At 66.0% G+C, this 54,339-nt stretch carries 56 protein-coding genes, 5 tRNA genes and 1 pseudogene (2 of these 62 cut by a window edge); 50 read left to right on the forward strand and 12 right to left on the reverse strand.

The window, feature by feature from the left end; translation table 11 throughout:
* The 3 genes from uvrC to EDF74_RS03885 form a co-directional block, all read left to right on the forward strand.
* On the forward strand, nucleotides 1–188 hold the 3' end of the coding sequence (gene uvrC / locus EDF74_RS03875; protein ID WP_123728869.1) for an excinuclease ABC subunit UvrC. The gene continues 1,660 nt to the left of window position 1, outside the view; the window shows 188 of its 1,848 coding nt (coding positions 1,661–1,848); the start codon falls outside the window, past its left edge; its stop codon occupies nucleotides 186–188.
* Between the two features lie 9 nt (nucleotides 189–197).
* On the forward strand, nucleotides 198–821 hold the full coding sequence (gene pgsA / locus EDF74_RS03880) for a CDP-diacylglycerol--glycerol-3-phosphate 3-phosphatidyltransferase (protein WP_123728870.1): 624 nt from the start codon (nucleotides 198–200) through the stop codon (nucleotides 819–821).
* 46 nt (nucleotides 822–867) lie between these two features.
* A tRNA-Gly gene (locus EDF74_RS03885) sits at nucleotides 868–943 on the forward strand.
* 90 nt (nucleotides 944–1,033) lie between these two features.
* Here the strand turns inward: EDF74_RS03885 and EDF74_RS03890 are convergent.
* A complete protein-coding gene (locus EDF74_RS03890; protein WP_123728871.1) occupies nucleotides 1,034–1,387 on the reverse strand; it encodes a hypothetical protein in 354 nt (117 codons plus the stop codon).
* 204 nt (nucleotides 1,388–1,591) lie between these two features.
* Between EDF74_RS03890 and EDF74_RS03895 the strand changes: the two genes are divergently transcribed.
* From EDF74_RS03895 to EDF74_RS03925, 7 genes and pseudogenes are all read left to right on the forward strand, one after another.
* A tRNA-Gly gene (locus EDF74_RS03895) sits at nucleotides 1,592–1,667 on the forward strand.
* A gap of 146 nt (nucleotides 1,668–1,813) precedes the next feature.
* A tRNA-Gly gene (locus EDF74_RS03900) sits at nucleotides 1,814–1,889 on the forward strand.
* A 77-nt stretch (nucleotides 1,890–1,966) separates the two neighbouring features.
* Nucleotides 1,967–2,040 (forward strand) — tRNA-Cys (locus EDF74_RS03905).
* Between the two features lie 126 nt (nucleotides 2,041–2,166).
* Nucleotides 2,167–3,672: pseudogene (locus tag EDF74_RS03910) on the forward strand (ATPase domain-containing protein); the annotation flags it as partial.
* Nucleotides 3,662–5,719: a hybrid sensor histidine kinase/response regulator gene (locus EDF74_RS03915; RefSeq protein WP_184997058.1), complete on the forward strand. Its 2,058-nt coding sequence runs from the start codon at nucleotides 3,662–3,664 to the stop codon at nucleotides 5,717–5,719. The pseudogene EDF74_RS03910 and the gene EDF74_RS03915, both read left to right, overlap by 11 nt.
* A gap of 151 nt (nucleotides 5,720–5,870) precedes the next feature.
* Nucleotides 5,871–6,329: a BLUF domain-containing protein gene (locus tag EDF74_RS03920; RefSeq protein ID WP_123728873.1), complete on the forward strand. Its 459-nt coding sequence runs from the start codon at nucleotides 5,871–5,873 to the stop codon at nucleotides 6,327–6,329.
* A 209-nt stretch (nucleotides 6,330–6,538) separates the two neighbouring features.
* Nucleotides 6,539–6,787, forward strand: coding sequence for a hypothetical protein (locus EDF74_RS03925; RefSeq protein ID WP_123728874.1), 249 nt, complete (start codon nucleotides 6,539–6,541; stop codon nucleotides 6,785–6,787).
* A gap of 50 nt (nucleotides 6,788–6,837) precedes the next feature.
* Here EDF74_RS03925 and EDF74_RS03930 read toward each other — a convergent pair whose 3' ends face one another.
* Together EDF74_RS03930 and EDF74_RS03935 are read right to left on the reverse strand one after the other, a co-directional pair.
* Nucleotides 6,838–7,926 carry a 4Fe-4S dicluster domain-containing protein gene (locus EDF74_RS03930; protein WP_123728875.1) on the reverse strand — a complete coding sequence of 363 codons (1,089 nt, stop codon included), beginning with the start codon at nucleotides 7,924–7,926 and terminating at the stop codon, nucleotides 6,838–6,840.
* Nucleotides 7,927–7,928: 2 nt separating this feature from the next.
* Nucleotides 7,929–8,222, reverse strand: coding sequence for a hypothetical protein (locus EDF74_RS03935; protein WP_123728876.1), 294 nt, complete (start codon nucleotides 8,220–8,222; stop codon nucleotides 7,929–7,931).
* A 182-nt stretch (nucleotides 8,223–8,404) separates the two neighbouring features.
* Here EDF74_RS03935 and EDF74_RS03940 point away from each other — a divergent pair, with 182 nt between their 5' ends.
* The 9 genes from EDF74_RS03940 (at nucleotide 8,405) to EDF74_RS03980 (ending at nucleotide 18,768) form a co-directional block, all read left to right on the forward strand.
* On the forward strand, nucleotides 8,405–8,848 hold the full coding sequence (locus EDF74_RS03940) for a group III truncated hemoglobin (protein WP_123728877.1): 444 nt from the start codon (nucleotides 8,405–8,407) through the stop codon (nucleotides 8,846–8,848).
* 44 nt (nucleotides 8,849–8,892) lie between these two features.
* A complete protein-coding gene (gene hemN / locus EDF74_RS03945) occupies nucleotides 8,893–10,302 on the forward strand; it encodes an oxygen-independent coproporphyrinogen III oxidase (protein WP_123728878.1) in 1,410 nt (469 codons plus the stop codon).
* Nucleotides 10,303–10,368: 66 nt separating this feature from the next.
* Nucleotides 10,369–10,455, forward strand: a tRNA-Leu gene (locus EDF74_RS03950).
* 556 nt (nucleotides 10,456–11,011) lie between these two features.
* Nucleotides 11,012–13,261 (forward strand): methyl-accepting chemotaxis protein, encoded by a 2,250-nt coding sequence (locus EDF74_RS03955; RefSeq protein WP_123728879.1) that lies wholly within the window; start codon nucleotides 11,012–11,014, stop codon nucleotides 13,259–13,261.
* Between the two features lie 208 nt (nucleotides 13,262–13,469).
* Nucleotides 13,470–14,483, forward strand: a complete 1,014-nt coding sequence (locus tag EDF74_RS03960) for a TraB/GumN family protein (RefSeq protein WP_123729704.1) — start codon at nucleotides 13,470–13,472, stop codon at nucleotides 14,481–14,483.
* A gap of 107 nt (nucleotides 14,484–14,590) precedes the next feature.
* Nucleotides 14,591–15,046 carry a BLUF domain-containing protein gene (locus EDF74_RS03965; protein WP_123728880.1) on the forward strand — a complete coding sequence of 152 codons (456 nt, stop codon included), beginning with the start codon at nucleotides 14,591–14,593 and terminating at the stop codon, nucleotides 15,044–15,046.
* A 305-nt stretch (nucleotides 15,047–15,351) separates the two neighbouring features.
* The gene (locus EDF74_RS03970; RefSeq protein ID WP_123728881.1) at nucleotides 15,352–16,638 is read left to right on the forward strand and encodes a nucleotide sugar dehydrogenase; all 1,287 of its coding nucleotides are present in this window, start codon (nucleotides 15,352–15,354) and stop codon (nucleotides 16,636–16,638) included.
* Between the two features lie 31 nt (nucleotides 16,639–16,669).
* Nucleotides 16,670–18,292, forward strand: coding sequence for an FMN-binding glutamate synthase family protein (locus tag EDF74_RS03975; RefSeq protein WP_123728882.1), 1,623 nt, complete (start codon nucleotides 16,670–16,672; stop codon nucleotides 18,290–18,292).
* The gene (locus EDF74_RS03980) at nucleotides 18,289–18,768 is read left to right on the forward strand and encodes a GNAT family N-acetyltransferase (protein WP_123728883.1); all 480 of its coding nucleotides are present in this window, start codon (nucleotides 18,289–18,291) and stop codon (nucleotides 18,766–18,768) included. The genes EDF74_RS03975 and EDF74_RS03980 overlap by 4 nt, the downstream gene beginning before the upstream one ends.
* A 107-nt stretch (nucleotides 18,769–18,875) precedes the next feature.
* On the opposite strand, the gene EDF74_RS03985 is transcribed toward EDF74_RS03980, so the two are convergent.
* Both EDF74_RS03985 and EDF74_RS03990 read right to left on the reverse strand, forming a co-directional pair.
* Nucleotides 18,876–20,123 carry a TIGR03862 family flavoprotein gene (locus EDF74_RS03985; protein WP_123728884.1) on the reverse strand — a complete coding sequence of 416 codons (1,248 nt, stop codon included), beginning with the start codon at nucleotides 20,121–20,123 and terminating at the stop codon, nucleotides 18,876–18,878.
* Between the two features lie 10 nt (nucleotides 20,124–20,133).
* Nucleotides 20,134–20,574 (reverse strand): FKBP-type peptidyl-prolyl cis-trans isomerase, encoded by a 441-nt coding sequence (locus EDF74_RS03990; RefSeq protein WP_123728885.1) that lies wholly within the window; start codon nucleotides 20,572–20,574, stop codon nucleotides 20,134–20,136.
* A gap of 67 nt (nucleotides 20,575–20,641) precedes the next feature.
* Here EDF74_RS03990 and EDF74_RS03995 point away from each other — a divergent pair, with 67 nt between their 5' ends.
* The 4 genes from EDF74_RS03995 to EDF74_RS04010 all read left to right on the forward strand — a co-directional run bounded on the left by EDF74_RS03995 (nucleotide 20,642) and on the right by EDF74_RS04010 (nucleotide 23,546).
* The gene (locus EDF74_RS03995) at nucleotides 20,642–21,007 is read left to right on the forward strand and encodes a DUF6164 family protein (protein WP_123728886.1); all 366 of its coding nucleotides are present in this window, start codon (nucleotides 20,642–20,644) and stop codon (nucleotides 21,005–21,007) included.
* 49 nt (nucleotides 21,008–21,056) lie between these two features.
* Entirely contained in the window at nucleotides 21,057–21,809 is a 753-nt protein-coding gene (locus EDF74_RS04000) for a sulfurtransferase (protein ID WP_123728887.1), read from the forward strand.
* A 138-nt stretch (nucleotides 21,810–21,947) separates the two neighbouring features.
* A complete protein-coding gene (locus EDF74_RS04005) occupies nucleotides 21,948–22,940 on the forward strand; it encodes an LLM class flavin-dependent oxidoreductase (protein ID WP_123728888.1) in 993 nt (330 codons plus the stop codon).
* 96 nt (nucleotides 22,941–23,036) lie between these two features.
* A complete protein-coding gene (locus EDF74_RS04010) occupies nucleotides 23,037–23,546 on the forward strand; it encodes a pyridoxamine 5'-phosphate oxidase family protein (RefSeq protein WP_123728889.1) in 510 nt (169 codons plus the stop codon).
* Nucleotides 23,547–23,686: 140 nt separating this feature from the next.
* Here EDF74_RS04010 and EDF74_RS04015 read toward each other — a convergent pair whose 3' ends face one another.
* Entirely contained in the window at nucleotides 23,687–24,343 is a 657-nt protein-coding gene (locus tag EDF74_RS04015; protein WP_123728890.1) for an exopolysaccharide biosynthesis protein, read from the reverse strand.
* The gene (locus EDF74_RS04020) at nucleotides 24,327–25,637 is read right to left on the reverse strand and encodes a hemolysin family protein (protein WP_123728891.1); all 1,311 of its coding nucleotides are present in this window, start codon (nucleotides 25,635–25,637) and stop codon (nucleotides 24,327–24,329) included. Before EDF74_RS04020 ends, EDF74_RS04015 begins: the two co-directional genes overlap by 17 nt.
* 282 nt (nucleotides 25,638–25,919) lie before the next feature.
* Here EDF74_RS04020 and EDF74_RS04025 point away from each other — a divergent pair, with 282 nt between their 5' ends.
* Both EDF74_RS04025 and EDF74_RS04030 read left to right on the forward strand, forming a co-directional pair.
* The gene (locus EDF74_RS04025; RefSeq protein WP_121041743.1) at nucleotides 25,920–26,546 is read left to right on the forward strand and encodes a DUF47 domain-containing protein; all 627 of its coding nucleotides are present in this window, start codon (nucleotides 25,920–25,922) and stop codon (nucleotides 26,544–26,546) included.
* A 13-nt stretch (nucleotides 26,547–26,559) separates the two neighbouring features.
* The gene (locus tag EDF74_RS04030) at nucleotides 26,560–27,681 is read left to right on the forward strand and encodes an inorganic phosphate transporter (RefSeq protein ID WP_123728892.1); all 1,122 of its coding nucleotides are present in this window, start codon (nucleotides 26,560–26,562) and stop codon (nucleotides 27,679–27,681) included.
* Between the two features lie 105 nt (nucleotides 27,682–27,786).
* Here EDF74_RS04030 and EDF74_RS04035 read toward each other — a convergent pair whose 3' ends face one another.
* Both EDF74_RS04035 and parE read right to left on the reverse strand, forming a co-directional pair.
* A complete protein-coding gene (locus EDF74_RS04035) occupies nucleotides 27,787–28,359 on the reverse strand; it encodes a GNAT family N-acetyltransferase (protein WP_123728893.1) in 573 nt (190 codons plus the stop codon).
* A 127-nt stretch (nucleotides 28,360–28,486) separates the two neighbouring features.
* Nucleotides 28,487–30,376 carry a DNA topoisomerase IV subunit B gene (parE, locus tag EDF74_RS04040; RefSeq protein ID WP_123728894.1) on the reverse strand — a complete coding sequence of 630 codons (1,890 nt, stop codon included), beginning with the start codon at nucleotides 30,374–30,376 and terminating at the stop codon, nucleotides 28,487–28,489.
* Between the two features lie 163 nt (nucleotides 30,377–30,539).
* Between parE and EDF74_RS04045 the strand changes: the two genes are divergently transcribed.
* The 9 genes from EDF74_RS04045 to truD all read left to right on the forward strand — a co-directional run bounded on the left by EDF74_RS04045 (nucleotide 30,540) and on the right by truD (nucleotide 38,254).
* Nucleotides 30,540–30,779: a hypothetical protein gene (locus EDF74_RS04045; RefSeq protein WP_088433184.1), complete on the forward strand. Its 240-nt coding sequence runs from the start codon at nucleotides 30,540–30,542 to the stop codon at nucleotides 30,777–30,779.
* A gap of 518 nt (nucleotides 30,780–31,297) precedes the next feature.
* On the forward strand, nucleotides 31,298–32,962 hold the full coding sequence (locus EDF74_RS04050; protein ID WP_123728895.1) for a CTP synthase: 1,665 nt from the start codon (nucleotides 31,298–31,300) through the stop codon (nucleotides 32,960–32,962).
* Between the two features lie 67 nt (nucleotides 32,963–33,029).
* On the forward strand, nucleotides 33,030–33,860 hold the full coding sequence (gene kdsA / locus EDF74_RS04055; protein ID WP_088433181.1) for a 3-deoxy-8-phosphooctulonate synthase: 831 nt from the start codon (nucleotides 33,030–33,032) through the stop codon (nucleotides 33,858–33,860).
* Entirely contained in the window at nucleotides 33,857–34,273 is a 417-nt protein-coding gene (locus tag EDF74_RS04060) for a hypothetical protein (protein ID WP_260232178.1), read from the forward strand. Before kdsA ends, EDF74_RS04060 begins: the two co-directional genes overlap by 4 nt.
* Before the next feature lie 69 nt (nucleotides 34,274–34,342).
* Nucleotides 34,343–35,629, forward strand: a complete 1,287-nt coding sequence (gene eno, locus EDF74_RS04065; RefSeq protein WP_123728897.1) for a phosphopyruvate hydratase — start codon at nucleotides 34,343–34,345, stop codon at nucleotides 35,627–35,629.
* Nucleotides 35,630–35,633: 4 nt separating this feature from the next.
* Nucleotides 35,634–35,984, forward strand: a complete 351-nt coding sequence (gene ftsB / locus EDF74_RS04070; protein ID WP_123728898.1) for a cell division protein FtsB — start codon at nucleotides 35,634–35,636, stop codon at nucleotides 35,982–35,984.
* A complete protein-coding gene (gene ispD / locus EDF74_RS04075; protein ID WP_123729705.1) occupies nucleotides 35,981–36,679 on the forward strand; it encodes a 2-C-methyl-D-erythritol 4-phosphate cytidylyltransferase in 699 nt (232 codons plus the stop codon). The genes ftsB and ispD overlap by 4 nt, the downstream gene beginning before the upstream one ends.
* 37 nt (nucleotides 36,680–36,716) lie before the next feature.
* Nucleotides 36,717–37,214 carry a 2-C-methyl-D-erythritol 2,4-cyclodiphosphate synthase gene (ispF, locus tag EDF74_RS04080; RefSeq protein ID WP_123728899.1) on the forward strand — a complete coding sequence of 166 codons (498 nt, stop codon included), beginning with the start codon at nucleotides 36,717–36,719 and terminating at the stop codon, nucleotides 37,212–37,214.
* Nucleotides 37,211–38,254, forward strand: coding sequence for a tRNA pseudouridine(13) synthase TruD (gene truD / locus EDF74_RS04085; RefSeq protein WP_123728900.1), 1,044 nt, complete (start codon nucleotides 37,211–37,213; stop codon nucleotides 38,252–38,254). Before ispF ends, truD begins: the two co-directional genes overlap by 4 nt.
* A gap of 29 nt (nucleotides 38,255–38,283) precedes the next feature.
* Here truD and EDF74_RS04090 read toward each other — a convergent pair whose 3' ends face one another.
* Complete coding sequence (locus tag EDF74_RS04090) at nucleotides 38,284–38,823, reverse strand: Smr/MutS family protein (protein ID WP_123728901.1); 540 nt, start codon at nucleotides 38,821–38,823, stop codon at nucleotides 38,284–38,286.
* Nucleotides 38,824–39,009: 186 nt separating this feature from the next.
* On the opposite strand from EDF74_RS04090, the gene surE reads away from it, so the two are divergent.
* From surE to EDF74_RS04110, 4 genes are read left to right on the forward strand one after another with little or no spacing between them, the layout of a single operon-like run.
* A complete protein-coding gene (gene surE / locus EDF74_RS04095) occupies nucleotides 39,010–39,789 on the forward strand; it encodes a 5'/3'-nucleotidase SurE (RefSeq protein WP_123728902.1) in 780 nt (259 codons plus the stop codon).
* Complete coding sequence (locus tag EDF74_RS04100) at nucleotides 39,786–40,463, forward strand: protein-L-isoaspartate(D-aspartate) O-methyltransferase (protein ID WP_123728903.1); 678 nt, start codon at nucleotides 39,786–39,788, stop codon at nucleotides 40,461–40,463. Before surE ends, EDF74_RS04100 begins: the two co-directional genes overlap by 4 nt.
* Nucleotides 40,464–40,482: 19 nt before the next feature.
* Nucleotides 40,483–41,097, forward strand: coding sequence for a YqaA family protein (locus EDF74_RS04105; RefSeq protein WP_123728904.1), 615 nt, complete (start codon nucleotides 40,483–40,485; stop codon nucleotides 41,095–41,097).
* A complete protein-coding gene (locus tag EDF74_RS04110; RefSeq protein WP_123728905.1) occupies nucleotides 41,094–41,876 on the forward strand; it encodes a peptidoglycan DD-metalloendopeptidase family protein in 783 nt (260 codons plus the stop codon). Before EDF74_RS04105 ends, EDF74_RS04110 begins: the two co-directional genes overlap by 4 nt.
* 52 nt (nucleotides 41,877–41,928) lie before the next feature.
* Here the strand turns inward: EDF74_RS04110 and EDF74_RS04115 are convergent, their stop codons facing one another.
* A complete protein-coding gene (locus tag EDF74_RS04115; RefSeq protein WP_123728906.1) occupies nucleotides 41,929–42,303 on the reverse strand; it encodes an Mth938-like domain-containing protein in 375 nt (124 codons plus the stop codon).
* A 13-nt stretch (nucleotides 42,304–42,316) separates the two neighbouring features.
* Complete coding sequence (yhbY, locus tag EDF74_RS04120) at nucleotides 42,317–42,622, reverse strand: ribosome assembly RNA-binding protein YhbY (RefSeq protein WP_123728907.1); 306 nt, start codon at nucleotides 42,620–42,622, stop codon at nucleotides 42,317–42,319.
* Nucleotides 42,623–42,687: 65 nt separating this feature from the next.
* Here yhbY and rlmE point away from each other — a divergent pair, with 65 nt between their 5' ends.
* From rlmE to recA, 12 genes are all read left to right on the forward strand, one after another.
* A complete protein-coding gene (gene rlmE, locus EDF74_RS04125) occupies nucleotides 42,688–43,320 on the forward strand; it encodes a 23S rRNA (uridine(2552)-2'-O)-methyltransferase RlmE (RefSeq protein WP_123728908.1) in 633 nt (210 codons plus the stop codon).
* 53 nt (nucleotides 43,321–43,373) lie between these two features.
* Nucleotides 43,374–45,317: an ATP-dependent zinc metalloprotease FtsH gene (gene ftsH / locus EDF74_RS04130; RefSeq protein ID WP_184997060.1), complete on the forward strand. Its 1,944-nt coding sequence runs from the start codon at nucleotides 43,374–43,376 to the stop codon at nucleotides 45,315–45,317.
* Nucleotides 45,318–45,417: 100 nt separating this feature from the next.
* Nucleotides 45,418–45,603 (forward strand): hypothetical protein, encoded by a 186-nt coding sequence (locus EDF74_RS04135; protein ID WP_123728910.1) that lies wholly within the window; start codon nucleotides 45,418–45,420, stop codon nucleotides 45,601–45,603.
* Nucleotides 45,604–45,710: 107 nt separating this feature from the next.
* Nucleotides 45,711–46,214 carry a hypothetical protein gene (locus EDF74_RS04140; protein WP_148045910.1) on the forward strand — a complete coding sequence of 168 codons (504 nt, stop codon included), beginning with the start codon at nucleotides 45,711–45,713 and terminating at the stop codon, nucleotides 46,212–46,214.
* Nucleotides 46,215–46,271: 57 nt separating this feature from the next.
* Nucleotides 46,272–47,171: a dihydropteroate synthase gene (folP, locus tag EDF74_RS04145; RefSeq protein WP_123728912.1), complete on the forward strand. Its 900-nt coding sequence runs from the start codon at nucleotides 46,272–46,274 to the stop codon at nucleotides 47,169–47,171.
* Nucleotides 47,171–48,124 (forward strand): tRNA (adenosine(37)-N6)-dimethylallyltransferase MiaA, encoded by a 954-nt coding sequence (gene miaA, locus EDF74_RS04150; protein ID WP_123729706.1) that lies wholly within the window; start codon nucleotides 47,171–47,173, stop codon nucleotides 48,122–48,124. The genes folP and miaA overlap by 1 nt, the downstream gene beginning before the upstream one ends.
* Before the next feature lie 107 nt (nucleotides 48,125–48,231).
* Complete coding sequence (gene hfq / locus EDF74_RS04155) at nucleotides 48,232–48,513, forward strand: RNA chaperone Hfq (RefSeq protein ID WP_123728913.1); 282 nt, start codon at nucleotides 48,232–48,234, stop codon at nucleotides 48,511–48,513.
* Between the two features lie 26 nt (nucleotides 48,514–48,539).
* Nucleotides 48,540–49,850, forward strand: a complete 1,311-nt coding sequence (gene hflX / locus EDF74_RS04160) for a ribosome rescue GTPase HflX (protein ID WP_123728914.1) — start codon at nucleotides 48,540–48,542, stop codon at nucleotides 49,848–49,850.
* 85 nt (nucleotides 49,851–49,935) lie between these two features.
* Nucleotides 49,936–50,430, forward strand: coding sequence for a CinA family protein (locus tag EDF74_RS04165; RefSeq protein ID WP_019183317.1), 495 nt, complete (start codon nucleotides 49,936–49,938; stop codon nucleotides 50,428–50,430).
* A gap of 36 nt (nucleotides 50,431–50,466) precedes the next feature.
* Nucleotides 50,467–52,146 carry a 2-polyprenylphenol 6-hydroxylase gene (ubiB, locus tag EDF74_RS04170; RefSeq protein ID WP_123728915.1) on the forward strand — a complete coding sequence of 560 codons (1,680 nt, stop codon included), beginning with the start codon at nucleotides 50,467–50,469 and terminating at the stop codon, nucleotides 52,144–52,146.
* A gap of 438 nt (nucleotides 52,147–52,584) precedes the next feature.
* Nucleotides 52,585–53,235 (forward strand): transcriptional repressor LexA, encoded by a 651-nt coding sequence (gene lexA, locus EDF74_RS04175; RefSeq protein ID WP_123728916.1) that lies wholly within the window; start codon nucleotides 52,585–52,587, stop codon nucleotides 53,233–53,235.
* Between the two features lie 204 nt (nucleotides 53,236–53,439).
* Nucleotides 53,440–54,339, forward strand: partial view of a recombinase RecA gene (gene recA / locus EDF74_RS04180; protein WP_123728917.1) — the 5' portion only. The gene runs 141 nt beyond the window's last position; the window shows 900 of its 1,041 coding nt (coding positions 1–900); the start codon lies at nucleotides 53,440–53,442; its stop codon lies beyond the right edge, outside the window.

Consider the following 54,339-nt stretch of genomic DNA (forward strand, 5'->3'; position numbering starts at 1 on the left):
TCGAGGATATTCCTGGGATCGGCCCGCGCCGGCGCGCCAGCCTGCTCAAACATTTCGGCGGCCTGGTCGGCCTGAAAGCCGCCGGCGAAGCGGAAATCGCGAAAGTGGACGGCATCAATGACGCCCTCGCTGCGCGTATCTACGCTAACCTTCATGGACTGCCCACGCCCGACGCGGCGGGCGAGTAGAGAGACGCAATGAAGTTGACCCTCCCCACCTGGCTGACCCTGCTGCGGATCGTGATGATCCCCGTCCTGGTGCTGGTGTTCTATCTCCCCTACAAGTGGACCAATTTCGCCTCGGCGGCGATCTTCGGCCTGGCTGCGCTCACCGACTGGCTCGACGGCTGGATTGCCCGCCGCTATGACCTGCAGTCCGCATTCGGCGCCTTCCTCGACCCGGTCGCGGACAAGCTGATGGTGGCCGTGGCGCTGTTCCTGATCGTGCAGGGCCATCCCACCGCGTGGATGGCGGTCTGGGCGGCCGTGATCGTCGGCCGTGAAATCGCCGTCTCGGCACTGCGCGAATGGATGGCGGAAATCGGCCAGCGTGCCAAGGTGCGTGTGGCCGTGATCGGCAAGGTGAAAACCACCGCGCAGATGGTCGCGCTGCTGTGCCTGCTGTATTCGGTCGCACCGCACACCCCGATGCAGGACATCTGGATGGGCACCGAGGTCTTCCACATCGGCGACTGGACCCTGGCGATCGCCTCGATCCTGACGCTGTGGTCGGGCCTGCAATACCTGCACGCCGCGTGGCCGAGCCTGCGCGAAGACGAGCGCCTCGCGCGTGAGAACGCCAAAGCGAAAAAGAATGCGTGAGGGCTGTTGACAGGGATGCATTTGGCTGTAGAATTTCGCCTCCCAAGCGGGAATAGCTCAGTTGGTAGAGCGCAACCTTGCCAAGGTTGAGGTCGCGAGTTCGAGTCTCGTTTCCCGCTCCAGATACCGCATTCCATCGTGATTCGTCCCGATGCGATGCAGCGAAAAAAGCGACCTTCCGGGTCGCTTTTTTCGTTTGTGTGCTTCGACAGTTAGTGGCGCTTCCCGATCCGGACGTTGCACCAGGTGTGGATGTTCCGCTGATCGAACCCGGGGCATGTATTGCTGACAGGCACGTACACGTAGAGCGCCTGCTCCGTATGTGCGAAGTGGTAGTAGTTCGTGCGGTCTTTGCCGTACACCCAGTAGTTCGATGAGCCCTGGTTGATGACGTAGGGTTCGAACGACACGATCGACGATTCAGCAGGAAGGATGTTGCTTCTGTCGGTCAGCATCAGCCAGGCGTTGGATAAGGCAGGGGTGGTCGTGCCGACGACAGCGAAGGCTGCGATCGCGAAGAGGGCACCGGCGATGGCAAAGCGGGCGATGCGGAAATGGTGTGGCATGGCGGCGAATTCACAGGGGGCGAGGGGCTGAGCTGGTGCTGCCGCGGGCCGTTGGGCGTGATGCGGCAGCGCACTGACAGGGTGCGAAAAGGATGTTGACGACGTGAAGGAATTCCGACAGAATAGCGCTCCTTCGACGCAGGTCGAGGGGCCGACAGCCTCCAGCGCCTCAGGGTGCGGTGCCGTCGGGGCAAGCGAAAGTCTGCGGGAATAGCTCAGTTGGTAGAGCGCAACCTTGCCAAGGTTGAGGTCGCGAGTTCGAGTCTCGTTTCCCGCTCCAGATTTCGACAGGGCCCCCTTGGGGCCTTGTTTTTCTCCGCGATGGCACGCGGGCATCCGGTCCGGACGCATCGGCCGGGATGTGAAAAAAAGTGTGAAAAAGCTGGTGTGTTTCGAGTGGTTTCGGTAACATACACGCTTGATTTTGCGGGAATAGCTCAGTTGGTAGAGCGCAACCTTGCCAAGGTTGAGGTCGCGAGTTCGAGTCTCGTTTCCCGCTCCAAATCCTGACCAGGCCCCGTTCTCGGGGTCTTGTTTTATCGGGGCACGCAACATGCCTTCGATGATCGTAGGGTCACCGGCCTGGTGGCAGAGTGGTCATGCAGCGGACTGCAAATCCGCGTACGCCGGTTCAATTCCGACCCAGGCCTCCAAATAGAAAGTAGCCCAGAGCCCGCGAAAGCGGGCTTTGTGCGTTGTGGGCCTCCATTCAGTTTCGGAGGCCATAGCCGACAGGGCCTACACAACGGGCTTCGTATGCTGCGGCCGTCCACTTTGGCAGCCTTATGCAGACACAAAAAGCGCGCGTAGCAACCGGGATCGAAGGGCTCGACAGCATTCTTGGCGGAGGCTTTCCCCAGGGGCGGCTTTACCTGCTCGAGGGGCCACCGGGATCGGGCAAGACCACGCTGTCCCTGCAGTTTCTGCTGCATGGCCTGAGCAAGGGGGAGCGCTGCCTGTACATCACGCTCTCCGAGACGGCTGACGAGCTGCGCGAAGTTGCCAATGCGCACGGCTGGTCCCTGGATGGGCTGGACCTGTTCGAGCTGGCCTCGGCGGAAGAAGCGCTGGGCGACGGTCGCATGCAGTCCGTGCTGCATTCCTGGGAGGTGGAGCTGGACGAGACGGTCAAGCTGATCCTGGGCGAGGTCGAGCGCATCAAGCCGCACCGGGTGGTGTTCGATTCGCTGTCCGAGTTGCGGCTGCTGTCGCAGGATCCGCTGCGGTACCGTCGCCAGATTCTGTCGCTCAAGCAGTTCTTCGCCCCGAAGAGTGCAACGGTCGTACTGGTTGACGACATGACCGCCACCGGTGAAGAGCGCGATGGCCAGTTGCACAGCCTCTGCCACGGCGTGGTGTCCCTGGAACGCCTGACGCTGGATTTTGGTCCCGCGCGGCGCCGCATGCATGTGCAGAAACTGCGCGGGGTGAATTTCACGGCCGGCTATCACGACATGACCATCCGCGAAGGCGGCCTGGAGGTCTTCCCGCGGTTGGTTGCTTCGGACCACCATGCCAAGTTCGTCGGTACGCCCATCAGCAGCGGGGTGGCCGAGATCGACAGCCTGCTCGGTGGCGGGCCGCTGCGGGGCACCAGCACCCTGCTCACCGGCCCCGCCGGCAGTGGCAAGACCAACGTGGCGCTTCAGTATGTCTGGGCCGCCTGCGAGCGCGGTGAGCACTGCTGCATCTTCGAGTTCGATGAGCGCATCGGTACCCTGCTGGCGCGCGCGGAATCGCTGGACATCGATCTCAGCAAACACTTGGCGTCGGGTCTGCTGGAGATCCAGCAGGTCGATCCGGCCGAAATTTCGCCAGGTGAGTTCGCCTGGAACATGCGGCGTGCGGTCGAGGAGCGTCAGTGCCGGCTGCTGGTGATCGACAGCCTCAACGGCTACGTCACGGCGATGCCGCAGGAGAAGCAGCTCATGCTCCAGCTGCACGAGATGCTCTCGTATCTCAACCAGAAGGGCGTGGCGACCATTCTGATCAATCCGCAACACGGGTTGGTCGGCACCATGTCGACCGGCAACCTCAACGTTTCCTACATCGCCGATTCGGTCGTGCTGTTCCGCTTCTTCGAATCGCAGGGGCGCATCCGCAAGGCGATCTCGGTCATCAAGAATCGCGGCGGTGCGCACGAGAACACGATCCGCGAGCTGAAGATCGACGGCAAGGGCATTTCGCTCAGTGCGCCACTGAATGAGTTCAAGGGAATCCTGACCGGCACGCCAGAGTTCGTCGGCAACACGGCGCACCTGCTGGGCCACACCAGTGCGCAGTGACTCCGTTTCCGGCGTGGTCCACATCTTTGCGCCGTTTGGTCGTGATGCGCAGAGCATCGCCACCGTGCTCAACGCCTCCGGCCTGAGGACCACGATCCAGGACAGCCTGTCGCGGTTGGCCGATGCGCTCGACGATGACGTGGGCGCGGTGGTGATGACCGAGGAGGCGGTCGCCAAGGGCGCAGGTGCGTTGCTGGCGCCACTGGCCCGGCAGCCGTCCTGGTCGGACATACCGTTCATCCTGCTGCGGTCGCCCCGCTCGAAAAAGCGGCCGCTGGCCGACCCCGACCTGCAACTGGCGATCAACACCATCGAGCTGGATCGCCCGCTGGGTCGCAGTTCGCTGCTCAGTTCCGTGCTCAGTGCACTGCGTGCGCGCGACAAGCAGTTCCTGGTCCGTGATCAGATGCGGGCGCTGGCCGACAGCCGTGCAGCCCTGGAGCGCAGCGAAGCCGAACTGCGCCTGGTCGCCGACGCGATGCCGGTCCTGATCGCTTTCATCGACCGCGATCTCCAGTATCGCTTTGCGAACAAGGCGTATGAATCCTGGTTCGAGCGTCCCGTCTCGGAGGTGATCGGCAAGCGCGTGCCGGAGGTGTTCGGCGAAGAAGTATGGGCGACGCGCCGGCCGATGATCGAGCGTGCGATGGCGGGCGAACACATCGTCTTCGAGGTCAATTGGCCCTTCAGTGACGGCCGCCGGCGCGACAGTGAAATCCGCTACTCGCCGCGCTTCAACACCGCAGGCGAGCCCGACGGCTTCCATGTGTTCGTGACCGATATCACCGCGTCCAAACTCGCCCTGGAGACCAGCCAGCAGCACGCGCAGGATCTGGAAGCGATGGTGGCCGAGCGCACCGCCGAGCTGGAGCGCCAGATGGCCGCACGCGAAGCCAGCGAAGCAGCCCTGCGTCAGTCGCAGAAAATGGACGCGATCGGACAACTCACCGGCGGAATCGCGCACGACTTCAACAACATGTTGACCGGCATCCTGTCCTCGCTGGATATCGTGCGCATGCGCCTGGAGATGGGACGGATGGATGGCCTGGAACGTTTCCTGGACGCGGCCACCGCTTCCAGCCAGCGTGCAGCCGCCTTGACCCAGCGGCTGCTGGCCTTCTCCCGCCGGCAGTCGCTGGATTCCAGAACGGTCGATCTCAACGAGCTGGTCGGCTCTACGCAGCATCTGCTGCGCAGCACGCTGGGCGAGACGATCCGCATCCGCACCGTACTCAGCGACACGCCGTTGCGCGCCCATCTGGACAGCAATCAGTTCGAGAGCGCGCTGCTCAACCTGGCCATCAATGCACGCGACGCGATGCCCGATGGCGGTGAGCTGATCCTGCGGACCTCGCACGTGCACGTTGCAGAACACCAGCTTCTTGCGGTGCCGGCGGGTGAGTATGCCGTCGTCGCCGTGTCCGACTCCGGCACCGGTATGCCGCCCGAAGTGGTCGAACGGATCTTCGAGCCGTTCTTCACCACCAAGCCGATCGGCAAGGGAACGGGGTTGGGCATGTCGATGATCTACGGCTTCATGCAGCAGTCCGGCGGTCACATCACCGTGGATTCCACGCCGGGGCAGGGCACCACGGTGTCGCTGTATATGCCTGTGGTGCACGACGCCGCCACCGATGAAGAGGTGGCCTCTGTGCAGCCGGTATCGCTGGGTGCGGGTCAGTCGATCCTGGTGGTGGAGGACGACGAGCAGGTGCGGATGCTGGTCACGGTGGTGCTTGAAGACCTGGGCTACACGGCCGAGGTGGTGGAGGACGCCGATGGCGCCATTCCCATCCTTGCTTCATCGAAGAAGATCGATCTGTTGATCACCGACGTCGGACTGCCGGGGCTCAATGGCCGCCAGTTGGCAGAGATCGCGCGCCAATCCCGCCCGACGTTGCCGGTATTGTTCATGACCGGCTATGCGGAGAAAGCCCAGGAGCGGTCCGCCTTTCTCGACAACGGCATGGCGATGATCGCCAAGCCGTTCCTGCTGGATGCCTTCAGCGAGGCGGTCCGCAGTGCGATGGCAGCATCGCGGCCGTAATCTGCGGACCGGAGCTGGCGCACGCAGACGAAACAAAGTGGCGGGGTTCCTTGCGATTGCCCGTTAGATTCTGAACGCTTCAGGCAACGCATTTTATTTATATACCTGAAAGTGCCAGCATATTCACTTTGCACCCGTTGGAGTTTGTCCCATGCCCCTCTGCGCAGTCGCGTATGTCAGCGACGTTGCGGGCCCGCTGTCCGCCGAACAACTCGATGCACTGGTCGATGATGCGGTGAGATTCAACAGCCTGGCGGGTGTCACCGGCGTGCTTCTCTTCGATGGTGGCCGTTTCCTGCAGTACTTCGAAGGGCCTGATGACGGCGTATCGGCGGTGCACGAGCGAGTGCTGCAGGCGCGCAGCCACCGAGCCATTGTGGCGTTGGGTCACGCGCGCGTGCCCAAACGGTATTTCCCGTATTGGAGCATGCGCTGGCTGGGCGTGGAGCCGGCAATGATCGAACAATTGGCGTCCGGCGATTGGCAGGCATTTGCCGATCCGGTGCAGGGCGGCCCACCTGCGCACAGCGGGATGGACCGACTGCTGCGATTTGTGGCGCCCCATCAGCCTTCGATCAGTGCAGGCGACGCCACGGAACGCCTGACATAACGCCTGACATAGTGCTGTCATCACCGCGATCGCATGATGCGATTGAACAAGCAGGGTTTTGCTGAACAATTCAGCATGAGTTGAATGCGGGTTGTTTCAGTAATTGACTTACTGCGAAGACCGTGCAAATTTTAAGTGAACCCGAAGTGAATCATTATCACCGAGGGTGTCTGTCGTCCCTGAAGCAGAGCAAGTCCCACGGAGGTCGTATGGAATACGGCGAACATGACTTGGCTGACGGAGTGCGAACCGAGCTGGAAGCCAGTTACGTGAAACATGGCTGCGGCCCGGAATTCTGGTCCACCTACCAGCGTGTGCTCGAGCGGTTGGTGCCGCCTGCTCAAGGCACCGCGCGAACGCGCGTCACCAATGAGCTGGCCCTGGTCATCGAACAGCTCGGCATCGTGCGGCGTGCGCAGTTGGTGCCGCCCAGGAGTGCCCGCACCCGCATGCGCTGAGACCGGTCGGGGGACCGGGTAGCGGAAGGGCGCCGTTGGGGACACCGGCATTACACGATGTGATGGACACCAATACCCAGCAGCACCAGCAGGGTGCCGGCGGCTGCGAGTGTGCGCGGCCGCAGCCAGCGGCGAGGGCGCTGCTGCAGGGCGTTGTCGCTGGCGTAGCGCAGCAGCCCCGTCGGGAACTGCCAGGCCTGCAGACGCGCATCGCAGGCCTCCACGCAGGCACCGCAGCCGATGCAGTCCGGGTACGGCCCTGCGCGCACGTCCAGGCCCATCGGGCACGCGCTGGCGCATGCGCCACAGTCCAGACAATCGCCGAGGCGATCAGCGCTGAAGTGCGGCATCGGCCCCGCGATATCTTCGTGCGCGGCACGGAAGGCGTAGTCGTTCGCACTGGTCGGGTCGAGCAGGCCACGCCCCCGCGCATCGATCCCGCCGAGGCCGGCCACGCGCGGACCGCGCGGCTCGCCGCGCCGGGCGTGGTACTGCATGCGCGGCGTATCGCTGTCGCAGAACGCGCCGTGGATGCGCGCATACGGACAGAGATCGCGGCACACCTGCTCGCGCAGGAAGCCGGCATTGCCCCAGGTGGCCGCCGCGTAGAACACGATCCAGAACGTTTCCCAGCCGCTCCAGGCCAGGGGCCAGAGGTTGCCGACCAGGCTGTGCATCGGGCTGAAGAAGCCGACGAACGTGATGCCGGTCCATCCCGCCACGAGTGCCCACAGCGCGTGCCTGGCCAGACGGGCGGCACCGGGCGAGGGCAGCCAGCGCGTGGTGCCTTGCTCAATCCAGCGGAACAGCCGGCTCCACAGCGTCTGCGGGCATCCATACCCGCACCACACCCGGCCGGCGAGGTTGGTCAGCAGCACCAGCGCGGTGGCCAGCACGGCGATCAAGCCCAGCAGCACGCCCACATCCTGCGGCCACAGCGTCCAGCCGAACAGATCGAAGCGGCGTGCCGACAGATCAAACAGCAATGCCTGGCGGCCGTCCCAGCGCAGCCACGGCAGCGCATAGAAGCTGGCCAGCAGCACGGCGGACAGCCACGCTCGCCAACGCAGCACGCGTCGCTGCCGGGCAGGCTGCGGAGGCAGTGGTGGAACCAGATGCAGTGACAGACGATCCGCCATGCTCAGCCCAATGGCACATCGTCATCATCACCGGGCATCGGGCGCAGCAGATACCAGGTGATGGTGCTGGCGGCGGCGGTGACGCCCCAGAACATGAAGAAGCCGAGCGTATAACCGATCTCGCGACTGATCGCATGCTGCGGGAAGCTGATGTCGCGCAGGCGCAATGGATCGACGAACGCAAAGAACACCACGCTGGCCAGGCCGGCCGCGACGAAGCTGGGCCACAGAATGGCGCCCCATTGCTGGATCAGCCGTCGGCGGCTGCCGTCGGGCGGGTCGTGCAGGTCGTTCATTGCGGCCACGGTCAGGAGGAAGGGGCAGGGCGCAGCTATACTTCGCGCCGACCGGGGGCCGGAATCGCGGGTGCGCACGTCCTGTCGAGCGCCCAGACTAGAAGGCTTCGCCACCGGCTTCATTGATCCTGATCAAGGCAGCGGCAGGCGCTGCCGCCGATGCTGGGCATTGCCGCCCGAGGATGTTCATGCCCGATCCCATCGACAACGCGCTGCCGCTCCCCGCACCTGACCTGTGCAGCGAAGACGAGGTCACCCGGCTGGTGCACGACTTCTACGCGCGGGTGCGCGAGGAGCCGCGGCTGGGCCCGGTGTTCACGGCGCGGATTCACGACTGGGAGGCGCATCTGGCCCAGCTGGTCGACTTCTGGTCGGCGATGCTGCGCGGCACGCGGCGCTTCAAAGGCGCGCCCATGCCCAAGCACATGGCCATGGACGAACTGGACCGGGACCTGTTCGACCGCTGGCTCGCGTTGTTCCGGCAGACCACGGCCGAAGGCGACAACGTGCCGATGCAGCGGCTGGCCGACGACGTCGCCGAGCGGATCGCCGATACCTTCTGGCGCCGCTTCCAGATGTTGCGCTGGCCGAGCCTGCCAATGGCGGGACGCCCGGGCCTGAATTGATCTGACGCAATGCGCGCGCGCGCATGCACGCGCAAGCTGGCGTCATGGATACCTTCTCGCCTGCCGCCGCCGGGCTCGCCTGGCACTTCGATCCCGAGCTGCTGCGTCGGCACGACCGACCCGGCCCGCGCTACACCTCCTATCCCACCGCGCCGCACTTCCATGACGGCTATGGTGAGCCTGCGCTGCGTCAGGCGATTGCGGACAGCAATGAGGTGGGCCGGCCGCTGTCGCTGTACGTGCATGTGCCTTACTGCAGCAGCCCGTGTTTCTACTGCGGCTGCAACCGGGTCATCACCCGCGACCACAGCAAGGGCATCGGTTACGTGGCACGCGTGCTGAGCGAGGCCGACCTGATGGCCCCGCAGTTTGATCCGGCGCGCGAGGTGATCCAGCTGCACCTCGGCGGCGGTACACCGAATTTCCTCGCCCCGGCGCAGATGCGCGAGCTGATCGATGGGCTGCGCCGGCGCTTTCATTTCAGCACGGCTGCCTCGCGCGATTTCTCGATCGAGCTGGATCCGCGCTTTGTCACGCGCGCGGACATCGCCGTGCTCGCCGAGCTTGGCTTCAACCGCGCCAGCCTCGGCGTTCAGGACTTTGATCCGGACGTACAGAAAGCGATCAACCGCGAGCAGGGCGTGGAAGCAACGCTGGACATCCTGCGTGCGTGCCGCGAGTACGGGCTGCGGTCGGTCAATGTCGATCTGATCTATGGCTTGCCCAGGCAGACGCTCGCCGGGTTCGCGCAGACGTTGGAGACGGTGTTGCGCGAGCGGCCGGATCGCCTGGCGGTGTATGGCTATGCGCATTTGCCGCATCTGTTCCGCGCGCAGCGCCAGATCGCCGATGCGGACCTGCCCAGCCCCGAGCAGAAACTGGCGCTGCTGGGCCTTGCGGTACAGCGTCTGTCCGATGCCGGGTATCAGTACATCGGCATGGACCATTTCGCACTACCCGAAGAGGACCTGTCGCGCGCGCAGCGTGCCGGGCAGCTGCATCGCAATTTCATGGGGTACACCACCCACGCCGACACCGATCTGGTCGGCCTCGGTGCCAGTGCGATCAGCCATATCGGGAGCACCTACAGCCAGAATCCACGGGAACTGCCGGCGTGGGAAGCGGCGGTGGATGCCGGCCGGTTGCCGGTCTGGCGGGGGCTGCAACTGGACGAGGATGATGTGCTGCGCGCCGAGTTGATCGGCCAGTTGATGTGCCAGGGCGAAGTGGACGCTGTCGCATTGGCAGCGCGCCACGGTGTGGAGTTCGAGCACTACTTTGCCGACGCGTTGCCGGCGTTGGCGGCCCTGCAGGCCGACGGCCTGGCCGAATACGAACACGGTGTGGTGCGCGCGAGTGCGCACGGACGGCCGCTGCTGCGCCTGTTGGCGATGTGCTTTGATCGGTATCTGGCCCGTCCTGACCAGCCGGTGCGCTACTCCCGCGCGATCTGAGCGGCGCGCGCGGGCCGCGTGCGCATTCCATATTCGGGCGCGATCAGGCACCCTATGCCCGCCGTTGCCCGGGTGGCGAAACTGGTAGACGCATCGGACTTAAAATCCGCCGGGGGCAACCCCATGCCGGTTCGATTCCGGCCCCGGGCACCAACGGCCGCTGTGACATCTCCCCGCATTGGCGGGTCGAGCGAGTGCAGCGCAGACGCGTAGCGCCACATCTTTCCGTCCTCCAGGCTGCCGATCACCAGGGCGGCACGCCACCGCGCGCGTTTCTTCAGCGCACTGCGTTGATGTCCGCGCGGCAACGTGTCATCGCAAGGCATGGCGGCTACGCACATCGCGGTCATCGGCATCCAGAGCCACTGTTTTTCAGTCTCCCCATTTCCGGTACTCCGTCACAGAAATGAGATGTCGTCGATGTCTTTGTCTCAGATCGGGGTGGGGACGGGCGTCACACCGCCAGGGGATTGGCGCTTAGGTCGTTGCGGCGACATGTTGCTGCTATGCAGCACGGAATCGACGCTGTCGAAGACTGTCGGAACTTTGGCGTCTCGCTCGCGAAGATCGCTGAAAAATAAGCAAATTTCGCAGTATGCGATCACGGAATGAGGCAGTCGCCACGCTACGTCATTGACTCAAGCTATCAATCATGCCGCCGTCATTGGGTTCCGGTGTCACAACGTGACGATATAGCGGATGCAACGAAATGGAATACTTCAAACATATGCGCGTCGGCAGCAAGCTCGCCGTGGGCTTCGGGATTCTTCTGATTCTGCTGATTTCCTCGTCCTCGCTGGCGCTTTACCAGGCCGCCCGGATCGGCCAACAAGTGAGCGAGATTGAGACGAACGGCAAAAAGATGTCGCTGCTCACCACCATGCGCGGCAGCAATTACCAGAACGAGCGCAACCTGCGCGACCTGATCCTGGACGGCGAAGAGAACGGCCCGGCGATTCTGGAGCGCATCCAGCAGACCCGCGCGGCCTACGCCAAAGCGCGGGAGGACCTGGACGCCATTCCCCACAACGCCGAAGGCATGCAGGCCAAGCAGGCCATCGGGGACGCGCAGAATGCGGCAGTGGCAGCGCACAACCAGATCATCGAGCGGGCCACGGCCAATGATGATGTGGCGGCGATCGGCCTGCTCTATGGCGAGGCCGAGCCGCTGATGGCGGCCCGCTCGGCGGCCATCCAGGCGGCGGTGGAGCTGCAGGAGCGTCGCAGCGCCGAAAGCGCGGCGATCGTCAACACATCCATCCAGACCTCACGCAGCCTGTTGATCACCTTCGCCTTGGTGGCCCTGGTAGCGGGTGGGTTGCTGGCGTGGTTGATCACGCGCAGCCTGGTGGGGCCGTTGCGGCGCGCGATGGATGTCTCCCGGTCGATCGCCGACGGTCGGTTTGATACCACGGTCGGCAACACCAGCCGTGATGAAACCGGGCAGCTGCTCGCCAGCATGGACGCGATGACCCAGCGCCTGCGCGCCTTCTCCAAAGCACAGCAGGACATGGCGCACCGTCATGATCTGGGTGAACTGGCCTACCGTATCGATGCCTCGGCCTTCCCCGGTGATTTCGGGCGCATCGCTGCGGGCACCAATGCACTGGTCGGCAGCAGTATCGAGCTGACCCAGAAGATCATTGATGTGGTGCGCAACTATGCGGTCGGCGATCTGGCCGAGGACCTGGAAGCGCTGCCCGGTGAGAAGGCGCGCTTCACCGAAGCGATGGCCATCACCAAACAGAATCTGGCGGCGATCAACGGCCAGATCCACCGGTTGGCCTCTGCGGCTGCGGCAGGTGATTTCAGCCAGCGAGGCGATGCGGGTGCCTTCGATCACGAGTTCAAGGTGATGATCGAGCGCCTGAACACGATGATGCAGATCAGCGACGAGAATCTTCGCCAGCTTTCGGAACTGCTCAAGGCGATTGCCTCGGGCGACCTCACCGTGCGCATGGAAGGCGAGTTCCAGGGCGTGTTTGCCCGGATGCGCGACGATGCCAATGCCACGGTCGGCCAGTTGACCGGCATCATCGGCAGCATCCAGGTCGCGGCGGGCAGCATCAACACCGCGGCGGTGGAGATCGCCAGCGGCAACAACGATCTATCGCGGCGTACCGAGCAGCAGGCTGCCAACCTCGAGGAGACGGCGGCTTCCATGGAGGAGCTGACCTCCACCGTTCGGCAGAACGCCGAGCATGCGCGCCAAGCCAACCAGCTTGCGATCGGCGCCGGTGCGGTGGCCTCCGAAGGCGGCCAGGTGGTGCAGGACGTGGTCGTCACGATGCGCGGCATCGAAGCCTCGTCGAAGAAGATCGCCGACATCATCACGGTGATCGACGGCATCGCGTTCCAGACCAATATCCTGGCCTTGAATGCTGCCGTGGAAGCGGCACGCGCCGGGGAGCAGGGCAGGGGCTTTGCGGTGGTCGCCAGTGAAGTGCGCACGCTGGCGCAGCGCTCGGCCGGCGCGGCCAAGGAGATCAAGGAGCTGATCGAGGACTCGGTGGACAAAGTGGCCATCGGTGCGGGCCTGGTCGACAAGGCCGGCGTGACCATGACCGAGATCGTCACCTCGGTGCAGAAAGTCACCGACATCATGGCCGAGATTTCGGCAGCGTCGCAGGAGCAGTCGGCCGGCATCGAGCAGGTCAGCCAGACCGTGGTGCAGCTGGACGAAACCACCCAGCAGAACGCGGCGCTGGTGGAAGAGGCAACGGCCGCGGCGCGCTCGATGGAGGAGCAGGCCATGGCCCTGACCGGTGCGGTGGCGCGCTTCCGCCTGGCAACCCAGAGCGGCGTGCAGACGCAGCCGATGGCCGCACCGCGTGGTGCCGCCTCGCCACTGAAAGCATCGATGCCCGCGGCCGCCAAGCCGCGTTCCGGCAGCGGTACGGTGACCCCGCTGCGGCAGGTGCCGGCAGCCACGGTAGACGGCGACTGGCGCGAGTTCTGAGCAAGCGGCTCGCCTGATCAAGGTGAGCGGCGATGAGACGGGGGCAGCCATGGGGCTGCCCTCGTTCGTTGTCGCTGCCGGAGCGGTGATCCGGGCAACGCAAACTTTACGCATTTCTTTGCGCGCCGCCCTACGCTGCGCCCCATCCCGGACAAAGACAAGTGACATGGCGAACTCGGTACGTGCACGGACAGCACTGATGGTGAGCATGGCGCTGCTGCTGAGCGGCGCGGCACAGGCGCAGGCGCAGGCGCCGACGCCGACGCCGACGCCGACGCCGACGCCGGCGTCCGCGGCGGGGGACGTGATCGATCTGGCCCCGGTGGTGGTCTCCGGCGAGCAGCCCGGCCCGGGCATGTGGCAGGTCCGCAACAGCGCCGGCCACACGCTGTGGATTCTGGGCACGGTGTCGCCGCTGCCGGCCAAGCTGGAGTGGCGGGCCGACGAAGTGCAGGCCGTGATCGGCAGTGCGCAGCAGGTGCTGGGATCACCCGGGTGGGGCTTGGATGCTGATGTCGGCTTCTTCGGTCGGCTGACGCTGGTGCCTTCGGCGTTGAAGGCCGCCCGCGATCCGGACGGGCGAACACTGCGCGAGGTGCTGCCGCCGGATCTGTACGCGCGTTGGGCGCAGCTCAAGCAGCGTCATATCGGTCGCGATGGCGGCATCGAGAAGGACCGTCCGCTGGTGGCGGCCACACAGCTGTATGCCGCCGCGCTCAAGGATGTCGGCCTGGGCCGTTCCTCGCCGGTGTCCAAGGTGGTGGAGAAGGCCGCCAAGGCACATGGCCTCAAGCCGGTGCCGACCCGGGTGGAGATCAAGATCGCCGACCCCCGGCAAGCGCTCAAGGAAGTGCGCGGTACCGCGCTGCAGGACCTGGAGTGCTTCCGCCGCACGTTGGACGTGGTCGAGCACGGGCTGCCGCTGCTGGCCGAGCGCGCCAACGCCTGGTCGGTGGGGGATGTGGACGCACTGCAGCGTCTGGCCGTGGAAGGGCAGTACGTGGCCTGCGTGGATGCGATCGCCAACAGCGCGTTCGGTCGCCGGCGCGGGCTGACCGACGTGGACGCTCAGGCACAGCGCAAGTGGCTGGCCATGGCCAGCGATGCGCTGGGGCGCAATGCAGTGACCTTCGCCACCGTCCCTGTGTCATCCCTCGTCTCTCCAGGCGGCTACCTGGAGCAGCTGCGCGCGCGGGGCTATGAGGTGCAGGCGCCTGATTGAGCAGTGAGTCACACTAGACGGCGGAAGGCACTGCAGCCTGACGCTGCGGCTACCCACTGCAATGCCTTCATGGCATAGTCAGTTCCGGTTCACTATGGAAAGCCTTCATGCCGCTGCATGCGGTCGCTTACGTCAGCGACGCTATCGAAGGAATCGAGACGTCTGACATTGATCAGATTCTGCGTGCGGCAATGGGCTTCAACAAAGTGGCCGGCGTGACCGGCGTGTTGATGTTCGACGGGCGTCGTTTCCTGCAGTACTTCGAAGGCCCGGAAGACGGGGTGGATTCGGTGTTCCAGCGCGTGCTCAATGCGCGCATCCATCAGGGTCTGCGTGAGCTGGCCCGCGATAAGGTGGAAGTGCGGCATTTCGCACGCTGGACGATGGCGTCAGCCGCCGTGGAACCGGACGCGCTGGCGCGACTGATCGATCTGCCGTGGGACGGCTTCGCCTTGCGGTCGTCGCTGGACGGTACGTCGCCCACCGGATTTGCGGCGCTGCTGGATGCGTGGACCGGTGTGTCAGGCGAGTTGGAACCGGCCGCAGTCACGTTGGGTTCGTAACGCAAAACACCGTTGGCCGTAACACAATGATCACGGTTGCCCGCCTATTCTTTGTCTACCAGCTGTGACCAGTCTTGCGGGGTTTGCCCTTGGAGGCTGTCTGAAAGGGTAGTAACCGCAGCTGGACCATCATTCCTTTGGCCGTCGTCCGTACTCTCCGCGGGCGGCGGCTTTGTTCTTTGTGGGGCAGCGCCCGGCGCGTTAGGCTTGCAACACCTGTATCCCCGGCGCCTGTATCGCATGAAGCCCTCCCTGATGACGCCCCGCCTGATCGCCGGCCCGGTTCCGCTGCATGGAGCGCGGCGATGACGCGCGCCATTTCCGCATCGGCAACGCCGCGCATCGGTGTGATCGGGCTGGGGTACGTCGGGCTGCCATTGACGGTGACCTTTGGCCAGCAGCAGCCGATCCTGGGCTATGACATCGACCAGGCGCGCGTCGCCGAGCTGCAGCGTGGGCATGACCATACGCTCGAGCTGGATGCCGCCGAACTGGCTGCCGCCGTGCATGCGCGCTACAGCGCCGACCCCTCGGATCTGGCCGAGTGCAATGTCTACATCGTGACCGTGCCGACGCCGATCGATGCGCATGAGCAGCCCGATCTGGGGCCCCTGCGCAGTGCCAGCACGCTGATCGCCGGGCTGCTGGCGCCGGGCGATCTGGTGATCTACGAATCCACCGTGTACCCCGGCACCACCGAGGAAGTCTGCGTGCCCTTGCTGGAGGCTGGATCGGGGCTGCGCTTCAACGAAGATTTCTACTGCGGTTACAGCCCGGAGCGGATCAACCCGGGCGACCGCGAGCGCCGGCTGCCGGACATCCGCAAGATCACCTCCGGCTCGACGCCCGAGGCGGCGGCCGTGGTGGATGCGCTGTACCAACGCATCATCACCGCCGGGACCTGGCCGGCGCCGTCGATCCGCGTGGCCGAAGCGGCCAAGGTGATCGAGAACATCCAGCGCGACGTCAACATTGCCTTGGTCAACGAACTCGCGCTGATCTTCGATCGGCTTGGTATCGATACCCAGGACGTGTTGGCTGCGGCGGGCAGCAAGTGGAACTTCCTGCCGTTCCGCCCCGGCCTCGTCGGCGGCCACTGCATCGGGGTGGATCCGTACTATCTGCTGCACAAGTCCGAGAGCATGGGGTATCACCCCGATCTCATCCACACCGCGCGCCAGGTCAACAACCGTGTCGGCGAGCACGTCGCACAACGCGTGCTGGCGCTGCTGGCATCGCGCAACATCGCCATCGCCCAGGCACGCGTCCTGGTGCTGGGCGTGACCTTCAAGGAGAACTGCCCGGACCTGCGCAACAGCCGCGCGCTGGAGCTGGCGCAGCGCCTGCAGGCCACCGGGGCGCAGGTGGACGTGCAGGATCCGTGGGTCGGGCCGGCGGCGCTTGCCGATGCCGATGTACGGTGGGTCGCCTCGCCCGATCCGGACGGCTATGACGCCGTGGTGCTTGCGGTGGCGCATGATCGTTTCCGCGCCTTCGATGCGGCGCAGGTGCGCGCGCTGCTCAAGCCTCAGGGCGTGGTGTACGACGTCAAATCCGTGTGGCCCCGGGAAGTGGTGGACGACCGCCTGTAGACTCGGGGGCAGCTATTGATTGAGGAAAGCCATGCATCGCTATCTCGCGTATCTGCTCGCCATCCTGTTGTTCCCGGTCTGCGTGTGGTTGGCCACGATCTGGCCCGCCTGGTACTGGGGCGTCGGCGTGACGGCGTTGCTGGTCGTGCTGGGCACCTGGGATCTGCTGCAGAAGCGCAGCACGCTGCGACGCAATTATCCGGTGATGGCGCACTTCCGCTACGGACTGGAATCGATCGGGCCTGAGATCCGCCAATACTTCGTGCAGAGCGATCTGGAAGACGTGCCGTTCTCGCGCCAGCAGCGCGCGCTGATCTACCAGCGCTCCAAGAATGAAATGGACGTGGTGCCGTTCGGCACGCTGCGCAGCACCTATGCGGTGGACTACGAGTGGATCAACCATTCGCTGGCGCCGACCGAGATCGGCCACCACGATTTCCGCATCCAGATCGGGCCGAACTGCGCCAAGCCGTATTCGGCCAGTGTGTTCAACATCTCCGCGATGAGCTTCGGCTCGTTGTCGGCGAACGCGATCCGCGCCCTCAACGAAGGCGCGCGCCGTGGCAGCTTCTATCACGACACCGGCGAAGGCTCGATCTCGCCGTATCACCGCGAAATGGGCGGCGACCTGGTCTGGGAAATCGGCTCGGGCTACTTCGGGTGCCGTGACGATGCCGGTGGTTTCAGCGAAGAGAAGTTCGTCGCCAACGCCACCCATGATCAGGTCAAGATGATCGAGATCAAGCTCTCGCAGGGCGCCAAGCCAGGCCACGGCGGCGTGCTGCCGGCGGCCAAGGTGAGCGAGGAGATCTCGATCACCCGTGGCGTGCCGATGGGCGTGGATTGCGTATCGCCCTCCAGGCACAGCGCGTTCAATACGCCGGTGGAGCTGCTGCAGTTCGTCGCGCGGCTGCGGGAGCTGTCCGGCGGCAAGCCGGTCGGGTTCAAGCTGGCCATCGGCCATCCCTGGGAGTGGTTCGGTATCGCCAAGGCGATGCAGGAAACCGGCCTGCTGCCGGATTTCATCGTGGTCGATGGCGCCGAGGGCGGTACCGGTGCGGCGCCGGCCGAGTTCATCGACCACGTGGGTGTACCGATGCACGAAGCGCTGTTGCTGGTGCACAACACCCTGGTCGGACTGGACCTGCGCGATCGCATCCGTGTGGGTGCGGCGGGCAAGGTCACCAGTGCCTTCGAGATCGCACGCACCATCGCGCTGGGCGCGGACTGGTGCAATGCCGGACGTGGCTTCATGTTCGCGCTGGGCTGCATCCAGTCGCTGAGCTGTCACAGCGATAAATGCCCGACCGGCATCGCCACGCAGAACCCGCATCGCTGGCGTCACCTGGACGCGGCCGACAAGGCCACGCGCGTGCACAGCTACCACGAGAACACCCTGCGCGCGCTGCGCGACCTGCTGTGTGCGGCCGGCTTGAACGATCCCTCCGAGCTGGGCCCGGAGCACATCCTGCGCCGCGTCTCGCCGGTGGAGATCCGCTCACTGGCCTCGCTGTACCGCTATCTGTCCCCGGGCGAGCTGCTGCGCAAAGTGCCGGACCACGCGGTCTTCCACGACTACTGGGCGGATGCGCGCAGTGATTCGTTCCAGCCGCCAGCGCGCATCCAGGCGCTGCGGTCGAGCAAATCGCGATGACCGGTGCGCGCGACGTGCGCTTGCGCGTTGGCCGTGTCGAGGAGGCGGACAGACTGTGGCAGCTGCGCACGCGTTGCGTTCGTGAGCTGTGCAGCGCGGCCTATCCGCCGGAGGTGATCGCGCCGTGGTCGGCCTCACCGCCGCCGCAACACTACCGCGCGCTGCTCGCCGCCGGTGGCTGCGTGATTGCCGAAGACATCGACGGCGTGCTGCTGGGCTATGGCGTGATCGATCTGGCCGGCAACGAGATCGATGCGTTGTTCGTCGATCCGGACTGTGGCGGCCGTGGCATTGGCCTGACCGTGATGCAGGCCATGCAGGCGCTGGCGGATCCGGCGCGGCCGCTGGTGCTCTCGGCCTCGCTCAATGCGGTCCCGTTCTATCGTCGCTGTGGCTTTGAAGCGCTGCGCGAGGAAAGCTACCCACACCCCAGCGGGGTAGCGCTCGCCTCGGTGCGCATGCAGCGCAGGCGCTGATGCCGGCCAGCGGCCGGCACTACCGATTGCATGTCCTGACAGGCGGTCCGGCACGCCACGGTGCGCACTACCTCGGTAGTGCCGGCCGCTGGCCGGCACCGCGTGATTCACGCCTGCGCCAACCACGCCACCACGCCACGCCCCGCGCGCAGCCCGCTGGCATAGCAGGCCGTCAGCAGATAGCCGCCGGTCGGTGCTTCCCAGTCCAGCATCTCCCCGGCGCAGAACGTGCCGGGGCGCTCGCGCAGCATCAACTGCGCGTCCATCGCCTCCAGCCGCACGCCACCGGCGGTGCTGATCACTTCATCGATAGGACGGGCTCGCTGCAGAGCCAATGGCAGTCGCTTGAGCGCATGCGCGATCTGGTCCAGCGGTAATTGCCCGGCCTCGCGACCCAATACCTCGAACAGCAGGGCCGACTTCACGCCACCCAGGCCCAGCTGGCGGCGCAGGACCTCGCCGAAGCTGCGGCCTTGGCGCGGCTTCTGCAGCTTCTCCAGTACCTGCGCTTCGGTCTGGCCCGGCAGCAGGTCCAGCTGCAGGGTCACCCGGCCGTCGCGTGCCAGGCTGTCGCGCAGATCGGCCGACAGCGCATAGATCAGGCTGCCTTCGATGCCGGTCGCGGTGATCACGCACTCGCCCTGCAGCGAGCGCGGCTGACCCTGCAGGTCGGTCCAGTGCGCCACCACCGGCTTGAGCGGGGCGCCGGCCTGGCGCTCGCTGAAGTAAGGGGTCCAGCCGATGTCGAAGCCGCAGTTGGCCGGCTTCAGCGGGGCGATGTCGATGCCGCTGGCGGTCATCGGTGCCACCCACGCACCATCCGAGCCGAGCTCCGGCCAGCTGCCACCGCCGAGCGCGAACACCACCGCATCGGCCGTGATCGCGGTCGTGCCCTCGAGGGTATCGAAGCGCAGCGCGCCCGCGTCATCCCAGCCGGTCCAGCGGTGCTGTACGTGGAACCGCACCCCCTGTTCCTTGAGCCGGCGCACCCAGCCGCGCAGCAGCGGGGCGGCCTTGCGGTCGACCGGGAAGACCCGTCCCGAACTGCCCACATAGGTGTCCACGCCGAACGCCAGCGCCCAGGCACGCAGCGCCTCGCCATCGAAATCGGCCAACCAGCCACCTACTGCCTCCGCGCGCTCGCGGTAGCGCGAGACGAACACCTCACGCGCATCGGAGTGGGTGAGGTTGAGGCCGCCTTTGCCGGCGATCAGGAACTTGCGGCCGGGCGACCCCTTGGCTTCGTACAGATCGACGGTGTGGCCGGCAGCGCGCACGGTCTCCGCCGCCATCAGGCCAGCGGGGCCGCCGCCGATGATCGCGACCCGGCGTGGGGTGTTCAGGGCAATACTCATGCAGGCAGGATCAACGCGGCTTGACGTCGAGCAGTTCGACATCGAACACCAGCGAGGAATTCGGTGCGATCGGCCCTGCGCCACGCGCGCCATAGCCATACTCGGCCGGAATCATCAGCGTGCGCTTGCCGCCCACCTTCATGCCGGCAAAGCCTTCGTCCCAGCCCTTGATGACCTGGCCCTGGCCGAGGTTGAAGGTGAAGGGCTCGCCGCGGTCGACCGAGCTGTCGAACTTGTCGCCACGCTTGTCGGCGGTGCGCTCGTCATAGATCCACCCGGTGTAGTGCACGGTGACCTTGCTGCCGGGCGTGGCCTCCGCGCCGGTGCCCGGCTGGGTATCGATCTTCTCGAACTGCGCGATGCTGCCACCGGGCGGCGGGCCGGGTGGGGTGCAGGCGGCCAGCAGCGACAACATCAGGGGGGCGAGCAGGTAACGCGGCAGACGGCGCATGGGCGGGCTCCGGATCCAAAAAACGGGGACGCAAGGGTAGCGCATCGCCGGGCGCTATCATGGGTGCATGTCGAAACTGCTGCTCAACCTGCGCAATGTCGCGGACGATGAAATCCAGGATGTCACCGCCCTGCTGGACAAGGCGGGCATCGCCCACTACCGCACCGAGCCCAGCCCCTGGGGAATCTCCTTTGGCGGGATCTGGATCCGCGACGACGCCGATCACCCTCGGGCCAAGGACCTGATGGGCGAGTACCAGCAGGCACGCGGCGAGCGCGTCCGCGGTGAGCGTGAGGCCGCGCTGCGCGACGGCACCGCCGAGACCTTCGGCAGCCTGATCCGGCGGCGCCCGGTGTTCGTGGTCGCGGTGCTGCTCGGCATGGCCGTCGCGACCGCGCTGGTGCTGCTGCCGTTCGTGCTGCTGCGCGGCTGATTCCTGGGCCGGTCAGGCGCAGCACCGGCCCTGCGGCTAAAATGGCGGGATGATCGCCAATACCGCTGCCTACCATTTCACCCCCGTCGCCGACCCGGACGCGCTGTGCGCGACCCTGCTCGAGCGGGCGACCGCCGCGCAGCTGCGCGGCACGATCCTGGTGGCGGGCGAGGGCATCAACCTGTTCCTCGCCGGCCCCGAGCCGCAGATCGACGGCTTCTATGCCGCCCTGCGCGCCGATGCGCGGTTTGCCGGGCTGCGCGTGAAGACCAGCTACAGCCAGATGCAGCCGTTCGCCCGGCTCAAGGCCAAGGTCAAGCCGGAGATCATCAGTTTCCGCATCGACGATGGCCAGCCGCTGGCCTACCCGCGCGCACCCTCGATCGATCCGGCCACGGTGCAGCGCTGGCTGCGCCAAGGGCACGACGACGCCGGCAAGCCGGTGGTGATGCTGGATACGCGCAACACCCAGGAAATCGAGTACGGCACCTTCCAGGACGCACTGGTGCTGCCGATCACCAAGTTCACCGATCTGCCCGAAGCCCTGGCCCCGCACCGCGAGGCGCTCAAGGACAGCACCGTGGTCAGCTTCTGCACCGGCGGCATCCGCTGCGAGAAGGCCGCGCTGTGGATGCGCAACGATGGCATGGACAACGTCCTGCAGCTGGACGGCGGCATCCTGGGCTATTTCGAGGCCGTGGGCGGTGAGGGCTATGACGGCCGCTGCTTCGTCTTCGATGAGCGCGTGGCGCTGGATGCGGCCCTGCAGCCGCTGGTCGACCAGGACGCCGACGCCGCCTGAGCCGTCTTCACGGCCTGGATTGTCCTGAATCGTCGCGAGACGGAAATCAGCGTCTTGCCACCTGCGCCTTGTGGGCGGTGGCAAACCGGCCGGCCAGCCCCATCTCAGTGGGATATCTCCTGGTTGGAATGAGCATTCATGATGCAGCTGTCGATTCTTGATCTGGCGCCGGTCTGCGAAGGCAGCGACACCACGCAGGCCTTCGCCAACATGCTGGACCTGGCCCAGCACGCCGAAGGTTGGGGCTTCCACCGCTATTGGCTGGCCGAGCACCACAACATGCCCGGCATCGCCAGCGCCGCGACCGCCGTACTGATCGGCCATGTGGCCGGGGGCACGAAGCGTATCCGCGTCGGTGCCGGCGGCATCATGCTGCCCAATCACTCGCCGCTGCAGGTGGCCGAGCAGTTCGGCACGCTGGCCTCGCTGTACCCGGACCGCATCGACCTCGGTCTGGGCCGCGCGCCCGGCACCGACCAGCCGACCGCCCGCGCATTGCGTCGCTACTTCGACAGCGCCGACCAGTTCCCGCAGGACGTGCGTGAGCTGCTGCATTACTTCGAGCCGGCCCAGAAGGGCCAGGCCGTGCGCGCCGTGCCCGGTGCGGGCATCCCGGTGCCGGTGTGGCTGCTCGGCTCCAGCCTGTTCAGTGCACGGCTGTCAGCGGCGATGGGCCTGCCGTTCGCCTTCGCCTCGCACTTCGCCCCGGACGCGATGGATGAAGCGCTGGCGGTCTACCGCCGCGAGTTCCGTGCCTCGCAGTATCTGCAGTCGCCGTACGCGGTGCTGGGCTTGAACGTGGTCGCCAGCGATACCGAAGCCGAGGCCAAGCGCTTGTTCACCACCCAGCAGCAGAGCTTCGTCAATCTGCGTCGTGGCCTGCCGGGTCTGATCCCGCCGCCGATCGACGACATCGAAGCGTTCTGGCAGCCGCACGAAAAGGCCGGCGTCCAGAGCGCGCTGGCCTGTGCGGTGGTCGGTGACGTGCAGCAGGTGCAGGAAGGCCTCGCCGCGTTCGTGGCACGACACAAGCCGGATGAAGTGCTGGTCACCGCCAACATCTACGATCACGCCGCGCGCAAACGTTCGTTCGGGCTGGCAATGCAGGCTTGGCGCGCACTGCAGGTGTGACAGCGGCGCGGCGTGCGAAGAAAGTGTGACCGCGCGGTTCACGTCGCCGTAGCTGCCGATCGGCTGTGATGGGGCTCCCCTTACAGGAGCCACCTCATGGCCGAACTCGATCGCCAGCAGCACATCAAACAACTGGCTGAACTGATCCGCGATGTGGACATCGCGATGTTCACCACGGTCGGCGCGGACGGGCGCTTGTTCAGCCGTCCGCTGGGTACGCAGGAAGTCGAATTCGATGGCGACCTGTGGTTCGCCACCGGGGCCGACAGCCCGAAGATCGCGGAGATCACCGCCAACCCGCGCGTCAACGTGGCCTATGCCTCGCCGTCGGGCAACACCTATGTGTCCGTCTCGGGCACCGCGCGTGTGGTCCATGACCGCGCCAAGATCGATGAACTCTGGTCGCCGGCGATGAAGGTCTTTTTCCCCGGCGGCAAGGACGATCCGAACCTGCGCCTGATCCATGTCAGCGCCGAATCGGCCGAGTACTGGGATGGCCCCGGTGGCCTGCTCGGCAAGGCACTGTACTTCGTGCTGTCGGCGGTGACCGATGATCCGGGCGCCATGTCCGACACCGGCACGGTGGATCTCAAACCCGGCGCGTAGGACCGACTCGGTAGCTCGGTAGGTACCGACCGTTGGTCGGTACTTCAGCGGCAGGTACCGACCGTTGGTCGGTACTTCAGCGGCAGGTACCGACCGTTGGTCGGTACTTCAGCGGCAGGTACCGACCGTTGGTCGGTACTTCAGAACCAGCGCTGGAACAGATCCACCGTATAGCCCACCAGCTGCCCCGAACTGACGCCGAAGAACAATATGGCAGCGACCGCGCCGATCCAGTTGAGCAGCATCAGCACGCCATCGCGTTCCAGCAATGCCAGCGCGAACAGCAGCAGCTGGAAGCCGAACAGATAGTTGGTGAGCGGGATCGGCAGCGACAACAGGACGCCGATCAGGATCAGCAGCAGCCCGCTGAACGCATGCGCGGGCAGCGGTACCAGCAGGCCGGGCATCCGCGGCTTGAGCAGGCGGTCCAGCCGCCGTAGTGGACGGTCGATGCGCTCCAGGAACCGATGCATGGTGCCGCGCTTGGGTCCGCGGTTGCGGATGAAGCCGGGCAGCCAGGGCCGGCGCATGCCGCACAGCATCTGCGCGCCGATCAGCACCACCAGCGGTCCACTGACCGCGCCGCCCAGCCCGGGGATCGGGATGAAGGCCGGCAGGATCGCCACGAACAGGAACACACCGAACGCGCTCTGTTGCAGATCCTGCAGGATCTGGCCCAGCAGCAGCCGTTCCTCCGGGTCACCGTGGTCGAACATCGCCAGCAGGGTACGGATACCCTCATTGCGGTACTGGGGCCGCGTCGGGTCCGGCGGCGTCGGCTCAGCCGGTGATGTCATCGGTCTCGTCTTCGCTCAGGGTGCGCAGCAACAGCTTGTCGACACGGGCACCGTCGAGATCGACGATCTCGATGCGCCAGCCGGCCCAATCGAAGTACTCGCCCGCATGCGGGATGCGGCCGAAATAGTGGATGCACATGCCGGCCAGCGTGTAGTAGTCGCCATCATCGGCATCGGGCAGCTCGGCGTTGCCCATCAGTTCGCGCAGGTCTTCAATCGAGAGCGAGCCATCGACCAGGAACGAGCCGTCCTCACGGGTCACGACCAGCGCGTCCTCGTCCACGTTCTCCACCGACTGCAGGCGGCCGACCACCGCGCCCATCAGGTCGCTGATGGTGACCAGGCCCTGGATCTCGCCGTACTCGTCCACCACCAGCGCCATCGACTGCTGTTCCTCGCGGAAAATCTCCAGCAGCTTCATCGCATGGGTGGACTCGGAGACGTACAGCGGCTCGCGCAGGTTCTGGAACAGCGAATGGTCGTCGCGCACCAGGCGCGTCACCAGGCTCTTGACCTCCAGCACGCCGACGATGTCCTGGTCGTTGTCGCGGAACACCGGGTAACGCGAGAATTCGTTCTCGCGCATGGTCGCGATGTTCTTCTCCGGATCGGCCTGCGTATCCAGCCACGCAATCCGGTTGCGGGGGGTCATCAGGCTGTCGGCGGTGCGGTCGCCCAGGCGCATGACGCGGTTCATCATGTCGCGCTCATGGGCATCGATCACGCCGGCCTCGTGGCTTTCGGCCACCAGCATGCGGATTTCCTCTTCGGTGACCGAGGCGGCCTCGTCCTTGCCCAGGCCCAGCACGCGCAGCACCAGTCGGGTGCTGTGCGAGAGCAGCCACACCGCCGGGAAGGCGATACGTGACAGCCAGCCCATCGGCCACGCCACCAGCCCGGCGATATCCTCCGAACGGGTGATCGCCAGGCGTTTGGGGACCAGTTCGCCGAAGATCAGCGTCAGGAAGGTGATCAGAGCGACCGCAAGCGCCTTGCCGACTTCCGCGGAATAGGCGAAGGCCGGCACGATGCCGTGCAGCCACTCGGCGATGGCCAGGCCGATCGCCTCACCGCCGAACACACCGGTCAGGATGCCGATCAGGGTGATGCCGATCTGGACCGTGGACAGGAAGCTCTCCGGCTTCTCGGACAGGGCCAGGGCGCGCTCGGCGCGCTTGCTGGACCCTGCCATCTGCTTCAGGCGGCTCTTGCGCGAGGTCATGACCGACATCTCGGACATGGCGAAGAAGCCGTTGAGCAGGATCAGGGCGAGGACAATAATCAGTTCAAACACGGGCGGCTTCCCCGGTTGGTGGCAGGGAGGGCGTGTTCAAGCGATGTCGGCTACCGGAGGGCGCGTAAGCGCGGCGGTGCGGCGGGGGGTAAGGGTCGTCGTCCATAGAGTGCACCCGAAGGTGCCCGCGCATCTTAACAAAAGGCCGGGGCAGGGGTGCAAACAGAGTCGTTCAGACGGGGCCGTCCCAGCGTGAAGAAGGGGGGGAGTACCCGGAACAGACATCAAACCGTCATAATTCCGCCCGGTGCCGTCCTTCCTCGACGGCGAATAGGTTTCTCAATGTTCTCTCTGCAGACCATTTTTGGCTCCGGCAAACAGTTCTATACCCTGCTGGACGAGGCTGCCCAGGCCGCCCAGGACAGTTCCAAGGCGCTGCACTCCATGCTGCGCGAAGCGGACCGCCAGCCGGCGCTGGACGCCTTCAAGCTGGCCCGCCTGCGCGAGCGCGCGGCCTCGGACAAGATCAGCCAGGCGCTGGTCGACAGCTTCATGACCCCGATCGAGCGCGAAGACATCGAAGCGCTGGGCTCGGCGCTGTACAAGATTCCCAAGCAGATCGAGAAGTTCGCCGATCGCTATTCGCTGGCCACCCAGCATCTGGAACACATCGATTTCGCGCCGCGCGCGGCGATGCTGGAACAGGCGGCCAGCGTGGTGGTGGAGATGGTCAACGACCTGCGCCACATGAACCTGGACCGGATGACCGCGCTCAACGAGAAGCTGCGTTCGCTGGAAAACGAAGCCGACCGCCTGATGCTCGAGCTGTACCGCGACATCTACTCCGGCCGCCTGGACAGCCTGCAGATGTTCCTGCTCAAGGAATTCTTCGAGATCCTGGAAAAGGCCATCGATCGTTGCCGCGAGGCCGGCGTGGTGGCGTACCAGATCGTGTTGAAGAACAGCTGACGGACGCCACAGCATGCTGACCCTTGTCCTGGTGGTGATCCTGGCCGCGCTCGTTTTCGAGTTCATCAACGGCTTCCACGACACCGCCAACTCCATCGCCACCGTGGTGGCGACCAAAGTGCTCTCACCCGGCTGGGCGGTGATGCTCGCCGCGTTCATGAACTTGATCGGCGCGCTGACCGGCACCGCCGTCGCGCTGACCATCGCCTCGGGCCTGCTCAACACCAACGTGGTCGATGTGACCCCGCAGGTGATCCTGTGCGCGCTGCTGGGCGGCATCATCTGGAACCTGATCACGTGGTGGAAGGGGCTGCCTTCCTCGTCCTCGCACGCCCTGATCGGCGGCCTGTGCGGCGCCGGCCTGGCCGCCGCCCACAACAACTGGGATGCCCTGATCTGGTCCGAGCGCATCGGCACCTGGGCCCAGAACAAGGGCCTGCTGTGGAAGGTGTTCCTGCCGATGATCACCTCGCCGATCGCCGGCTTCCTGCTCGGCGTCGCGGTGATGCTGCTGCTGTGGGGCATGATCGCGGGCATGGCGAAGATCGGTGGCTTCCTGGGCCGTCTGGCCCGCCCGCGCATCGTCAATGCGTTCTTCGGCAAGGCGCAGATCGTGTCGGCGGCCTACATGGGCTTCGCCCACGGCCACAACGATGCGCAGAAGACCATGGGCATCATCGCCATGACCCTGATCGGTGCCGAGGCAACCGGTGCACTGAACGACCTGCCGTCCTGGCTGGCCTTCATGCACCCGGACGCGAGCGCCGGTGACGGCATCGCGATGTGGATCGTGCTGACCTGCGCCGTGGTGATGGCCGCCGGTACCGCCTCGGGCGGCTGGAAGATCATCAAGACCCTGGGCCACAAGATGGTCAAGCTGCATCCGATCCACGGCTTCGCCGCGGAAACGAGCTCGGCCACGATCCTGACCGTGGCGGCGCACTTCGGCATGCCGGTCTCGACCACCCACAGCATCTCCACCGCGATCATGGGCGTGGGCTTCGCCAAGAACCCGCGCTCGCTGCGCTTCGGCGTGATCGAGCGCATCGTGTGGGCGTGGATCCTGACCATCCCGGCTGCCGGCGGGTGTGCGTACCTGATCCTGCGTCTGTTCGAAATGTTCGGCTGGGCCTGATCGGTCCGCACGGTTGAACATCGAAAAGCCCGCCGAAAGGCGGGCTTTTTCGTGGAGCAAGGCGGAAGCATGGGCCGGGATGGCCAGCGGTGTTTCGTGCGGCGCTCATCCCGAGGCTGCGCTTCCTGGCCCCTGCCACTCCCGTGCCAGCAGCCCATACACGGCAGAATCGGATAGCTCGCCGGCGACCCGCCAGCGCTCGCGCAGCAGCCCCTCGCGCAGGAAGCCGAGCCGCTCCAGCACCTTCGCCGAGGGCACGTTGCGCGGATCGATCTCCGCCTCCAGGCGCCGCAGGCGCAGCACATCGAACAGATACGCCACGAACCGTGACAGCGCCTCGTGCATGTAGCCCTTGCCCTGTGCCGACGGGGCTAGGTGATACCCGATCTCCGCGCGCCTGGACGTTTCGTCGATCGCGAACACCACTACGATCCCCAGCAGCGGCCCGTCCGCACGTTCACGGATCGCCAGTTTGAGCTGCGTGCCGGCATCGATCGCGGCCAGATCGTCGAGGATCTGCACGTAGGCCTGTTTCAGGTCGGTCCACGCAGGATGGTTCCAGTAGCGCATTACCGCACGGTCGGACTGGATCGCAAACAACGCCTGGGCGTCTGTCGCGCAGATCGGGGTCAGCACCAGGCGTTCGCTGTCCAGCTGCAGGGGCGGGTCGAACGGCATGCGGGTTCCCGTGATCGTGGTGCGGCCAAGGTAGCCGCTCCTACCGCGTGCATCCATGCCTGGCGTGTTCCCGCGCCAAGAAAAAACCCGCCGGAAGGCGGGTTTTTTCAGTGTCACAACCGGCCGATCAGACCTCCAGTGAAGCCAGATCGCCCTTCTTTTCCAGCCAGCCCTTGCGGTCGCTCGCACGCTTCTTGGCCAGCAGCATGTCCATCAGCGAATGGGTCTGCTCGCCGTCATCGATGGTCAGCTGCACCAGGCGGCGCGTATCGGGATGGATGGTGGACTCACGCAGCTGCTGCGGATTCATTTCACCCAGGCCCTTGAAGCGGGTCACGCTGATCTGGCCCTTGATCTTCTCGCGCTCGATCTTGTCCAGCATCGTGCGCTTCTCTTCCTCGTCCAGCGCGTAGAACACCTGCTTGCCCACGTCGACACGGAACAGTGGCGGCATCGCCACGAACACGTGGCCGGCATCGACCAGCGCCGGGAAGTGCTTGAGGAACAGCGCGGTCAGCAGGGTCGCAATGTGCAGGCCGTCCGAGTCGGCGTCGGCCAGGATGACGACCTTGCCGTAACGCAGGCCGGCGATGTCGTCCTTGCCCGGGTCGCAGCCGATCGCGATGGCCAGGTTGTGCACTTCTTCGGAGGCCAGCACGCTGCCCGAGGACACTTCCCAGGTGTTGAGGATCTTGCCGCGCAGCGGCAGGATCGCCTGGAAGTCCTTGTCACGGGCCTGCTTGGCGCTGCCGCCTGCGGAGTCGCCTTCGACCAGGAACAGCTCGGTGCGCGACAGGTCCTGGCTGATGCAGTCGGCCAGCTTGCCGGGCAGGGCGGGGCCCTGGGTGACCTTCTTGCGGGTCACCAGCTTTTCGGTCTTCAAACGCGCGCTGGCGCGCTCGATGGCCAGCTGCGCGATCTGCTCGCCCAATGCGACGTTCTGGTTGAGCAGCAGGCTGAAGGCATCGTGCGCGGCGCCTTCGACGAACCCGGCGGCCTGGCGCGAGGACAGGCGTTCCTTGGTCTGGCCGCTGAACTGCGGGTCGGTCATCTTCAGCGACAGCACGAACGACACGCGGTCCCAGACATCTTCCGGGGCCAGCTTGACGCCACGCGGCAGCAGGTTGCGGAAGTCGCAGAACTCGCGCAGCGCCTCGGTCAGGCCGGTGCGCAGGCCGTTGGCGTGGGTGCCGTGCTGGGCGGTCGGGATCAGGTTGACGTAGCTTTCCTGGACCAGTTCGCCCTCGGGGATCCAGGCCAGGGCCCAGTCCACGATCTCGTTTTCTTTCTTGAGGTGACCCACGAACAGGTCGGCCGGCAGCATCTCGCGCTCGCCGAGTTCGGCCTTGAGGTAATCGCTCAGGCCATCCTCGTAGTACCAGGTGTCCTGCTCGCCGGTGGCTTCATCGAGAAGCTTCACGGTCAGGCCCGGGCACAGCACGGCTTTGGCGCGCAGCAGGTGGCGCAGCCCACGCAGGTTGTACTTGGGCGTGTCGAAGTACTTCGGGTCGGCCCAGAAGCGCACGCGGGTACCGGTGTTTTTCTTGCCGACGCTGCCGACCACTTCCAGCGGGGTGGCGCGGTCGCCGTTGCGGAAGGTGATGCGGTGTTCGCTCCCCTCGCGCTTGATGTGCACTTCGACCAGGGTGGACAACGCGTTGACCACGCTGACGCCAACGCCATGCAGGCCGCCGGAGAAAGTGTAGTTCTTGTTGTTGAACTTGCCGCCCGCGTGAAGGCGGGTCAGGATCAGTTCGACGCCGGGGATCTTCTCCTCGGGGTGGATGTCCACGGGCATGCCACGGCCGTCATCGCTGACTTCGCAGCTGCCGTCCTTGAACAGCGTGACGTCGACCGTGTGGGCGTGTCCGGCCAAGGCTTCGTCGACGGCATTGTCGATGACTTCCTGCGCCAGATGGTTGGGGCGCGCGGTGTCGGTGTACATGCCGGGGCGGCGCTTGACCGGGTCCAGGCCGGACAGGACTTCAATATCGGCGGCGTTATAGCGGGCGTTCATCTGTCTTCATAAAGCGCAATGCGACGGCGAAGTTTGCGGTCTGGACGGGTTTTTTGCACGCCACACGTTCAGGGGGCGGCCGACCGGGGCGCGATAGACTGTGCTGGATGGGAAACCGGAGCCTCCGGCGCCCCATTCCATGCCATACCGCGAGGAGCACCCCATGAAGAAGTTGCTGACCATCGTTGCCATCGCCGCCGCCGTCGTGGCCGTGCCCATGGCACTGGCCCAGAACGCCGGACAGGGCCAGCCCACGCCGCAGCAGGGCGAACAGGCCGACAAGGCACAGGCTGAGGCGGATGCCAAGGCCAAACGCCGCGCCGCCGCCACGGCCGAAATGAAGGCCAAGGGCGAGCAGGCCCCGCAGAAGGAAGAGGAAGAAGAAGCGCGGAAGAAGCGATAAGCGCTTCGCGCTGACGCTTCCCCACGGTTTGCGCGGCAAACCGTGGGCCCCGCTCACCCTCTCCTCCACATCCCCGCGCCTGTCGGCGCGCCCCCTTGAACTCCAAGGGGGCTCTCCACCAGAGAGACCTGGGGATCTGAAAAAGTATCCAACATGAGCCCCGGTATCGCGCCGGGGCTCTTCTTTTTATGTGAAGACCGTCATCCGCCCCTTGGGCTGGAGGCCGTCAATCTGTAAACTATGGCTTTCCGGGAGTAGTGCGTGTCATCCATCAGCGAATGGACTGGCCTGATCGTGCGCGATCGCCAGCAGGGTAGGCAGGAGGTGACGGTCCAGACAGCGGCCGGCACGGCTGACCCGACGTCGCTGACCCACTCCCGCACCGTATCCCCCCTGATCCCGGTCCTGGCGCGTGAAGACGCCGCCGCCAGTCGGATCCTTTCGATTTCCCCCTTTACGTCGTCCGTCGCCCCGCGCGCCGGCGCCGTTTCCCCCTTCCTGACAGGACACCCCCAGCCATGACTCCCTTGATCTTCGTAACCGGCGGCGTAGTGTCCTCGCTCGGCAAAGGCATTGCCGCGGCGTCGCTTGCCGCCATCCTCGAGGCCCGCGGCCTGCGGGTGACGATGATGAAGCTCGATCCGTACATCAACGTCGACCCGGGCACCATGAGCCCGTTCCAGCACGGTGAGGTCTATGTCACCGACGATGGCGCCGAGACCGACCTGGACCTGGGCCATTACGAGCGCTTCGTGCGCACCCGCCTGAGCCGCAAGAACTCGGTCACCACCGGCCGCATCTACGAGAACGTGATCCGCAAGGAGCGCCGCGGCGACTACCTCGGCGCCACCGTGCAGGTCATCCCGCACATCACCGATGAAATCCGCCGCTGCATGGACGAGGCCACCGAAGGCTTCGACGTGGCGCTGGTGGAGATCGGCGGCACCGTGGGCGACATCGAGTCGCTGCCGTTCCTGGAAGCGATCCGCCAGGTACGCACCGAGCGCGGCCCGGAGAAGGCGCTGTTCATGCACCTGACCCTGGTGCCGTACATCGCCGCCGCTGGCGAACTGAAGACCAAGCCGACCCAGCACTCGGTCAAGGAACTGCGCTCGATCGGCATCCAGCCGGACGTGCTGCTGTGCCGTTCCGAGCAGGTCGTGCCAGATTCGGAGCGCCGCAAGATCGCCCAGTTCACCAACGTCTCCGAGCGCGCCGTGATCAGCGTGCCAGACGTGGACGTGCTGTACCGCATCCCGATGGGCCTGCACGCGCAGGGTCTGGACGACATCGTCGTCAACCAGCTCAAGCTCGGCGACAAGGCCGGTCCGGTCGATCTGGCCGAGTGGGAAGCGGCGGTGGATGCCACGCTGCACCCGCTGGACGAGGTCACCATCGCGGTGGTCGGCAAGTATGTCGATCACCAGGACGCCTACAAGTCGGTCGGCGAGGCGCTCAAGCACGGCGGCCTGCGCCAGCGCACCAAGGTCAACCTGAAGTGGCTCGAAGCGCAGGAGCTGGAAGACAGCGACCTGGCCGCACTCAAGGACGTTGACGGCATCCTGGTGCCGGGCGGCTTCGGCGATCGTGGCTTCGAAGGCAAGGTGCTGAGCTCGCAGTTCGCCCGTGAGCAGAATGTGCCGTACTTCGGCATCTGCTACGGCATGCAGGCCGCGGTGGTCGATTTCGCCCGCCACGTGGCCGGCCTGGAAGGCGCCAACAGCACCGAGAACGATCGCCAGTCGCCGAACCCGGTGATCGGCCTGATCACCGAATGGCGCACCGCCACCGGCGATGTCGAGAAGCGCGACGACAAGAGCGATCTGGGCGGCACCATGCGCCTGGGCCTGCAGGAGCAGCGCCTGAAGCCGGGCACGCTGGCCCGCGAGCTGTACGGCAAGGATGTGGTCTCCGAGCGTCACCGCCACCGCTACGAGTTCAACAACCGCTACCGCACCCAGCTGGAAGATGCGGGCCTGGTGATCGCCGGCAAATCGATGGATGACACTCTGGTGGAAGTCATCGAACTGCCGCGTGATCAGCACCCGTGGTTCCTGGCCTGCCAGGCGCACCCGGAGTTCCTGTCCACGCCGCGCGAGGGCCACCCGCTGTTCATCGGCTTCATCCGTGCCGCGCGCGAGCGCAAGGCCGGTGGCAAGCTGGCGCAGGACGCAGCGGCCTGATCGCCGCCTCATTAATCACCCACGGCGGCTGGCCTGGCCAGCGTTCGCCGGACAACAAGGAAATGCCATGAAACTGTGTGGATTCGACGTCGGGCTGGACCAGCCCCTGTTCCTGATCGCCGGCCCGTGTGTGATCGAGTCGATGCAGCTGCAGCTGGACGTGGCGGGCAAGTTGAAGGAAATCACCGATCGCCTCGGCATCAACTTCATCTTCAAGTCGAGCTTCGACAAGGCCAACCGCACCTCGGGCACCGCCTTCCGCGGTCCGGGCATGGAAGAAGGCCTGAAGGTCCTGGCCGAAGTGAAGAAGCAGATCGGCGTGCCGGTGCTGACCGACGTACACGAATACACCCCGATGGACGAAGTGGCCTCGGTGGTGGACGTGCTGCAGACCCCGGCGTTCCTGGTGCGACAGACCGACTTCATCACCAAGGTGTGCGCGACCGGCAAGCCGGTGAACATCAAGAAGGGTCAGTTCCTGTCCCCGTGGGACATGAAGCCTGTCGTGGAGAAGGCCAAGGCCACCGGCAACCAGGACATCATGGTCTGCGAGCGCGGTGCCAGCTTCGGCTACAACAACCTGGTCAGCGACATGCGCTCGCTGTCGGTGATGCGCGATACCGGCTGCCCGGTCGTGTTCGATGCCACCCATTCGGTACAGCTGCCGGGCGGGCAGGGCAACAGCTCCGGTGGCCAGCGCGAGTTCGTGCCGGTGCTGGCGCGTGCGGCGGTCGCTGTCGGTGTGTCGGGCCTGTTCGCCGAGACCCACCCGGATCCGTCCAAGGCGCTGTCCGATGGCCCCAACGCATGGCCGCTGGACCGCATGGAAGAGCTGCTGGAAACCCTGATGGAGCTCGACGCGGTCACCAAGAAGCACGGGTTCTCGCGCTTCGCATGATGGGTGACGTTCCGGCGTCACCCGCGGTGCGCCGCGGCTGGCGTGGCTGGGCCTGGGGCTGGATCGCGCTGGGCGCGGCGATCGCGGTCTGGTGCGGGGTGTTCCTGCAGGTCGTGCTGATGTTCGCCAGCGTCGGTTCGCCCGGCGATGGCGACAACGCATTGCGCTCGGTGATGCCGATGCTGCTGGTGACGCTGTCGCTGACCGGCACCGCCGCGCTGTCCTGTGTGATCGCCAGCGTGCTGGCGTTCCGGCTGCGCCGGCAACCGGCCGGTGGCGGCGTCGCGCTGGCATTGCTGGCGTTGCTGCTGGTGGTGTTGGTGATCCCGTCGCTGGTTCCGAGCAACTCCAGTGTGGTTGGCAGGCTGTCCGCGCCCACGCCGATTTGGCAAGTGACGGGTGTGCAGGGATAATCACGCGGCATGTTTGTTTCGGCGCTGCATTGGCGGCGCCTCCCCTCTCTGACTGGTAACCGGCCCGCTATGACCACGATCCGCAGCATCCACGCCCGTGAAATCCTCGACAGCCGTGGCAACCCCACGCTGGAAGCCGAAGTCATCCTCGAGGACGGCTCCTTCGGTCGTGCCGCCGTGCCCTCGGGTGCCTCGACCGGCACCAAGGAAGCCGTGGAGCTGCGTGACGGCGACAAGACCCGTTACCTGGGCAAGGGCGTGCGCAACGCCGTGTCCAACGTCAACACCACCATCGCGACCGCGCTGAAGGGCTTTGATGCCGCCGACCAGCAGGGCCTCGACCGCCGCCTGATCGATCTGGATGGCACCGAGAACAAGGGCCGCCTGGGCGCGAATGCGCTGCTGGGGGTTTCGCTGGCCAATGCCCACGCCGTGGCCGCCTCGAAGAAGCAGGCGCTGTGGCAGCACCTGGCCAACGGCCGCGACGTCACCCTGCCGGTGCCGATGATGAACATCATCAACGGCGGCGCGCATGCCGACAACAACGTCGATTTCCAGGAATTCATGGTGCTGCCGGTCGGCTTCACCTCGTTCTCCGAGTCGCTGCGTGCCGGTACCGAAATCTTCCATTCGCTCAAGTCGGTGCTCAAGGGCCATGGCCTGAGCACGGCGGTGGGCGACGAAGGCGGCTTCGCGCCGGACTTCCGCAGCAACGTCGAGGCACTGGACACCATCCTGGAAGCCATCGGCAAGGCCGGCTACACCGCCGGTGAAGACGTGCTGCTGGGTCTGGACGTGGCCTCCAGCGAGTTCTACGAGAACGGCAAGTACAACCTGGTCGGCGAGAACAAGCGCCTGACCTCCGAGCAGTTCGTCGACTTCCTGGCCGACTGGGCCGCGCAGTACCCGATCGTGACCATCGAAGACGGCCTGGCCGAGAACGACTGGGCCGGCTGGAAGCTGCTGACCGACCGCATCGGCAACAAGGTGCAGCTGGTGGGCGACGATCTGTTCGTCACCAATCCGAAGATCTTCAAGGAAGGCATCGAGTCCGGCACCGCCAACGCGATCCTGATCAAGGTCAACCAGATCGGCACCCTGACCGAGACTCTGGAAGCGATCGCCATGGCGCACGCGGCCAACTACGCCTCGATCGTCTCGCACCGTTCGGGCGAAACCGAAGACACCACCATCGCCGACATCGCTGTGGCCACCACCGCCACCCAGATCAAGACCGGCTCGCTGTGCCGCAGCGATCGCGTGGCCAAGTACAACCAGCTGCTGCGTATCGAGGAAGCCCTCGGTGCCGGCGCGCGTTACGCCGGTCGTGACGCGTTCGTGTCGCTGAAGCGCTGATCCCATGCGCAACTGGCGCTGGCTGCTGCTGGTGCTCGCGCTGCTGCTCGCATGGCTGCAGTACCGCTTCTGGTTTGGACCGGGCAACTCGGGCGAAGTGATGATGCTCGAGGCCCAGGTCGAGAACCAGAAGCGGGACAACGCCGGCCTGCAGCAGCGCAACGATGCGCTCGCTGCGGAGGTCAAGGACCTCAAGGAAGGCGAGGCCGCCATCGAAGAACGCGCGCGCAGCGAGCTGGGCATGATCAAGCCCGGCGAGAAGTTCTACCGCGTGGTCGAAGACGCGCCGGTACCGCCGCCGCGTGCGCCGACGGCCGTCACCGATGCGGATGCGCCACACCAGGATGTGCCCTGATGGCGGGCATCTGGGCGGTGGTGCCTGCTGCTGGCCGTGGCACCCGCTTCGGCGGGCCCACGCCCAAGCAGTATCTGCTGGCCGGCGACCGCGTGTTGCTGGCCCATACTCTCGAGGCGCTGCTCTCGCACCCGGTCGTGGCCGGGGTGATGGTGGTGGTCGCCGAGAACGACGCCGACTGGCCGGGCTGGCAGTCACTGGCGGACAAACCCATCCTGACCTGCATCGGCGGTACGACACGCGCCGGCTCGGTGCTGGCCGGCCTGCATGCGTTGCCCGATGACGTGCGCGCCGATGATTTCGTGCTGGTGCACGACGCCGCACGCCCGAACCTGGCCGCTGCCGATCTCGGTCGCCTGCTGGAAGTCGGCCGTGCCGACCCGGTCGGGGCGATCCTGGCCGCGCCCGTGCGCGACACGCTCAAGCGTGCCGGCGATGACGGCGGTATCGATGCCACCGAGCCGCGTGAACGCCTGTGGCGTGCGCTGACCCCGCAGCTGTTCCGCCGCTACCAGTTGGCGCGCGCGCTGCAGGAGGCGGCCGACGCCGGCGTGGAGGTCACCGACGAGGCCATGGCCATGGAGCGCCAGGGGCTGCGCCCGCTGCTGGTGGAAGGCAGCGAAGACAACTTCAAGGTCACCACCCCGGCTGACCTGTCCCGTTTCGAATTCGTGTTGTCGCGTCGCGACCCCTGACGTCCGCACGCACCGCACCCAACCGCAGGTTCTTGCAATGACCACGCCCCAGTTTCCTCCCTTCCGCATCGGACAGGGCTACGACGTCCATGCCTTCGGCGAGGGCGACCACATCATGCTCGGCGGTATCCGCGTCGCGCACAGCTGCGGCGTGCTTGCGCACAGCGACGGCGATGTGATCCTGCATGCGCTGTGCGATGCGATGCTCGGTGCGCTGGCACTGGGCGACATCGGCGTGCATTTCCCGCCGACCGACATGCGCTGGAAGGGCGCGGACAGCGCGCACCTGCTGGATCATTGCAACGGGCTGCTGCGCGAGCGCGGCTGGCAGGTCGGCAATACCGACATCACCGTGATCTGCGAGCGGCCCAAGGTCGGTCCGCACGCGCTGGCCATGCGTGAGCGCATCGCTGGCGTGCTCGGCATTGCGTTGGACTGCGTGAGCGTGAAGGCCACCACGTCCGAGAAGCTGGGCTTCACCGGCCGCAGCGAGGGCATCGCCGCCCAGGCCAGCGTGCTGTTGGTGGCCCTGTGATCCCGTTGCCGCTGGCGTTCGGTGCGCCGCTGCTCAGCGCGAAGATCCGCACCACGCCCGAGGATTTCCAGGTCGACGAACTGCCGGCGTTCGAGCCGAGCGGCGAGGGCGAGCACCTGCTGTTGACGATCCGCAAGCGCGGGGCGAACACGGTGCACGTGGCCAAGGTGCTGGCCAAGTGGGCCGGCCTGCCGGACATGGCGGTCAGCTACGCGGGCATGAAGGATCGCCACGCGGTCACCACGCAGCGCTTCAGCGTGCACCTGCCCAAGCGCGTGGCGCCGGATCCGGCGCTGCTGGCCTCGGATGAGATCGAGGTGGTCGAGTCGACCTGGCACAACCGCAAGCTGCAGCGCGGTGCGCTGGCTGGCAACCGCTTCAAGCTGGTGCTGCGCGATGTGCGCGGCGATGCCGCGGCCATCGAAGAGCGCCTGTCCCATATCGCCTCGCGCGGCCTGCCGAACTGGTTCGGTGAGCAGCGCTTCGGTCGCGATGGTGGCAACGTACCGGCCGCACTGGCGATGTTCGGTGGCCGCCGCATGCGGCCCGATCAGCGCTCGCTGCTGCTCTCGGCCGCGCGCTCTGCACTGTTCAACCAGGTGCTGGCGGCGCGCGTGGAGCAGGGCAACTGGGACACCCCGCTGGACGGCGAGGTCTGGATGCTCGATGGCAGCCGCAGTGTCTTCGGCCCGGAGCCGTGGACCGATCTGCTGGCCGATCGCCTCGGTCGCTTCGACATCCACCCCAGCGGCCCGTTGTGGGGCGAGGGTGAGCTGCGCAGCACCGGTGCCGCCGCGGAGCTGGAGCTGGGCGCCGTCGCCGATGAACAGTCGCTTGCACTGCGTGCCGGCCTGGAAAGCGCCCGCCTGAAGCAGGAACGGCGCGCGCTGCGTCTGCGTCCGGCCATGCTGCAGCACCAGTGGCTGGCCCCGGACGTGCTGGAACTGAGCTTCGCGCTGCCGCCGGGCTGCTATGCCACGGCGGTGCTGCACGAGCTGGGTCCGGTGGACGACGCCAGCCAGGCCGCACCGGAGGCATAGAGCCACGCCATGCGGGTGTGCGGGTGGCGCTACCGGTTCGCCAGCAGCACCAGCACCGCGCCCGTCCCGCCTTGGCCGGCGGGCGCGGAATGAAACGCCAGCACATCGTTGCGCAGGCGCAGCAAGCGATCGACCAGATTCTTCAACACCGGTGCGCCGCCATCGGACTGCAGCCCCTTGCCGTGGATGATGCGCACGCAACCGTACTCATGGGCATGCGCTTCCACCAGGAACTGCCGGACCAGCGCCTCGGCCTGGGCCACGGTTGCACCATGCAGGTCCAGTTCGTCCTGCACGGAATACTGGCCGCGCTTGAGCCGCTGGAACATCCGCGGCGGCAGATTCTCACGCCGGTAGCTCGCCGTATCGCCAGCCTCCAGAGGGCTGCTGTCGCGCAGCAGCCGGGCGAACTCCCCGCGCGCCTCCTGTTCATCCTGCTCGGCCATCCGCGCGCGCGGCTTCGGCCGCGGCGTGGCCGGCGGCGGGGTGACCACCTTGCGCAGGGGCGTGACCTCGCCGATTGCGGCCCGGAACAGGGCAGCGGGATCTTCGTCTTCAGGATGTGACATGCGTACAGCCTAATGGGCAGGAGGGGCGATGCCTACCGTTATCGGGGTAGGACGATCTGTCCGCTTGCGGCACAATAGCTGACGCACTTGCGCGGTCGTCATTCCCCGGAAGGGGCAGGGCCACCGCCGCCAACAGTGGGAAGTGATGGAATCGAAGTCTTGAAAAATCAAGCGGTTAAATCGCAGATGCGGATTCTGGTCAGCAACGACGACGGTGTCGATGCGCCGGGCATCAAGATGCTCGCCACGGTATTGCGTGACGCTGGTCATGAAGTGACCGTGGTCGCGCCGGATCGTGATCGGTCCGGTGCCAGCAATTCGCTGACTCTGGACCTGCCGATCCGCATGAAGCGCATCGACCACTACACCTGCTCGGTGGCCGGCACGCCCACCGACTGCGTGCATCTGGCCTTGACCGGCATGCTCGAGTACGAGCCGGACATGGTGGTGTCGGGCATCAACAATGCGGCCAACCTCGGCGACGACGTCATCTATTCCGGCACCGTTTCGGCGGCGATGGAGGGGCGTTTCCTCGGGCTGCCGGCGGTGGCCATGTCACTGGTGACGCACAACCACGAGCCGCGCCATTTCGAGACCGCCGCGCGCGCCGCGGTCGAGATCGTGACCCGCCTCAAAGCCGATCCGCTGCCCGCCGACACCATCCTCAACGTCAACGTGCCGGACCTGCCGTGGAGCGAGGTGCGTGGTTTTGAAGTGACCCGCCTGGGCAACCGGCATCGCGCCGAAGGCTGCATCGCCCAGCGCGACCCGCGCGGCAACCAGGTGTTCTGGATAGGCCCTGCCGGGCGCGAGCAGGATTCGGGCCCCGGCACGGATTTCCATGCCGTGCGCAACGGCTACATCTCGATCACCCCGATCCAGGTCGACCTCACCCGCTACCAGGCGCTGGAGAAGGTGGCCAGCTGGGTCGGGGGGCTGACCGCCGCACTGGATCGACCGGCATGAGCCCACGCCTGCGCCTGCAGCCCGAAGCGGTCGGTATCGGCATGACCTCCCAGCGTGTCCGCGATCGTCTGGTCGACCGCCTGCGCGACGCCGGCATCACCGACGAAGCCACCCTCAATGCGATCCGTGTGGTGCCGCGTCATCTGTTCATCGATGAAGCGCTGGCCTCGCGCGCTTATGAAGACACCGCGCTGCCGATCGGCCACGGCCAGACCATTTCGCAACCGTGGGTGGTGGCGCGCATGACCGAAGCAGTGCTGCAGTCCGCGCCGAAGACGGTGCTGGAAGTGGGCACCGGCTCGGGTTACCAGGCCGCCGTGCTGGGCGCGATCGGGCTGGAGGTCTACACGGTCGAGCGCATCGGCGATCTGCTGCGCCAGGCGCGCAAGCGCTTCCGCGCGTTGGGCATGAACATCCGCAGCAAGCATGACGATGGGCGTGTCGGCTGGGCCGAGCACGGTCCTTACGATGCGATCGTGGTGACCGCGGCCGCACCGGCGCTGGTCGATGCGCTGGTCGAACAGCTCGCCGTCGGCGGCCGCCTGGTCGCCCCGGTCGGTGGCCCCGGGGCGCAGTCGCTGATCCAGTTGACCCGTCGCGAAGACGGCAGTGTTGAACAGCAGGTATTGGCACCGGTCACGTTCGTGCCGTTGCTGTCTGGCATGCTGGACTGATTCCAAGGAGCGTTGCGTCATGAAGATTTTTGGTCCGCTGTACGAGCGGGCAATGAAGTGGGCCGCGCACGAGCGCGCCCCGACCTATCTCACCGTCTTGAGTTTCATCGAGGCGATCATCTTCCCGGTAATGCCCGAGGTGATGCTGGCGCCGATGTGCGTTGCCCAGCCCAAACGCGGCTGGTGGTTCGCCACCCTCAGTCTGACCGGCTCGATGGCCGGTGCGCTGGTGGGTTATGCGCTGGGCCATTTCGCCTTCGAAGCGCTCAAGCCGGTATTTGCCGCGCTGGGCATGCTGGGCAGCATCGAAGGCGGCATCGCCATCGTGCAGGCCAAAATGGCCGAGTCGCCGTGGGCGGTGTTCACCTTCCTGGTGCTGGGCGGCTTCATGCCGATCCCGATGAAGGTCTTCACATGGGCATCGGGTATCGTCGGCGTGCCGTTGCCGCAGTATTTCCTGAGCATGTTGATCGGCCGTGGCAAGCGCGTGTACGTGCTGGCGGCGGTCATTCGTATTGGCGGGCCGCGCGCGGAAGCTGCGCTGCGCCGTTGGATTGAACCGCTGGGCTGGATCGCGACCGCGCTGGTGGTCGTGCTGGTGGCCTGGCTTGTATGGAGAGCGAAGTTCGCATGAGTGCTGATCGTTTGAGCAAGGGAGTGCGCACCGGCGCGCTGCTGCTGGTGGTGTCGGCGCTGAGCGCCTGTGGCACCGCCACCGTGGTGCGGCCTTCGGGCTCGGGCGGCAGTGTGGCCCACAGCACCCCGCAGACCTCGGTGGCCAAGCCCGGCCAGACCGCTGTCGTCCGTCGTGGCGACACGTTGTATGCACTCGCGCGCATCCACAACATCACCCCGCGCGATCTGGCCGCGTGGAACGGGCTGGCCGAGCCGTACACGATCTATCCGGGGCAGTCGCTGCGGCTGTTCCCGGGCGGCAGTGGTGGCAGCCCGGCCCGCGCGCCGACCACCGTGGTCACCGCGCCGCGCCCGGGCAGCACCGCGCCGGCCGCAACCCCGTCGCCGACCACGGCGATCAAGAGCAACATCAGCTGGCGCTGGCCCGCGGACGGCGCGATCGTCGGCCGTTTCGTCGCCGGTGAGGCGACCAAGCAGGGCGTGGACATCGCCGGCACCAGTGGCCAGCCGGTGCGCGCGACGGCCGCTGGCGTGGTGGTGTATTCCGGTGCCGGCCTGGTCGGTTTCGGTGAGTTGATCATCATCAAGCACAGCGACCAGTGGTTGTCGGCGTATGGCCACAACCGCAAGCGCCTGGTCAATGAAGGCCAGAGCGTGAAGGCCGGCGAGCAGATCGCGGAGATGGGCCGCACCGGCGCCGCACGCGACATGCTGCACTTCGAGATCCGCTACAACGGCAAGCCGGTCGACCCGCTGCTGTACCTGCCGCCGAAGTAAGAACGAAAAAGGCCGCCTCAAGGGCGGCCTTTTCTGAACGGAAATCCGGATCTCACCCCTTCAGGATGAACGCCGCCGCCACCTTGCGACCCTCGCTGGCGAGGATGTTGAAGGTCCGCGCGGCCGCCGGGTTGTTCATTACTTCCAGGCCGATCCCGCGGGTCAGGCACGCGGCCATGACCGCCGCCGGCGGGAACACCTGGGTGTCGCCCGTGCCCAGCACCACCAGCGCCGGATTCAGCGCCAGCACCGGCTGCAGGTCTTCCGGGGTCAGCTGGGCGATATCGGCCACCGGCCAGGCTTCGATCAGCGTGTCCGGGGCCAGGATGAAACTGGCGGCCAGGGTCCGGTCATTCACCTTCGCGCTGCGGCCATCGGCGGCACGCAGGGCGTAGGCGTAGTCGGGGATTTCGTGGCTCAGCTGCATGGGCGTTCCGGGATCAGCCGCGCGGCAGGACGATCTGGCGCTGTTCCTTGCTCGGGCGGTACAGCACGGCCACGTGGCCGATACGCTGCACCAGCGCGCTCTCGCTGGCACTGACCAGCTCGGCGATCAGGGCGTCACGGGCGTCGCGGTCTTCGGCGGCAACCTTGACCTTGATCAGCTCGTGGCGCTCCAGCACCTCTTCCAGTTCAGCCAGGAAGGCCGGTGTCACCCCCTTGCCGCCGATCTGGAGCAGGGCTTTCAGATCATGCGCGTGGCCGCGGAGGAAACGGGTTTGGGAAGAAGTCAGGGCGATAGCCATTCAGGAACAAGCGGTTAACTGGGGCGATCAGGGTATCATGACCTCCCCATCCGACCCGCATCTCAATGGCAACCCGTAGCAAAAGCAGTCAACGCTGGTTGAAAGAGCACTTCGCCGACCCCTTCGTGAAGAAGGCCCAGGCCGAGGGCATGCGCTCGCGCGCGGCCTACAAGCTGGAGGAGTTGCTGCAGCGTGATCGGCTGCTGAAGCCGCACATGGTCGTGGTCGACCTGGGCGCCGCCCCGGGCGGCTGGTCCCAGCAGGTCCGCCGCCAGATCGGGGATACCGGCCGGGTGCTGGCCCTGGACATCCTGGAGATGCCGCCGCTGGCCGGCGTGGAGTTCCTTCACGGTGACTTCAGGGAGCAAGCCGTCCTATCGGAGTTCGAAGCCATGGTGGGGGATCAGCCGGTAGACCTTGTGCTCTCGGATATGGCCCCCAATAAGAGTGGAATGGACGCGGTGGACCAACCGCGGATGATGCACCTGGCGGAGTTGGCGTTGGATTTTGCCGACAACCATCTCAAGCCCGGTGGCGCGTTCCTGATCAAGCTGTTCCAGGGCGTGGGCTTTGACGACTACGTGCGCGAAATGCGCCGCCGGTACGACAAAGTGGTGATCCGCAAGCCTGAAGCGTCCCGCAAGCGCTCGCCCGAGGTGTACGCCTTGGGGCAGGGAAAACGCGCGCAGATCAAGTAAGCTCAACCATACGAATCGCGTCAGGAATTAGAGGAACACCGGAGCCAATGAGGATGAACGACTTGACCAAGAACCTCCTGCTATGGGTGGTCGTCGCCGTCGTGCTGATGGTGGTCTTCCAGAGCTTCTCGCCAAAGAGCAGCGGAGCCGGCGCGCAGGGGGCGACGTACTCGCAGTTCCTGGACCAGGTGGACAGCGGCAACATCCAGAAAGTAGTGCTGGGCGAAATGCGCGGCGGTGCCAATGATGTGACCTACACCACCCGCAGCGGCCAGACCAGCACCATCACCGCGCCCTACGATCGCGACCTGATCAATGTGCTGCGCGGCAAGAAAGTGGAATTCGAGCAGGCGCCGCCTTCCAGCGGCATCTCGCTGGGTGCGATCCTGATGAACTTCCTCCCGGTGATCCTGATCATCGGCTTCTGGATCTTCATCATGCGCCAGATGCAGGGCGGTGGCGGCGGTGCCAAGGGCGCGATGTCCTTCGGCAAGTCGCGCGCCAAGCTGCAGGGCGAGGACCAGATCAAGGTCACCTTCGCCGACGTCGCCGGCTGCGACGAAGCCAAGGAAGAAGTCGGCGAGCTGGTCGACTTCCTGCGCGATCCGACCAAGTTCACCAAGCTGGGCGGCAAGATCCCCCGCGGTGTGCTGATGGTCGGCCCGCCGGGTACCGGCAAGACCCTGCTGGCCCGTGCGATCGCCGGTGAAGCCAAGGTCCCGTTCTTCTCGATCTCCGGTTCGGACTTCGTGGAAATGTTCGTCGGCGTTGGCGCAAGCCGCGTGCGCGACATGTTCGAGCAGGCCAAGAAGCAGGCGCCGTGCATCATCTTCATCGATGAAATCGACGCCGTCGGTCGCCACCGTGGCGCCGGTCTCGGCGGCGGTCATGACGAGCGCGAGCAGACCCTGAACCAGCTGCTGGTCGAAATGGATGGTTTCGAGGGAGGCGAGGGCGTGATCGTCATCGCTGCGACCAACCGTCCGGACGTGCTCGATCCGGCGCTGCTGCGCCCGGGCCGTTTCGACCGCCAGGTCGTGGTCGGCCTGCCGGACGTCAAGGGCCGCGAGCAGATCCTCAAGGTGCACATGCGCAAGCTGCCGCTGGCCGACGATGTCGAGCCGATGGTGATCGCGCGCGGTACCCCGGGTTTCTCCGGTGCGGACCTGGCCAACCTGGCCAACGAAGCGGCGCTGTTCGCGGCGCGTGGCGGTGAGAAGGAAGTCCGCATGGACCACTTCGATCGTGCCCGCGACAAGATCCTGATGGGTGCCGAGCGCCGTTCGATGGCGATGAGCGAAGAAGAAAAGACGCTCACCGCGTATCACGAAGCCGGTCACGCCATCGTCGGTCGCCTGGTGCCCGAGCACGATCCGGTCTACAAGGTCACCATCATTCCGCGCGGCCGTGCGCTGGGCGTGACGATGTACCTGCCGGAAGGCGACAAGTACTCGATGAACCGCGTGGCGATCGAATCGCAGCTGTGCTCGCTGTACGGCGGCCGTGTTGCCGAAGAGCTGATCTTCGGCACCGACAAGGTCACCACGGGTGCCTCCAACGACATTGAGCGCGCCACCAAGATGGCCCGCAACATGGTCACCAAGTGGGGCCTGTCCGACGAGCTCGGCCCGATCGCCTACGGCGAAGAGGACGATGAAGTGTTCCTCGGTCGTTCGGTGACGCAGCACAAGAGCGTGTCCGACGACACTGCCCGCCGCATCGATGAAGTGGTCCGCAGCATCCTGGACAAGGCCTATGCCCGTACCACCGAGCTGCTGACCGCCAACCTGGACAAGCTGCACACGATGTCCCAGCTGCTGCTGCAGTACGAGACCATCGATGCGCCGCAGATCAACGCCGTGATGGAAGGCCGCGATCCGCCGCCGCCGATGGGCTGGGACAAGTCCGCCAGCAACAAGGATGGCGGCAACAACAACGACAAGGGCGGCGATGCCCGTCCCGTGTCGCCGATCGCCGGTCCCGCCGAGCAGATCTGAGTGTTGCCCACGTAAGTGACGAAGGCCGGGGAAACCCGGCCTTCGTCGTTTCCGGCAGGTCATAATGACGCTCCGTTTTCGTTCCTGTTCTGGAGTCGCCATGTCCGCACCCCCACCGCCGCCGGTCTCGCACACCACCGAAATGGTGATCGCCACGATCGTTGGCGTGGCCATCGGCCTGACCCGCGACAACTTCCTGCTCGGCGCCGGCATCGGCATCGCGGTCGGCGTGCTGATGAGCATCGCCAAGACCGTCTACGTGGAGCGCAAGCGCCGCCAGCGCTGAGTGCTTGCGCGCGCGGCCGGCAATGGGCACGATGCGCTTGCCCGCGCCGCATGCTGCGGTGGGGCATGGCCGGGGGATCGGCCGCCACACTTTCCAGGGGGATTTTCATGCGTCATTCGATGCGCGCAGCCGTTGCTGCGCTGCTGTGCTGTGCCACGCCGGTCATGGCGGCCGAGATCCACGTGCAGGATCCAGTGCCGTTCAATGAATCGGCGATCATCGCCGAGAACATCAAGGCCGAGTGCCGGATGGGCGCGCAGCTGGCGACCGCGCTGGGCAAGAGCGCCCCGGCCCATGGCAACACCATCGTCTTCGGCAGTGATCCGGTGAACACCGGCAGTGGACACGCGTTGAAGCTGGAGCTGGTGGAGGCGCAGAGCGCAGGCAATGCGTTCACCGGCCACTTCAAGTCGGCCGCCGTGCGCGGCGTGCTGTTCGAGAACGGCCAGCAGGTGGCCACGGTCACCGCACGCCGCGTGTCGCGCGGTGGCGCGTTTGCCGGCTTCAAGGGCTCCTGCGACGTGCTTGAACGCACCGTCAACGCGATCGGCAACGATCTGGCGATCTGGCTGGCCAAGCCGGTCGATGGGGCCCGCCTCGGCGACCTCTGACGGCCGGTCCGGTGCGCCAGCGTAAACTACGCGCTGGCGTACTTCGTGGATCTGCCCATGTTCGATATCTCCCCCCAGCTCGATTGCGGCGGCCGCCTGCTGCGGCTGGATCGCCCGCGGGTCATGGGCATCGTCAATGTCACCCCGGATTCGTTCTCCGACGGCGGTGACCACGACAGCGTCGAGGCCGCGGTCGCACACGGCCTGCAGCTGGTAGCCGAGGGTGCCGACCTGCTCGACATCGGCGGCGAGTCGACCCGGCCTGGCAGTGCGCCGGTGCCGCTGGACGAAGAACTGCGCCGGGTCATCCCGGTGATCGAGCGCCTGGCACGCGAAACCACCGTGCCGATCAGCATCGACACCTTCAAGCCCGAGGTGATGCGTGCCGCTGTCGCCGCCGGTGCCGGCCTGATCAATGACATCCAGGCGCTGCGCCGGCCCGGTGCGCTGGACGCCGCTGCCGACCTCGGCGTGCCGGTGGTGCTGATGCACATGCAGGGCGAGCCCGGCAGCATGCAGGACACCCCGCACTACGATGACGTGGTCGCCGAGGTGCATCGCTTCCTCACCGAGCGCATGTTCCAGGCCGAGATGGCCGGCGTTGCCAAGAAGCACCTGATCATCGATCTGGGCTTCGGGTTCGGCAAGACCACCGAACACAACATGATCCTGCTCGCACGCTCGGACCGCTTCCTCGAGCTGGGCGTGCCGATGCTGGCCGGCCTGTCGCGCAAGCGCAGCATCGGTGAACTGACCGGCCGTGAGCAGCCGCGCGATCGCGTGGCGGGTTCCGTCGCCGCGCACCTGATCGCCGCACAGCGTGGTGCGATGTTGCTGCGCGTGCACGATGTCGCCGCCACGGTCGACGCCTTGAAGGTGTGGGCCGCGGTCGATGCCGTGCCGATGCCGCGGGTGTCGGCGGCCCCGGCGATGCCGCGCTGGCCGGACGAGGACTGATGGCCGTCGATCAGCGCCCGCTGGCGATCGCGGTGATGGGCCCGACCGCCTCGGGCAAGACCGCCACCGCGATCGCGCTGGCCCAGCAGCTCGACGGCGAAATCGTCAGCGTCGATTCGGCCCTGGTCTACCGCGGGCTGGATATCGGCTCGGCCAAGCCCGATGCGGCCGAGCGCGCGCAGGCGCCGCACCATCTGCTCGATGTGCGCGACCCGTGGCAGACCTATTCGGCGGCGGAGTTCGCCAGCGACGCGGCACGGGCTGTGCGCGGCATCATCGCGCGCGGTCGCACGCCCATTCTGGCCGGTGGTACCGGGTTGTATTTCCGCGCCCTGCTGCAGGGCCTGTCGCCGATGCCCGAAGCCGATCCGGCGGTGCGCGCACGGATTGCCGCCGAGGCGGCCGAGCAGGGCTGGGCGGCGATGCATGCCCAACTGGCCGGCATCGATCCGGCAGCGGCGAAGCGCATTCACGGAACCGACCCGCAGCGCATCCAGCGGGCGCTGGAAGTCCATCGGCTGACCGGCACCCCGATCAGCGAATGGCAGAAGCTGCCCGGCGTGGACCGGCTGCCGGTACGGGCGCTCAAAGTGATCCTCGCGCCGCGCGAGCGCACGGTGCTGCACCAGCGCATCGAAACCCGTTTCGACACGATGCTGGCCCACGGGTTCCTTGACGAAGTCCGCACGCTGCGGGCCCTGCCGGCGATGGCCGAGGTGGCCGCGCCGCTGGATCTGCCGGCCGTGCGGGCGGTGGGTTACCGGCAGGCCTGGGAGTATCTGGACGGGCAGGGCACGGCCGAGGCCTTCCGTGAGCGCGGCATCCAGGCCACCCGCCAGCTCGCCAAGCGCCAGCTGACCTGGCTGCGCGGGGAGCTTGATGCGCGCTGGTTCGATCCCCATCTAGACAGGGCTTCCCTGGCGGATGCGGTGTCGACCTTCGTCGCACGCTGAGTCCACGCCTTCACCCGCCCACCCCGTGTACCATCAAGGGTTCCGGCGGGCGGCGGGGGCCGTGGCAACTGCCGGAAAACCATAAAAACAATAATGAGGAGTGTGCAATGTCCAAGGGGCAATCGCTGCAGGATCCGTTTCTGAATGCACTTCGGCGCGAACGTGTGCCGGTGTCGGTGTATCTGGTCAATGGCATCAAGCTGCAGGGAACGATTGAATCGTTCGACCAGTTCGTGGTGCTGCTGCGTAATACGGTGAGCCAGATGGTGTACAAGCACGCTATCTCGACCGTGGTGCCGGCGCGCAACGTGAAGGTCGGGCCCGGAGGTGGTTATGTGCAATCCAATGATGGCGCCGATGGCGTCCAAGGTGATGACGACGTTGAGTGACTGCGTGAAAAATTCTGGAGAACTGCGTGTTTGACCGTTCCAAGCGAGGCGAACACGCACTCCTGATCCAGCCGCATGCCGGCCGGCTCGAAGATGACGTGCTTGAAGAGTTCACCGATCTGGCCCGCTCCGCCGGGGCCAGCATCGCGGCCACGCTGACCGCGCGCATCGATCGGCCCAATCCGTCGATCCTGATCGGCAGCGGCAAGCTGGATGAGGTCAAGGCGGCGGCCGATGCCACCGGCGCCGACCTCATCCTGGTCAACCACGCGCTGTCGCCGGGGCAGGAGCGCAACCTGGAGCGGTTCCTGGAGCGGCGCGTGATCGACCGTACCGGGCTGATCCTGGACATCTTCGCCCAGCGTGCGCGCAGCCACGAAGGCAAGCTGCAGGTGGAGCTGGCGCAGCTGCGCCACATGTCCACGCGGCTGATCCGCGGCTGGACCCATCTGGAGCGCCAGCGCGGCGGTTCCATCGGCCTGCGCGGCCCGGGTGAAACCCAGCTGGAAACCGATCGCCGCCTGCTGCAGAAGCGGGTCGAGCAGCTGCAGAAGAAGCTGGAAAAGGTGGAAGTGCAGCGCACCCAGATGCGCCGTGCCCGCCTGCGCAGCGAGCTGCCACGCGTGGCGCTGGTGGGCTATACCAACGCCGGCAAGTCGACGCTGTTCAATGCGTTGACCGGCGCCGAGGCCTATGCCGCGGACCAGTTGTTCGCCACGCTGGACCCGACCGTGCGCCGCATCGCACTGCCGGGCGGCAGCGTCGTGCTCGCTGACACCGTCGGCTTCGTCCGCGACCTGCCGCATGATCTGGTGGCCGCGTTCCGTTCGACGTTGTCCGAAGCCCGCGAAGCGGACTTCCTGCTGCATCTGGTCGATGCTGCCGATCCGCACCGTGAGGAGCGCATCGCACAGGTGGATGAAGTGCTGACCGCCATCGGCGCGGGTGATCTGCCGCAGTTGCTGGTGTTCAACAAGATCGACCGCATCGACGGGGCCGAAGTACGTCACGATGGCCAGGACGGCATCCCGGACAGCGCGCGCCGCGAGCGGGTCTGGATTTCCGCCCGCGACAATGTCGGCCTGCCGCTGCTGCAGTCCGTCCTGGGCAAGCGCCTGGGACTGCAGCACGTCAGTGGCGAGCTGCGGCTGCCGCCGAGTGCCGGTCGCCTGCGTTCGCGCCTGCATCAGCTGGAGGTCGTGCGCAGTGAAGCCACCGACGAAGACGGCTGGCTGCTGCAGGTCGAGATCCCGATCGCCGAGGCCGAGAAGCTGGCGGCCGGCGAGGGCGGGGAACCGATCCGCGCGATGCTGCCGGAGAAGCTTCCGGAGTGGTGAGGGGTGTGCCGGCAATACACGACATCAGCCACGATTTCGGCTAAAACAGGGGGGCGTTCGTCCCCCCGTTGATCCAGGATTCCCCATGACCGTTCCTTCCGACGCCGAGCTGGGCGCCCTTGCCAGTGACGTGGGCCAGCGCCTGCAGCAGGCCTCACTGCAGCTGGTGACCGCCGAAAGCTGCAGTGGCGGCTGGATCGCCAAGGCGATGACGGATATCGCCGGCTCCTCGGCGTTCTTCGATTGCGGCATGGTGGTCTACAGCTACGAAGCCAAACAACGCCTGCTCGGCGTGCGCGCACAGACGCTGGAACAGTTCGGCGCGGTCAGCCGCGAGACCGTGCTGGAAATGGTCTCCGGTGCGCTGATCAATTCCGGCGCCGGCATCGCCGTGGCGGTAACCGGCATTGCCGGGCCGGGCGGTGGCAGCGAGGACAAGCCGGTGGGCAGCGTGTGGATCGGCTGGAAGGGGCGGGGCGGCTATGCCCGTGCGCAGCTGTTCCAGTTCGATGGCGACCGCGAAGCCATACGGCGGCAGACCGTGCAGCAGGCGCTGACGGGAATCTTCCCGCTGTTGTGACATCCTGACCGGGTGTGCTGACAGGAGAGTGGGCCGATGTGGGAAACGCTGGGTACCGTGCGTGACCTGGGGCGATTGCAGGAAATCGCGTCGGTCCTGATCCGCTATGGCTTCGGCGACCTCGTGCGCCGGATCGGCCTGGCCGATGTGCTCGAGCGTGCCGGTCGGCTGCTGCACTGGAACGACACCCAGCAGATGCTGCGGATGACCGCGCCGGTGCGCGTGCGCCGGGCGATGGAAGACCTGGGCCCCACCTTCGTCAAACTGGGCCAGGTGCTGGCCACCCGTGTGGATCTTTTCCCGCCGGATTGGATCGCCGAGTTCTCCGAACTGCAGAATGCCGTGCCTGCGCTGCCCTACGCACAGGTGCGTGATCAGCTCGAACGCGATCTGGGCGCACCGGCGACCGAGGTGTTCGCGTGGCTCGATGAAACGCCCATGGCCGCCGCCTCGCTGGCACAGGCGCATCGCGCAACGCTGCATGACGGCACCGCCGTGGTGCTGAAGATCCGTCGTCCGGGCATCCGCGAGGTAATCGAAGCCGACCTGCGGCTGCTGGCGCGGCTGGCTGAAATCGTCGAAGCGCGCTTGCCCGACATGCAGCGCTACCGCCCGGCCGAGGTGGTACAGCAGTTCCAGGTGTCACTGCGTCGGGAGTTGGATTTTGCCGCCGAATGCCGCAACGCAGAGCGCATCGCGCGCAACTTCCAGGGCCGCGACGACATCCTGATTCCCAACGTGCACTGGCAGTGGACGTGCGAAAGCCTCAACGTGCAGGACTTCGTCGACGGCATTCCCGGCCGTGATCTGACCGGTGTCGATGCGGCCGGTCTTGACCGCGTGCGGCTGGCCCGCACCGGCGCGCGCATCGTGCTGAAGATGGTGCTGGAGGACGGCTGCTTCCACGCCGATCCGCACCCCGGCAATATCATCTACCTGCGTGACGGCCGCATCGGCGTGATCGATTTCGGCATGGTCGGGGCGATCTCCGAGCAGCGCCGTTTCCAGGTCGCCCAGCTCCTGCATGGTCTGGTCACCCAGGAGCCGGAGCAGGTGGCCGACGTGCTGCTGGACTGGGCCGGTGGCGTGGAGGTGGACGAGTCGCGGCTGCAGCAGGACATCAGCACCTTCGTGGACCAGTACCGCGGGGTGCCGCTGAAAGACCTGCACATGGGCCTGATGCTGGGCAACATCACCCAGCTGCTGCGCCAGTACGCGCTGACCCTGCCGGCCGATCTGGCGCTGATGATCAAGACCTTCCTCACCCTGGAAGGCATGGGCCGCCAGCTCGACCCGCAGTTCGACATGGCCAGTGCCGCGCGTCCGTATCTGGAGCGGGTGATGTGGCAGCGCTACTCGCCCGGCGCGATGCTCAAGCGCGGCAAGCGCAGCCTGGTCGGGGTGATGGATCTGGTCGGCGACCTGCCGCGCGACGTGCGTAGGCTGCTGCAGATGGCGCGCCGCGGCCGGCTCCAGCTCAAGATCGAAACCACCGCGCTGCAGGGCTTCGGCGACCAGGTCAACCGCGCCGCCAACCGGCTGGTGATGGGCATCGTGACCGCCGCGCTGATCATCGGCTCCTCGATCGTCATGCACAGCGTCGGTGGCATCTCCAGCCGCTGGCTGCTCGCGCTAGGTGTGGCCGGCTTCATCGGTGCCGGCTTCTGTGGCGTGTGGATCCTGTTTTCGATCTGGCGCAGCGGCAAGAACCCGTAGGGTTCTTACCGCTGGGATCCGAAGGATCCCCGGAATCTCCCGCTCAAGCGGGGGATCCCGTGTAGGTCCGACCGTTGGTCGGACGCTCCTTCCTGACCGGCCCGTCACCGCTGCCACGGGTAGAGCCACGCCATGCGTGTCTGCTCCGGTCCGTCACCGCTTCCACCGGTAGAGCCACGCCATGCGTGGCTGCCCCTCATCCGGCCCCCACGAATGCCTGACCCAAGAGATGGCAGAGGCTAAACGCCGGAGAGATGGCCGCAAGCGACATACGCCCGCGCCGTCAGGCATTGCCGCGCTGCGCGCGGTCACCGACCAACGGTCGGTGGCTACAAGCATTGCTGACGGCTTCGGTCGGGCGTGGACCACCCTTCTTCTATCTGCTCTTCCTCTGCGGGCACTTGCGTGCCCGCATCGTTAGTAGTAATACTACTAACCATGGACCTGACCGATACCCAGCAGGCGATCCTGCAGTTGATCGCCGAGCGTATAGAGACCGATGGCGCACCGCCGTCGCAGACGGAAATCGCCCGTGCGTTCGGCTTCAAGGGCGTCCGCGCAGCCCAGTACCATCTGGAAGCGCTGGAGCAGGCCGGGGCGATCCGTCGCATCCCGGGCCAGGCCCGCGGCATCCGGCTGGTCCAGGCACCGGCGCTGCAGAACGGCCTGCCCGGATCGCTGCCCGCCTCGGCGCTGCCGGACCACGTCCTGCGCCTGCCGGTGCTGGGCCGGGTCGCGGCCGGCCTGCCGATCGGCGCGGATATCGGCTCGGACGACTTCGTGGTGCTCGACCGGGTGTTCTTCTCGCCCGCGCCGGACTACCTGCTGAAAGTGCAGGGCGACTCGATGATCGACGAGGGCATCTTCGACGGCGACCTGATCGGTGTGCATCGCACCCGCGACGCCCGCTCCGGCCAGATCGTGGTGGCCCGCATCGATGACGAGATCACGGTCAAGCTGCTGAAGATGGGCAAGGACCGGATCCGCCTGCTGCCGCGCAACCCCGATTACAAGCCGATCGAAGTGCTGCCCGACCAGGACTTCGCCATCGAAGGCCTCTATTGCGGGTTGCTGCGGCCCAACCGCTGACCCTGTTCCCCCTTGAATCACGCGCGGTCTTTTGTGGCACATCTCTGGTTTTGCTGAGGTTGGTACGGATGTCCGATAATTTTTTTCCGAACGCCGGGCAGAATCTCAGCCCGTGCGATACGCCAGCCTTAAAGTGAACCCATGGCCAAGAAGACTTCCAAAGACAGCACCTCCACCGATACGACCTCTGCAAGGACCACTCCGATGGACGAAAACAAAAAGCGCGCCCTCACCGCCGCGCTGAGCCAGATCGAAAAGCAGTTCGGCAAGGGCGCCGTGATGCGCATGGGCGACCGCGTCGTCGAAGCGGTCGAGGTCATCCCCACCGGTTCGCTGATGCTGGATATCGCTCTCGGTATCGGTGGCCTGCCCAAGGGGCGTGTCGTGGAGATCTACGGTCCGGAATCCTCGGGCAAGACCACCCTGACCCTGCAGGCGATCGCCGAATGCCAGAAGAAGGGCGGTACTGCGGCCTTCATCGATGCCGAGCACGCGCTGGATCCGATCTACGCCGCCAAGCTGGGCGTCAACGTGGACGACCTGCTGCTCTCGCAGCCCGATACCGGTGAGCAGGCGCTGGAAATCGCGGACATGCTGGTGCGTTCCAGCTCGGTGGACATCGTGGTGGTCGACTCGGTCGCCGCGCTGACCCCCAAGGCCGAAATCGAAGGCGAAATGGGCGACCAGCTGCCGGGCCTGCAGGCCCGTCTGATGAGCCAGGCGCTGCGCAAGCTGACCGGCAACATCAAGCGCTCCAACACCCTGGTGGTCTTCATCAACCAGCTGCGCCACAAGATCGGCGTCATGATGCCGGGCCAGAGCCCGGAAGTGACCACCGGCGGTAACGCGCTGAAGTTCTACGCCTCGGTCCGCCTGGACATCCGCCGCATCGGCGCGATCAAGAAGGGCGACGAGATCATCGGTAACCAGACCAAGATCAAGGTCGTCAAGAACAAGCTGGCGCCCCCGTTCAAGCAGGTCATCACCGAGATCCTGTACGGCGAAGGCATCAGCCGCGAAGGCGAACTGATCGACATGGGCGTGGAAGCCAAGCTGGTCGAGAAGGCTGGCGCCTGGTACAGCTACGGCGAAGAGCGCATCGGC

It is taken from the genome of Stenotrophomonas rhizophila (assembly GCF_003751305.1).
Taxonomy (GTDB): Bacteria; Pseudomonadota; Gammaproteobacteria; order Xanthomonadales; family Xanthomonadaceae; genus Stenotrophomonas; species Stenotrophomonas rhizophila_B.

What these genes read in the sequence shown, in the direction of transcription:
- rlmE (WP_123728908.1), top strand. Translation starts at nt 42,688, where the DNA reads ATGGCAACCCGTAGCAAAAGCAGTCAACGCTGGTTGAAAGAGCACTTC.
- kdsA (WP_088433181.1), top strand. Translation starts at nt 33,030, where the DNA reads ATGAAACTGTGTGGATTCGACGTCGGGCTGGACCAGCCCCTGTTCCTG.
- EDF74_RS04030 (WP_123728892.1), top strand. Translation starts at nt 26,560, where the DNA reads ATGCTGACCCTTGTCCTGGTGGTGATCCTGGCCGCGCTCGTTTTCGAG.
- folP (WP_123728912.1), top strand. Translation starts at nt 46,272, where the DNA reads ATGTTCGATATCTCCCCCCAGCTCGATTGCGGCGGCCGCCTGCTGCGG.
- miaA (WP_123729706.1), top strand. Translation starts at nt 47,171, where the DNA reads ATGGCCGTCGATCAGCGCCCGCTGGCGATCGCGGTGATGGGCCCGACC.
- pgsA (WP_123728870.1), top strand. Translation starts at nt 198, where the DNA reads ATGAAGTTGACCCTCCCCACCTGGCTGACCCTGCTGCGGATCGTGATG.
- lexA (WP_123728916.1), top strand. Translation starts at nt 52,585, where the DNA reads ATGGACCTGACCGATACCCAGCAGGCGATCCTGCAGTTGATCGCCGAG.
- EDF74_RS04115 (WP_123728906.1), bottom strand. Translation starts at nt 42,303, where the DNA reads ATGCAGCTGAGCCACGAAATCCCCGACTACGCCTACGCCCTGCGTGCC.
- EDF74_RS04090 (WP_123728901.1), bottom strand. Translation starts at nt 38,823, where the DNA reads ATGTCACATCCTGAAGACGAAGATCCCGCTGCCCTGTTCCGGGCCGCA.
- EDF74_RS04025 (WP_121041743.1), top strand. Translation starts at nt 25,920, where the DNA reads ATGTTCTCTCTGCAGACCATTTTTGGCTCCGGCAAACAGTTCTATACC.
- EDF74_RS03985 (WP_123728884.1), bottom strand. Translation starts at nt 20,123, where the DNA reads ATGAGTATTGCCCTGAACACCCCACGCCGGGTCGCGATCATCGGCGGC.
- EDF74_RS03970 (WP_123728881.1), top strand. Translation starts at nt 15,352, where the DNA reads ATGACGCGCGCCATTTCCGCATCGGCAACGCCGCGCATCGGTGTGATC.
- EDF74_RS04010 (WP_123728889.1), top strand. Translation starts at nt 23,037, where the DNA reads ATGGCCGAACTCGATCGCCAGCAGCACATCAAACAACTGGCTGAACTG.
- EDF74_RS03990 (WP_123728885.1), bottom strand. Translation starts at nt 20,574, where the DNA reads ATGCGCCGTCTGCCGCGTTACCTGCTCGCCCCCCTGATGTTGTCGCTG.
- ftsB (WP_123728898.1), top strand. Translation starts at nt 35,634, where the DNA reads ATGCGCAACTGGCGCTGGCTGCTGCTGGTGCTCGCGCTGCTGCTCGCA.
- EDF74_RS04105 (WP_123728904.1), top strand. Translation starts at nt 40,483, where the DNA reads ATGAAGATTTTTGGTCCGCTGTACGAGCGGGCAATGAAGTGGGCCGCG.
- EDF74_RS04045 (WP_088433184.1), top strand. Translation starts at nt 30,540, where the DNA reads ATGAAGAAGTTGCTGACCATCGTTGCCATCGCCGCCGCCGTCGTGGCC.
- EDF74_RS03930 (WP_123728875.1), bottom strand. Translation starts at nt 7,926, where the DNA reads ATGGCGGATCGTCTGTCACTGCATCTGGTTCCACCACTGCCTCCGCAG.
- EDF74_RS04100 (WP_123728903.1), top strand. Translation starts at nt 39,786, where the DNA reads ATGAGCCCACGCCTGCGCCTGCAGCCCGAAGCGGTCGGTATCGGCATG.
- EDF74_RS04015 (WP_123728890.1), bottom strand. Translation starts at nt 24,343, where the DNA reads ATGACATCACCGGCTGAGCCGACGCCGCCGGACCCGACGCGGCCCCAG.
- EDF74_RS04035 (WP_123728893.1), bottom strand. Translation starts at nt 28,359, where the DNA reads ATGCCGTTCGACCCGCCCCTGCAGCTGGACAGCGAACGCCTGGTGCTG.
- EDF74_RS03955 (WP_123728879.1), top strand. Translation starts at nt 11,012, where the DNA reads ATGGAATACTTCAAACATATGCGCGTCGGCAGCAAGCTCGCCGTGGGC.
- EDF74_RS03975 (WP_123728882.1), top strand. Translation starts at nt 16,670, where the DNA reads ATGCATCGCTATCTCGCGTATCTGCTCGCCATCCTGTTGTTCCCGGTC.
- EDF74_RS03995 (WP_123728886.1), top strand. Translation starts at nt 20,642, where the DNA reads ATGTCGAAACTGCTGCTCAACCTGCGCAATGTCGCGGACGATGAAATC.
- EDF74_RS03920 (WP_123728873.1), top strand. Translation starts at nt 5,871, where the DNA reads ATGCCCCTCTGCGCAGTCGCGTATGTCAGCGACGTTGCGGGCCCGCTG.
- yhbY (WP_123728907.1), bottom strand. Translation starts at nt 42,622, where the DNA reads ATGGCTATCGCCCTGACTTCTTCCCAAACCCGTTTCCTCCGCGGCCAC.
- hemN (WP_123728878.1), top strand. Translation starts at nt 8,893, where the DNA reads ATGGATACCTTCTCGCCTGCCGCCGCCGGGCTCGCCTGGCACTTCGAT.
- EDF74_RS04165 (WP_019183317.1), top strand. Translation starts at nt 49,936, where the DNA reads ATGACCGTTCCTTCCGACGCCGAGCTGGGCGCCCTTGCCAGTGACGTG.
- EDF74_RS03965 (WP_123728880.1), top strand. Translation starts at nt 14,591, where the DNA reads ATGCCGCTGCATGCGGTCGCTTACGTCAGCGACGCTATCGAAGGAATC.
- parE (WP_123728894.1), bottom strand. Translation starts at nt 30,376, where the DNA reads ATGAACGCCCGCTATAACGCCGCCGATATTGAAGTCCTGTCCGGCCTG.
- EDF74_RS03960 (WP_123729704.1), top strand. Translation starts at nt 13,470, where the DNA reads ATGGCGCTGCTGCTGAGCGGCGCGGCACAGGCGCAGGCGCAGGCGCCG.
- surE (WP_123728902.1), top strand. Translation starts at nt 39,010, where the DNA reads ATGCGGATTCTGGTCAGCAACGACGACGGTGTCGATGCGCCGGGCATC.
- EDF74_RS03925 (WP_123728874.1), top strand. Translation starts at nt 6,539, where the DNA reads ATGGAATACGGCGAACATGACTTGGCTGACGGAGTGCGAACCGAGCTG.
- ispF (WP_123728899.1), top strand. Translation starts at nt 36,717, where the DNA reads ATGACCACGCCCCAGTTTCCTCCCTTCCGCATCGGACAGGGCTACGAC.
- EDF74_RS03980 (WP_123728883.1), top strand. Translation starts at nt 18,289, where the DNA reads ATGACCGGTGCGCGCGACGTGCGCTTGCGCGTTGGCCGTGTCGAGGAG.
- EDF74_RS04060 (WP_260232178.1), top strand. Translation starts at nt 33,857, where the DNA reads ATGATGGGTGACGTTCCGGCGTCACCCGCGGTGCGCCGCGGCTGGCGT.
- EDF74_RS03940 (WP_123728877.1), top strand. Translation starts at nt 8,405, where the DNA reads ATGTTCATGCCCGATCCCATCGACAACGCGCTGCCGCTCCCCGCACCT.
- hfq (WP_123728913.1), top strand. Translation starts at nt 48,232, where the DNA reads ATGTCCAAGGGGCAATCGCTGCAGGATCCGTTTCTGAATGCACTTCGG.
- EDF74_RS03890 (WP_123728871.1), bottom strand. Translation starts at nt 1,387, where the DNA reads ATGCCACACCATTTCCGCATCGCCCGCTTTGCCATCGCCGGTGCCCTC.
- EDF74_RS04135 (WP_123728910.1), top strand. Translation starts at nt 45,418, where the DNA reads ATGTCCGCACCCCCACCGCCGCCGGTCTCGCACACCACCGAAATGGTG.
- eno (WP_123728897.1), top strand. Translation starts at nt 34,343, where the DNA reads ATGACCACGATCCGCAGCATCCACGCCCGTGAAATCCTCGACAGCCGT.
- EDF74_RS03935 (WP_123728876.1), bottom strand. Translation starts at nt 8,222, where the DNA reads ATGAACGACCTGCACGACCCGCCCGACGGCAGCCGCCGACGGCTGATC.
- EDF74_RS04140 (WP_148045910.1), top strand. Translation starts at nt 45,711, where the DNA reads ATGCGTCATTCGATGCGCGCAGCCGTTGCTGCGCTGCTGTGCTGTGCC.
- ubiB (WP_123728915.1), top strand. Translation starts at nt 50,467, where the DNA reads ATGTGGGAAACGCTGGGTACCGTGCGTGACCTGGGGCGATTGCAGGAA.
- EDF74_RS04005 (WP_123728888.1), top strand. Translation starts at nt 21,948, where the DNA reads ATGATGCAGCTGTCGATTCTTGATCTGGCGCCGGTCTGCGAAGGCAGC.
- EDF74_RS04000 (WP_123728887.1), top strand. Translation starts at nt 21,057, where the DNA reads ATGATCGCCAATACCGCTGCCTACCATTTCACCCCCGTCGCCGACCCG.
- EDF74_RS04050 (WP_123728895.1), top strand. Translation starts at nt 31,298, where the DNA reads ATGACTCCCTTGATCTTCGTAACCGGCGGCGTAGTGTCCTCGCTCGGC.
- ftsH (WP_184997060.1), top strand. Translation starts at nt 43,374, where the DNA reads ATGAACGACTTGACCAAGAACCTCCTGCTATGGGTGGTCGTCGCCGTC.
- EDF74_RS04110 (WP_123728905.1), top strand. Translation starts at nt 41,094, where the DNA reads ATGAGTGCTGATCGTTTGAGCAAGGGAGTGCGCACCGGCGCGCTGCTG.